Source organism: Bradyrhizobium sp. SZCCHNS1022 (assembly GCF_032484835.1).
Taxonomy (GTDB): Bacteria; Pseudomonadota; Alphaproteobacteria; order Rhizobiales; family Xanthobacteraceae; genus Bradyrhizobium.
In genome coordinates this window covers 1-57,034 of sequence record NZ_JAUETT010000002.1, presented here as the reverse complement: position 1 = coordinate 57,034, position 57,034 = coordinate 1, and the positions used below count along the sequence as shown (strand labels likewise).

The following is a 57,034-nucleotide window of genomic DNA, read 5'->3' as shown; positions in this document are numbered from 1 at the left end:
ACCGCATAAGCGAGCGCGAGCCAGTGGAAGTAAGACCGCGTCGGCGCGCCGTCGATCTCGGTCGGATAGAGCTCCGACCACGGCCGCGGCGACAGCGTGATCGCGGGGCTGACCAGCACGTCGAAACGTTCGAAGAAGCTCTGGTAGGCGCGATAGATCCGGGTCTGGACGGCCGCGGCCTTGGCGTAATCGTCGAGGCTGTAGCGCAACGCCTCTTCGACATTGGCGCGGACATTGGGGCCGAGCATCTCCGGCCGCTCGCGAAAATTCTTGCCGTGGTTGGTCAGGAACATCGAGGCGCGCAACACCGCGAAAGCCTCGTCGGCGCCGGTGCAGTCGGGCGAAGCCTCTTCGCAACCTGCAAACAGCGGCGCCATCCGCTTGACGCGCTTGGTGAGCACGCGGCGAACGGCTTTCTCCGTTGGCGCAAAGCCGAAATCCTCGGTAAAGGCGAGTCGCAGCTTGCCGAGATCGATCGGCGCCGGCGGCGTCCAGCGCCCGAGCACGCCGCGAATGGGCTCGTTCGGCAGCGTGTAGGCGAGCGGATCGCGGCTGTCGTCGCTTGCCATCGCCGCCAGCATCAGCGCGGCGTCGGCGACGTTGCGTGCCATCGGTCCATCGGTCGACAGGCACGACCAGCCATGGGCGCGCTTCTCGCTTGCGACCAGGCCATAGGATGGCCGCATGCCGACGATGCCGCAGAAGGCAGCCGGATTACGCAGACTGCCGCCGGTGTCCGAACCGGACGCCAGCGGCGCCATGCCGCAGGCGAGCGCGGCCGCCGAGCCCCCGGAGGAGCCGGCCGATGAGCGCATCGGATCGAACGGATTGCCGGTGGCACCGAACACAGGATTGCGGGTATTAGCGCCGGCGGCCCATTCCGGCGTGTTGGTCTTGCCGAAAATGATCGCGCCTGCCGCACGCAGCCGCCCGATCGAGGCCTGATCGGCCGCCGGAACATGGTCGGCAAACAGCGGGCTGCCGTAGGTGGTACGCAGGCCCGCGGTGTCCTGGGTGTCCTTGATCAGCACCGGAAGGCCGTGCAGCGGCCCGCGATCCTCGCCCTTGAGCAGCTCCGCTTCCGCCGCCTTTGCGGCGCGGGCCGCCCCCTCTTCATCCAGCGTCACCACCGCATTGATGGCGGGATTGATGGCGGCAATGCGCGCCAGGCAGGCTTCGAGCAGCTCGACCGGCGACACGGCCCGGCCCTTGAGCTGCTGCATCAGATCGACGGCAGTTTGATCGCAAATCGATTCCACGGCACTTCTCTTTCCAAAACTGAAAACTATTTAGCATAAGCGAAACGAAATGCATGGCACGAAAATGCCGCATCCTGCCGGCAATTCTGCATGAATAAGAGGCTAGTCCGGCAGCTGATTGAAATTCCGACAGATTCGCGCGAGAGTCGGACCGGGCAAGCGACGCAATCCAAGAGCCGACCAAGATACGATCCGCTAAACGATTTTTCCGAAAGATGGATATGGCAGATACCGCTGTGAACGAGCCAAATGCGGCCGAGGGTCCGCATTCCCAGCTTGGGCAGTGCCTCAAGGCGGCGCGCCAGGCCCGGGGGCTGACCTTGAAGCAGGTGGCGGAAAAGACCGGGATGGCGCTCTCGACCCTGTCCAAGGTCGAAAACGGCCTGATGTCGCTGACCTACGACAAGCTGTTGCAGCTCACCTCCGGCCTGAAGATGGACATCGCCGAACTGTTCAGCCCGGTGGCGCCGCGGCCCGAGCCCGGCCGTGCCGTGACTGCCCGGCGCAGCATCAGCCGCGTCGGCCAGGGCCAGGTCGTCAACACAAAGTTCTACACCTACACCTATCAATGCACCGACCTGATCGGAAAGCGCATGGTGCCGATGCTCGCCGAGGTGCGCGCCCGCACCTTGGATGAGTTCGGCCCACTGTTGCGCCATAGCGGCGAGGAATATTTCATGGTGACCCGCGGCATGATCGCGGTGCACACCGAGTTCTACGCGCCGGAGATCCTGCACGAGGGCGACGGCATCTACATCGACAGCACCATGGGCCACGCCTACCTCAACGCCGGCGAAGCCGACTCGGCGCAAGGCGTCTGCCTCTGCACCAGCGAAACGCCCGACCTGTTCGAACAGCTGCATCGGATTGCAAGCCGCGACGCCGAGGCGTGAGGCGGCTTTACCTCTTCGGGACCTCTTCTTGACGCGGTCTTGTCAAAGCGACCTCGCAGCGCGCGATGGCCGACGCGACATGATCGCGCTACAATGGCTCGCCGTCACGCCTTCCAGCTCAGATGGACGAGAGGTGCGCCGATGCCGCGACCGGGAATCACGGGCCACGACGATTGGGTCGTCACCGAAGCGCTCGCCACCGCACTCGTTGCGCTGGAGCAGCTCCCGGAGAAGCACCAACCGCGGGTGCATATGGACGAGCTGCGGAAGCTCTTGGCCAACGGCCGCACACCCGACGCCGTCAAGCTGCGTCTCGCCCAGGCCAAGTGCCGACTCTGTCCCGGCCGCGACCCGCTGACCATCTACGATGAATACGGCATCGACAGCGATGCCTATGGGTAGGCACTATCTAGCTAATTCCGATTTTATGCCCCTCCCCCTGAAACGCATACTATGCGCGCGCCCGCCGTAAGCGGCCAGCTTGCCGATCTCTGGGCGAATGTGAGGAATTCTCCATGGGCAAAGAAACACTTCGACCAGCAGCCTGCATGAGCAAGAAGCCCGGATGAGCGGAGCGACATGCGGGGGATGCAATCCCGGATGTCGCTCCGCTCATCCGGGCTACGCTTGCTCGTGAACCGGAGCGGAGTTAATTGCCCATTTGCGCCAATCTACGCGGCCCGGTCCTTCTCTGCGTTTTCCTGTACGGTGGCCGCGGCTTCTTCCACCCCTTTATCGTAACTGCCCGCAAATCTCTCGATACTGTCGGCCCACATTCTCAGCATCGCGATTTGAAAGTGCATCACTGGCTTTAAGACATTCATGCCGACTGCCGCGACTGCGGCGATGCGCCTTTGTGGATCGAGCGCGAAGCGGTTTGCCTGGGGCGCATTGTCTGCCATGCTGTTAGCTCCTCTCCTTCCGTGGTGTGACCTCACTCGACGTGTCGAGCTGTGCGCTGCGTGATTCCAGGCACTCGGCCAGGATTCGATCCGCCGCCACTCTCGCAAATCCGTCCTCATGAAATTCATCCAGCTTCTTCAAGTAAGCGACTGCCGCGATTTGCAGGACCTCAAAATCCTCTGCGCCGGCATCGCGAACGTCGGCGATGTAGCGATAGAGGGCAGAACGCACGCTGTCGTTCTCGTCAATATCGCTATGCAGCAGCAAGTAGTTCCGCCACGCGAACGCACACGCTCCTTCCACTGCGTGAGAATTCATGGGCACCTCCCAAAGTCAGAGAAAGACTAACTACCCGTTTCGTTCCGCAGGCCTCTCGGATGTAACGCCGTTCCGTCAGTGCGGCGCAAACGGGTTTGCGCATTGGCGACGTCGAGCGGGTGAACACAGCATCATCCGACGGCTGGCAGATCGAGTATTCATCGGAGATCGAATTTCATCAACACCGACGGGCGGTTCATGATTACCGCACGCAAGCATGATAGATGGAAGAGCTTTTGCATATGACGATCGACTGCGTACTGACGGTGGATCACGCAACGCCGATCTGATCTACACGCCGCCACGTATTCGCCCGTGACTTGACGATCTCGCAATCGGAAATGCGCCGAGTTCCTCTTCACGTCGCGCAAACATCGGCTAGACGCATGTAAACCCGTACTTACCCGGTGGCAGGGAACCCCGATCAGTCATGCTGTTGACGCATTCGCTGTCTTAGTCGGTGAGAACTAAGAACCCGTGCGCGAACCACCCAAGGTTCCCACAACGGTTCCATCGCCTGTACTGGCGAATGCGCAAAAAGAACAGTGCGAGTCCGACAACGCTCCCGCGTTCGCTCGCTCCTGTTTTGCGGCACTCGGAACCGGACGATCAAGAAAAACAGTCAAGGAGTTCTGATGGTGTTTCGCTCCAGCGCCGCCATTTGCGGCGCCGTAGTGGCGCTTGCCGTTTCCGTCACCACTGCCCGAAGCGATGAAATCGGTGCAGTTCATTCAAAGGCCGTTGTCAACGCCGCGTCCGGGGATGCGATCGTTGGCGCAGCATCCATGTACAATCCATTCCGGCCCGGATGGCGGGAGGGCAGCCGGAACACGGCCTCCGGCGAGCGCTACAATCCGTCTGCGTGGGCGGCTGCTATCAAGACGAGCCTGCGTCAGAAATTTGGTGGGGTCCATTATGGCACCAAGCCGAAATATGCGCTCGTTGAAGCTGTCGGCAAGAAGGTCATCGTCAAGATCAATGACGTCGGGCCACTCACGCCCGGCCGCATCATCGATCTCAACGAGCGAACAATGCGCCACTTCGATCCAAGCCTGCAGCGCGGAGTCATTCGTGACGTAACAGTGAGGCCGCTTGTCGGGGATGACTGGACCCCGGGACCGGTTGGCTGAGCATCGCAGCAAGTAGCCAGCATGAGCGTAGCGACATGCGGGGATGCAATCCCGGATGTCGCTACGCTCATCCGTGCTGCGCTTGCTGCGAAGCAGCGAGCACCGCCGTCCCGCCACGCCGGAAGCGCCTCGATGCCCTTCTCACGGCGGATGTTCAAGGCAATGCCGCCTTTGGCGCCGAGCCGACCGCCCGTCGGGCAAATCGGCTTCATGATGACGGCCGCGCAAGTGCGCGATCACGCTGTCCATCCGTGCGCTTGTCGACGCACGAACCGCCAGCCGCGCGTGCGCCGAAAAATTCATTTCGCACGCCGGCTCAAGCGGATCGCGCGTGCGTGCCCTCCCGGTGCCAATTTTTCACTTTCGTTTTATCAGAAATCATGCTTGTATAGCGCCGTCCCGCCTCGCTCGAGGGGCGTATCGCGATCGTCACGAACGTTGAGCGCGGGATGCGATGGGCGTGTCGGTGTTGCAGCATGGTCTTTCATGCCCACGAACAACATCGATGCGCACGGTCAAGTCGCGCGGTCCCGATACCCCGACGCTGGTATCACCGCGCAACGCGTTTAACGCGTTGTCGCGTAGGCGACGAGGCTTTGCCTCGCACGGAGGTGGCCAACAAGCCCGGCGCACCAGGGAGAACGCGAAGCAGCCGTTAAAACCATTGTGCAGGGAAGGCCGGTGTACGGCCGTACCTGTGGTGACTGCCGCCTGCTTTCTTTTCTGCAGGCGGGCCATGGGTGCAGGCCTTGCATCCGGCCTTCCCTGCGCCCTCGCCTTTCGAGGGCCAAGCCGATCGGCAAAGCTCGGACGCGATCGCGCCGCGAGGCCGCGGCGTCACGCCCGGCGAACGTGCCAAGAGGATTTCGGATGGACAAGCTCTGGCGCGCGTGCACGGACTCGAATTCCCAAGGCACTCCTTCTCAAGGTTCTACTTCCCAGGACCTTACTTCCCAGAGCTTTCAACACGACGACGTCAGCGCCGTGACTCAGCGCATCTCAGCTCCCCTGCCCTTGCGCGAGCCGCCACATCTCTTCCGCCGTCGGCGTCAGCCGCATCTGCGGCCGGAACAGCCGCACCGCCACTGGTATCTCCCAGGATGCATCGGCCAACGGGACGAGCCGGCCGGACTTCAGATCATCCTCCACCAGCGTCGCAGGCAACCAGGCGATACCGCGTCCATCCAGGCACAAGGCGCGCAGCGCGCCGGCGAGATCCGCGGTCAGTGCCGGTGCCGTCAACAGCCGCGGCAATCGCGCACCGAGCACGCCGCGCAGGATCCGTCCCAATCCGGAGCCCGCACCATACGCCAGCCGCGGCGCCTCCGAGAGTGGCGCTGCTCGGCCGGCCATCAGGCCCGGCGCCGCGCAGGGGATCAGCCGGTCGCTCGCGACCACCGCCGATTCAAATTCGCTCGCTGGCAGGCGCAGCGGCACCTCGTCATGCACATGACAGAGCATGAAATGCGCGCGTCCGTCGAGCAGCAGCGTCTCGACCGCATTCAGCGTGTCCGAGGTCAGCTGCACGCAGCAGATCAGGCCTGCGGCCTCCAGCCGCTTCAGCCAGGGCGGAAAGAAGATCAGCGACAGCGCATGCGTTGCCGCGATCCGGATCGTCGCCGCTTCCGCCGCCGCCGCCTCGCGCACATGCGCGCGGGCATCGGCGATACGCCGGATCAGCATCGCCGCGAGCGGCTGGAATTCACGCCCCGCCGCGGTCAGCTGCACCGGCTGCGTCGCGCGGTCGAACAGCGTCACCCCGGCCCACTCTTCCAGCGCGCGGATGCGGCGGCTGAAGGCCGGCTGGGTGAGATGCCGCGCTTCGGCGGCGCGCGAGAAATTGCCGGTGCGGGCAAGCTCGAGATAATCCTCGAGCCAGATCAGCTCCATGGTTGGTTCCTGAGCGCATGTCACGGCTGATGCCGTTTGCACCTCGCCTGATAGGAAATCGGCATTGGCATCGTCAGCGGATTGCCGCCACATCCAGGTTTGCAACCCGGAGGCTCACCTTGCGTATCGTCGACATCCGTGAACGGACCTATCCCATCGCATCGCCCATCGCCAACGCCTACATCGATTTCAGCAAGATGACCCTGAGCCTCGTGGCCATCATCACGGATGTGATCCGCGATGGCAAGCCGGTGGTCGGCTATGGGTTCAATTCCAACGGCCGCTACGGCCAGGGCGCGCTGATGCGCGAACGCTTCATCCCCCGCCTGATGGAAGCTGAGCCCGCGAGCCTGCTGAACCAGGCCGGCGACAATCTGGACCCGCACAGGATCTGGGCCACCATGTTCCGCAACGAGAAGCCGGGCGGCCATGGCGAGCGCTCGGTCGCGATCGGCACCATCGACATGGCGGTGTGGGACGCGACCGCGAAGATCGCGAACAAGCCGCTGTTCCAATACCTGGCGGATGCCCACGGCCGCGCGGCCAATCCGAAGGTCTTCGTCTATGCCGCCGGGGGCTACTACTATCCCGGCAAGGACAACAGCAAACTGAAGGACGAGATGCAGAGCTATCTCGACCGCGGCTATACGGTGGTGAAGATGAAGATCGGCGGCGTGCCGCTGAAGGACGATCTTGGTCGCATCGAAGCCGTGCTCGGCCTACTGCCTGCAGGCTGCCGGCTCGCGGTGGATGCCAACGGCCGGTTCGACCTGACAACCGCGATCGACTACGCCAAGGCGCTCTCGGCCTACGATCTGTTCTGGTACGAGGAGGCCGGCGATCCGCTCGACTACGAACTGCAGGCAGAGCTCGCGCAGCATTATGCGAAGCCGATGGCCACCGGCGAGAACCTGTTCAGCCACCAGGATGCACGCAACCTGATCCGCTACGGCGGCATGCGCAAGGAGATCGACTGGCTGCAGTTCGACTGCGCGCTGAGCTATGGCCTCGTCGAATATCTGCGCACGCTGGAGATGCTCAAGTCGTATGGCTGGTCGGCGTCGCGCTGCATCCCGCATGGCGGCCACCAGATGTCGCTCGCCATCGCGGCGGGCTTGGGTCTCGGCGGCAATGAATCCTATCCCGACCTGTTCCAGCCGTTCGGCGGCTTCCCCGACAATGTCCGGGTGGAGAACGGTCACGTCGCCCTGCCGCCGCTGCCCGGCATCGGCTTCGAAGGCAAGGCCGATCTTTACCAGGTGATGTCCGAGCTCAGCGCCTGACATCCCCCTGCCCCGGCGCCGGGCTCGAGCATGACCATAAGAACACCAAAGGAAGGAAACGCCATGTCGGCGATCTCAGTTGAAGCAGGGACGGCACGCCAACCGATCCTCGGTCCGCTCTGGCTGCAGGTCCTGGTCGGCGCCGTCATCGGGATCCTGTTCGGCATCGCGGCGCCGAAGGCCGCCGCAGACACCGCACTGCTTGCGGAGGGTTTCGTCAAGCTGATCCGGATGCTGCTTGCGCCGGTCATCTTTCTCACCGTCGTCGTCGGCATCGCGCGCATGGGCAACCTGCGCGAGGGCTTCGTCACCTTGGCGGCGACGCTTGCGACCATGAACACGATCCCGCTCGCGGGCATCGTGCTCCTGCTCGGCGTCGATCGGTTCGTGAACCCGCCCCGCGCTCTGATCAACGTGATCGGCAATAGTCTCGGCACCATCGTGGTCGCGCTCTGGGAGAACGATTTCGATCGCGCCAAGGCGGGAGACATCGAGCGGCAGCCGCAAGCGCGGCCTAGAGCATCGTGAGATGAACGATGCCGTCCTCGACCTCACCACGCGAGAGCCTTTCACGCGCAGCACGCTCGAACTCCGTCCGATGCTTGTGAAGATAGCTCAACGCCTGCTGCTGCGTCTGGAACGTGGTCTTGAGGCGGCACATTTGCCGGACGGAACCTACTGCCAGCACGAAGCTGATCGATTGCGCGCCACGTTCGACCTCCGGCACGATCCGCACCGTTTTCGTCATGCAGCCGTCTCCTCAGCTTGCGACAGAGTGTCGGCTTCCAGTTGCGGGCAGACTGTCGTCAAGTCCCGCGCTGTCTTATGTCACAATTCGGGTCTTGCGTCGCTTCTTTACGGCTTTGGGAAGCGCGTCAGGCTTTTGGGCCTCTTCAGCCTCTTTTGCCTCCCGCAACGCGCGAAGACGCTGCATGTTCTGACGAATCTCGACGGCGCGCTTCTCCACGTCAGCCATCGCTCGCGCCCCCTCCTCACGCGCCAAACGCTGCCGGTCGGCGCGTGCAATCGCTTGGGCAGAGGGTTCGCTCGGCTTCTTGCCACTCATCGCTCATCCGGATTCGCAACAAGTCAAACCCGCTCAATCCCGGGATCGAGCGGGCAACACGGCCATTTCAGTACATCCGTGAAATGGCGTAGCGGCTTAAGCCAGCGACAAATTCTCGGCGCTGACCTTGCCGCGCATCTTGTCGGTCTTGAGCTCGAACGAGACCTTCTGGCCCTCGGCGAGGCCGGAAAGACCAGCCCGCTCGACGGCAGAGATGTGCACGAAGACATCGCTTCCACCATCGTTAGGCTGGATAAAACCAAAGCCCTTCTGGCCATTGAACCACTTAACAGTACCTGTCGGCATTTTCTTCTCCAAAGAGCAATCGCGCGACGTCACGCGATTCAGATTCAACTGGTCGGATGTCTTCGGGAAGGGCCCGCAGGCGCATTCAAAAAGGCACAGCGGCTAATCGAATGCTGCCAATGTAGGCGCTTTCGCGATAAAGAACAAGTGCGCCGGGAACAAAACCTGAGGTGTGCAAGCGAGCTCAAGATCAAAAGAAGGCAGCCTCCCCTGTTCAAGCGCCGGTCCGGGTCTTATGTCTATAGGCTGACAGGCGGGACGACGATGACTGAACCGAAATTGGAGGTTCCCGCCGAGCTGCGCGCGCTCGCGGAGAAAACGATCGAACAGGCCGAACAAGCCTTCGCGCTGTTGTTCGATGCGGCGCGAAGATCCGCGGCAGCGAGCGCAACATCGACGGCTGAGCTCACACGCCAGGTGCTTGCGTTCTCCGAAGAAAGCCTGCGGATCGGCTTCGAGCACGCACGAAAGGTGGCCTCGACCGACAGCCTGCAGGATATCGCCAACGCTCAATCCGATCTTGTCAAGCGCCAGATTGCCGGTGCCGAGCATCATATTCGGGAGCTCGCACGGACGAGCGGATTCGACGACAAGACCTGATGCACTAAAGCCGGCCTTTCGGTGGCGATCACCGCAAAGCCGATCGAACTTCGGAGTCCGGACACCAGGTTCGACTGATTTGTGTTCGACTGATTTGTTCAGCGTCAATCCAACTTTAGGGAGCAATTTGCGTGCAGGTATTTGTTCGAGACAACAACGTCGATCAGGCGCTTCGTATTCTGAAACGGAAGATGCAGCGCGAAGGCGTATTCCGGGAAATGCGCCGCAAGCGCTTCTACGAGAAGCCGTCTGACAAGACCGCAAGACAGAAGTCCGAATCCATCCGGCGACGCCACAAGCTTGCGCGCAAGCAGGCCATTCGCGACGGACTGATCGCGGCTCCGGCAAAGAAACGCCCGACCGCCGGCAAGAGCGGCGCGGGAGTGCCTGCCGTTGCGGCTGCAGCGCCGCGCCAGACCTGACAGAGCTGCAGCGCCGCGCCAGACCTGACAGAGAAGCCGTCCTTTCAGAGCGAGAGACCGGCGGAGCCGACGTTCAGGAGCTGGGATATGGCCGTGACGAGCTGGGCCGGCGCAAAGGGCTTCTGCACCAGGATGCTGTTGGGGACTCCCTGCGAGCCCCATTGATCGGCAGCATCACCGCAGATGTAGACGACAGGAAACGCCGGAGCGATTTCACGCACCTGCCTTGTGAGATCCCATCCGCTCATTGGGCCTTTGAGGTTCACGTCCGTGACGAGCGCACGATAATTCACAACGCCGCTCGTGAGCAGCACCAGCGCTTCATCCGCGGCGACGGACACCGTCAGGTCGAACCCGGCATCGGTCAGGGCGTCCTTGAGGAAGTCGTGCAAGGCCTCTTCGTCTTCCACCAGCAAAATGACAGGCAACTCGTCCACGATTGCTCCCCCGACCCGACGAAGCGGCCTCGCCTGGTGACACCGATGTCCGTCACTGCCAGCCCCCTCCGGTCCGAACCTCGGGAGCTATCGCCCGTCCCCGCCCCGCAGCACGTCGGGCGCTGTCGCCGACATGTCTGCGTGCGGATTCTCATCGATCCGAGCCTTCATTTCGGCGGCCTTCTCAACAAGGACAGCCGACAGCCCCGGATCGCTGGTGGACTTCGCGAACTGCAAGAGCATTGCAACTTGATGGGCAAGATATCTTCGACCGAGCACGGTGACCTTCCAGCGAGCGGCAACCCCAAGCACCCGGAACGCGGAAGGACCGCGTTTCGTTCCGAAAAAATGTTCAAAATGAGGAGGCCGCAGGAAACGCGTGGCGCGGACCGCGTCAGAAGTTCCCACGGCGAGTGCGGCGAACTTGAAGTTCCCCGAGCAATGGTCTGCGCCTCCTCATCAGACACCAGAGCTAAAAATCACATACAATCAATGGATTGCCGGAATTATTCGCTTCCAAAGGCCGCAAGCGAGCCTGCCCTGAGACAATACGAGCTTCGGAGACGGAACACTCGTACCGCTCTCCGAAGTCCGCGCCGGATGTTGTGCCCCCGCATGACCGGCGCGCCGGGGCGCCGCGCTCTGCGCAGCCGGCAGCCGAACTACACAGTTCGCTTTTCGCTGCCGCCGCCGATCTTCGTGGCAACGAGGTAGGCGAGCGGCATGGCTATCACGAAGCCGGCTAACGCCGCGAGAGGTATGATCTTGATCGGATTTGCGCCGAGCCCCTGCATCGCCAGCACCGCGGTGACTGCGCTGCCCGCAAGCACCGTACCCAGCATGATCCAAATGAGACTAGCTACCTTGAGCATGTGTCATTCTCCGGATTTCGAAAGCGACTCTTGAGGCCTTCAATGCTCGCCCTGCAGCCCGTGCCGAGCATTGATTTGGAACAATCGCTGTGATGGATCGATCAGTTCGTGCTCGGCTGACAGCTCATCGCTCGCCGCCCCGAGACGAGCTGCCGCGCTGGACCACTTTGCGACCCTATGGCAAAGCCACAGCCGGCCCGACTGCCGGACCCAGAACTGGAGGAGACCATGTCCTATCCCATCGCCACCGATGTGAAGCCGACGGTGACGGGCTTCTTCGATCCGGACACCAGCACGATCAGCTATGTCGTAAAGGATCCGCAATCGGCGTCATGCGCGATCATCGATCCCGTCATGGACATCGACTACGCGGCCGGACGGATCAGCTTCAAATCTGCCGACATCCTCATTGATCACGTCAAACGCAACGGCCTGCGGCTCGAATGGCTGATCGAGACCCATGCGCATGCCGATCACTTGTCGGCCTCGCCCTACATCCAAAAAAGCCTTGGCGGAAAAATCGGAATTGGCGACCACATCCTGACGGTCCAGGACACGTTCGGGAGGGTCTTCAACGAAGGCACGGAGTTTCGCCGGGACGGCAGCCAGTTCGACGGGTTGTTCAAGGATGGCGAGACCTATGCGATCGGCAGCATGACCGGCTTCGTTATGCACACACCGGGACACACGCCGGCCTGCGCCACCCACGTGATCGGTGACGCTGCTTTCGTGGGCGACACTCTGTTCATGCCCGATGGCGGGACTGCGCGGGCTGACTTTCCCGGAGGCGACGCCCGCATCCTGTTTCGCTCGATCCGAAAGATCCTGCACACGTTGCCGCAGCAAACCCGGCTGTTCATGTGCCACGACTATGCGCCGAATGGGCGCGAGGTACGTTGGGAGACCACCGTGGCCGAAGAGCGGACGCGCAACATCCATGTCCGGGACGGCGTGACCGAGGATGATTTCGTTGCCATGCGCGAAGCGCGCGACAGGACCCTGGCCATGCCGCAGCTGATCATCCCCTCGCTTCAGGTCAACATCCGTGCGGGCCACTTGCCCCCACCCGACCCAAGCGGCAAGACCTTCTTGAAAGTACCGATCAACGTTCTCTGATGCCGTGCGCGCCCGCAGAAGCCAGAACACCACTCATCAGGCCCCTGCTCTCGCCGTCCTCGCCGCGATCTGCTGCAGCGCCCAGCGCGCGTTCTTGCGGACGTCAGGGTCGGCATCGTTGGCAACCAGCGCGAGATACGCCCCGCCCTCGGCATGAGCGATCTCGCCGAGTGCCGCGGCCGCCTCCTTGCGCAGGTTCGCCTGCTCATGCGTGATGCATTGACCTATTGGGCGCACCGCCTGCTCGATTTTCATCCGGCCGAGACTGCGGATGGCCTTCAACCGCACTTGCCAGAACGTGTCGGCAAGGCAGGCGATCAGTTGATCGGCAGCCAATGCGCCGTTGGCGTTGAGTCCCAGTGTCTCGGCAGCCATCTCCCGCACCATCCAGTCCTCGTCCTCGAGCGCCCGTGTGATGGTTTCCGCCGCGGGTTTCATCTGCGAGAACGCCAACGCACTGACCGCTCCGCGCCGCACATGGGCGTCAGGATCGTGGATCAGCGCGGTCAGCGCGGGAATGGACTCCTCGAGCTTCAAAAATCCGATTACGCCGATCGCTTGCACGCGCACTGCCGCATCCTGATCCTGGAGCGCTTCCAGCGCTGGCTTCAGCGTGTCTTTGCGGCGCAACTCCTTCAACGCCCGCAAGGCCCCCATGCGAACAAACGCGTGAGGATGTTTGACGAGGGGCAGGATGACGTCCGCAGAGGCCGGGTCCTTGAACTCGGCCAGGCTATCGGCCGCGGCCGAGGCAACGATCCTTTCGGGATCGACCAGCAGTTTCACCAACGCGCTTGCCGCCCCCGGGCCGTCGAACTCCCCAAGCGCCATCGCGACCTGCTGGCGCACGCCGGAGTCGGGATCGGATACCATATTGGCAAGGTAAGCGACCGCGGCGGGATCGCCGGAATGACCGAGCGCGATAATGGCGACCCGCCGTTCGGCCGGATCGGCCGCCTGCAACCGCTCGTCGGCATCCTCAAGATTGTCATAAGACTCGAAGGGGCTCGACATGTTCACCTCAACAGATAGGGAATGTTGACGGTGACAGCACCGGTCGGGCAGTCGGCCTCGCACGGCATGCAGTACCAGCATTCGTCATAGGCCATGTAGGCCTTGCCGGTCATATCGCTGATCCTGAGCACGTCGAGCGGACAGACGTCGACGCAAACGGTGCAGCCTTTATCGGCGATGCACTTGGCGTCGTCGACGACCACCGGCACCGAGGTTTGATATGTTGCAAGCGGCATTTTCAAACTCCTATCTGTGGCCGGTCGTCGTTCACGCGCTGACGCGGATGCGCTGCTTGTCGTACAGATCTTTTTCGTCGTCCGCGATCGGCACCACATAAGGTTCGACGGCGCGCTTCTCGCTGGTCATCTTGCCGTCCTGCTTGCTAAGCAGCGTGTGGCAGAACCAGTTTTCATTGTCCTTTTCGGGAAAGTCCGTGCGCCAGTGATAGAGGCCCCAGCGACTTTCCTCACGGAACAGCGAGGCATGCGCCGCCATGTCGGCACAATCCATGATCGACTGTACTTCGAGCGTACGCAGCAGCTCATGCGCGTTGCGCGCGATCATGCGCTCCTGCATATCTTCACGCACCTCGGCGAGCCGCCGCATGCCGAGCTCATATTTGCGCGTGACCTTTGGCGGTTGCAGATAATCGTTGACCAGTCGGCGGGTCTTGTATTCGATCTGGTTCGGCGGAATCCCGTCGTCGCGCTTGGTCGGTGCCAGGACACGATCGCGCTCCATTGCGACCTCCTCGGCATCGAAATCCGCGAAGTCGTGGCTGTCTGCGAATTCCATCGCATCGATGCCGGCGAACGAACCGTTGGTGAAGGCGCCGAGCATGTAGTTGTGCGGCACGCTCGCCATATCGCCGGCGGCATAAAGGCCCGACACCGTGGTACGGGCATTTTCGTCGACGAATACGCCCGAGGCGCTGTGGCCGGAGCAAAAGCCGATCTCGGAGATATGCATCTCGATCGACTCGTTGCGATAGTCGACGCCCCGCCCCTCTTGAAACAAACCGCGGGTCGGCCGCTCCACCTTGTGCAAGGTCTGCTCGATCTCCTCGATGGTTTTGTCATGCAGATGCTTCAGCTGCAGGAAGACCGGGCCCTTGCCGGACAGCAGTTCGTTATAAAACTCCAGCATCATCTGCCCAGACCAGTAGTCGCATTCGATGAAGCGCGAGCCCTCGTTATTGGCGGTGTACGCCCCAAACGGACCGGCAACATAGGCGCAGGCAGGTCCGTTATAATCCTTGATGAGCGGATTGATCTGGAAACATTCGAGATTCGCGAGCGCCGCGCCTGCGTGATAGGCCATGGCATAGCCGTCGCCGGAATTGGCGGCATTCTCATAGGTGCCGAACATGTAGCCCGAGGTCGGCAGGCCGAGCCGGCCGGCAGCTCCCATGCAGAGGATGACTGCCTTGGCCTTGATGACCAGGAACTCGGCCGTACGTGTGTTGACACTGATCGCACCGGCCACGCGGCCGTCGGCCGATTTGAGCAGCCGCGTCGCCATGTAGCGATTCGAGATCAGGATGCGGGCGCGGCGGAGCTGGCGATATAGCGCCTTCTTGACGGTCTCGCCATTCGGCATCGGCAGCACGTAAGTACCGATGTGGTGGACCTTCTTGACGGCATAATCGCCGTTCTCGTTCTTGAGAAAACGGATACCGAAACCATCGAGTTCCTCGATGATCTTGTAACAGTTCTGGGCGTATTTATATACCGCTCTCTGATCGACGATTCCGTCATTGGCGATCGTGATCTCTTTCGTGTACTGCTCCGGTGTCGCATAGCCCGGAATGACCGCGTTGTTGAGCCCGTCCATGCCCATCGAAATCGCGCCAGAGCGCTTGACGTTGGCCTTCTCGAGCAGCACGACGTTGGCCTTCGGATTTTTCAGCTTGGCCTTCAGCGCCGCCATCGGGCCGGCGGTTCCGCCGCCGATCACCAGCACGTCGCAGGAAACCTCTGAAATTCCATCGACGATCCGATCGAGTGCCATCACTTGCTCCTGGTTCGCCGGCATATCCGGCGCCTCTGCGTCAGCCTTGTTCAGACCGATGCTCAGCGATAGCAATTAGTTGTCGCCGCACGCGGATTTTGGTCGTCTTGGCTCACCGTTCGACAAACGCCTTCTCGATGACGAAATGCCCGGGCTCGCTGTGGCTGCCTTCGATAAATCCGCGCTCCGTGAACATCGCGTGCAGCTCTTCGAGCATCGCCGGACCGCCACAGAGCATGATGCGGTCGGTGTCGCGATCAAGGCCGCCCTGCTCGATGTCGGAGAACAGCTCACCCGACGCCATGAGATCGGTGATGCGGCCGCGATTGCGGAATGGCTCGCGGGTAACCGTGGGGTAATAGACCAGCTTGGTCCGAATCAGCGGACCGAAGAAGTCGTGGCTCTTCAAGCTTTCGACCAGCTGTTCGCCATAAGCGAGCTCTGAGACCTGCCGGCACCCATGGGCGAGCACGATCGTCTCGTAATTTTCATAGACTTCCGGATCTTTGATGAGGCTTGCAAAGGGCGCTAGCCCGGTGCCGGTCGAGAGCAGCAGAAGCCGCTTGCCGGGGAGCAGATTACCCGTAACCAAGGTGCCGGTCGCCTTTCGGCCGACCAGAATGATGTCGCCTTCTCTGATCTCCTGCAGCCTGGAGGTCAGCGGACCGTCAGGCACCTTGATGCTGAAGAACTCGAGCGCCTCTTCATGGTTGGCGCTTGCCATGCTGTAGGCGCGCATCAAGGGCTTGCCATCCACCTCCAGGCCGATCATGGCAAACTGCCCATTCTGAAAGCGAAAGCCGGGATTGCGCGTCGCAGTGAAGCTGAACAGGGACTCGGTCCAATGCTTGACGGACAGGACCGTTTCCTTCTGAAAAGCGTTCATTCTCTTCTCTCCTTGTCCGAAGCATGTCGCGGCGGAACGTTTCGCAGACCAGTCGATCTCGCAACGTCGGCTCGCCGTTCTCCGTCGATTAGTTTCCCAATCTGGTGCAGCGCCTGCACGACAGGCACTTGGAGGCGGACGATGCCAGGAATTTCCGCTCAGGATTGGCAATTAGTTGCTATCGAACGGCGCCTGTCCCGGTCTAGGCCATGAGCGGAGGTGCGTCATGGCTACGACCGCATTCGTTGCGCCAACTGTGACGGATTACGAGCCGAACTCGGATCGCACGGCGCTCATCGTCAGAACCGCTCAGAACGATGAGCTTAAGATTGCCGCCGAGCAGCTACGGCTCGCCTGCAAATGCGCCCGCTGCACCCGCGCCCGATTCGACGGCCACTTCCCGGAACGCTTTCCCGGCATTGCGATGACGGGCATCGGCGACCTCGGATATGGACTGAACATCTCGTTCTCGGACGGGCACGATCGCGGGATTTATCCGAAGCCATATTTGCTGAGTCTGGCCGCCCGCTGACGCCGCTAAGGGCGCGACTGCCTAGGCCTCACGAGCCCGCCACGATCGTCCCCAGGCTTCCCGCCCGATGAAGGGCGTGGCGGCGGCATGGCGGCTGCTAGCACTCGGTCCAGCCCTGCGGTCCGCGGCTGGCACGAACATTGCTGCCTTCTGGATCAATTCGAAAAGTCCGGAGGCGGATGATGATGCTGCAGGCGGCCAATGCGGCTCGGGGCAATGTTCCAACGGCACCCTCGCCGTCACGATCCGCCGCCAGTACCTCGCTCTTACTCACGGAGAACCAGCAGGCCATCGGCGGTCCACCGCCGCTGATGGATAAGCTGACGTTGCGCGAGCGGGAGCTGGTTCTGAAGCAAGGGCGGCGCAAGGTGCTCAATCGCGGCCAGACGCTGTTCAGCCAGGGCGCCAAGCATGACGGTATCTGGCTGATCGAGAGCGGACGCATCCGCGTGTTCTACACGTCGCCCTTGGGCCGCGAGATCACCCTCGCCTATTGGCATGCCGGCAATTTCGTCGGGGGCCCCGAAGTCTTCGAAGGCACGATCCATCAATGGTCGGGGGTCGCCTCCAGCAATAGCAGCGTGGTGCACTTGCCCGGCAAACAGCTGCGGACGCTTGCCGCCGAAATCCCGAACCTGGCGATCGGCCTGATCGAAGGCTTGACCTTCAAGGGCAAGTGCTATTCGGCGCTAGCGCAGATGCTGGGCACGCGCTCGATCACCCAACGCCTTGCGCATCTCCTGCTTCACCTCGTCGAACTCTACGGTATCAAGGATGCCGATGGCACCGTGATCGCCGCCGCTTTCACCCATGCCGATATCGCCCACATGGTCGGGGCCACGCGGCAGTGGGTCACGATCAGCCTGAAGCGGATGCAGGAGAAAGGGATCGTGTTGACCAAACGCTCCCAGATCGTGATCCGCCGCGCCGACGTCCTGGAGGAAATGCGCGGCCATGCCACCGAATGACGTCACTGCACATGCAAGCGGCTTTCACCTGCAAAAATGCCCAAGGAGTATGCAACAAGCGTTTGCGGGCAACTAATCGACTGCAACGGTCAATGCGGATTTGCCCTGTCCGGTCCCGCGCCCAATCATGGCAACCACAGCACATCCAACCGCAAGAGGATGAAAATGGTCCGCCATCTTCCACCCCACTCGATCGCGATGTCGGTGACATCGCTGGCGCTCCTCATTGCGCAGCCAGCGATGGCGGAAACGGTCACGATCGGTATCGGAACTCAGGATACCACGACCAACACCGTGACGGCCGGCGTCGTCATCAGGCAACTTCATCTTCTCGAACAATATCTGCCGAAGGATGGCAAATACGCCAACACCAAGTTCGAGCTTGATTGGCAGAACTTCACCTCGGGTCCGCCGGTCACGAATGCCATGATGGCGAACAAGCTGCAGATCGGCATGATGGGCGACTATCCCCTGATCGTGAACGGCTTCACCTTCGAGAACAATCCCGAAAGCAAGAGCCGGCTGATCGCGATCGCGGCCTACAGTCCCTCCGGCTCGGGCAATGGCATCGTCGTGCACAAGGACTCCTCCTACTACGACCTCGCCGATCTCAAGGGCAAGCTGGTCAGCGTGCCCTTCGGCTCCGCGGCGCACGGCATGGTGCTGAAGGCGCTGCAGGACCGCGGCTATCCTGCCGATTTCTTCCAGCTGGTGAGCCAAAGCCCGGAAGTTGGCTCGACCAATCTGCAGGAAAAGAAGATCGACGCCCATGCCGACTTCGTTCCATTCGCCGAACTGTTGCCGTTTCGCGGATTTTCCCGAAAGATCTTCGACGGCGTCGAGACCAACCTGCCGACCTTTCACGGCATTGTGGTGCGCACCGACTTCGCCGAGAAATACCCCGAGGTCGTCGTCGCCTATCTGAAGGCGCTGATCGCCGCCAACCAGTGGCTGCGCGACAATCCCAAGCTTGCAGCGGAAAAGATCCAGGAATGGACTGGGATCAACAAAGAGGTGGTCTACATCTTCCTAGGACCAAGCGGCAATATGATCACTGATCCCACCATCAAGCCGGCCCTGATCGATGCCGCGGCGGCCGACGTCAAGGTGCTGCAGAGCCTCGGTCGCATGAAGGAGTTCGATCCAAAGAAATGGGTCGACGATACTTATGTCCGCAAAGCCTACGCCGAGATGAAACTCGATTATGACACCGAGCTCCACAGCACGAAAAACTACGAGGTCTCAGGCGAGGATAGCTTCTGCAAGAAGCCGATCACGGATCCGCGCAAGGCAGGCGAGATCTGGGTCGATGAGGTCGGTATCGTCTCCTATGCGAGCGCAACTTGTACGCTCGGTGCCTATGCCGCCCTCAAGGCGCAGGGCAAGAAGATCAATGTGGCCTACGTGTTCGACACCACGCGTGGCATCAAATTGTTCGCTGACCAGGCGTTCTTTGCAGTCGGAAGCGACGAGATTGCGCCATTTCTCCTCAAAAGGGATGCCGAGGCTTACGCGGCGAAGATCAGCGGCAAGGTGCTCGGCTTTGACGATGCGGTGAAGGCGGCTGTGACCGGAGGCAAGACGTGAGCACACCCGCCGCGTTGCGTCATCGGGAGGACCACATGCCGGCTGCGCCTGCGATCGCCGAGCGAGGCGAGGCGTCGAGCGAAGCCCCGCCACCGAGGCCGCGCTCATTTGGCGAGCTGGCGGTGCGCTGGTTCCGGCTCAACCAGGATAGGCTGCGCGCAACCGCCATGGGCGTGGTCTCCCTGGTCGCCTTCCTAATCGTCTGGCACCTGCTCACGACCTACCGGGTCGTGTTCTTCGTCCGCTTCACCAACGTGCCCGCGCCGCTGGAGGTCTATGCAAGCTTCACCAGGGCGATCCATGATCCGAAATTTCTGCTGCATGTCGTGCTGAGCTGCCGGCGCATTTTCATCGGCTTCTCGCTGGCAGCCCTGATCGGTGTGCCGCTCGGATTGATCATGGGCCGGTTCAAGCTGATCCACGAGATCGTCTTCCCGGTGGCCGAGGTGCTGCGGCCGATTCCAGCGATCGCCTGGGTGCCGATGGCGATCATGCTGTGGCCGACCAACGAGCAGAGCATTGTCTTCATCACCTTCCTCGGCTCGTTCTTCCCGATCCTGGTCAACACGCTGCACGGCATGTCCCTGGTCGATCCGGTGCTGGTGCGGGCGGCGCAATGCCTTGGCGCGCGGGAGCGATCGATCTTCCGCGAGGTCTACTTTCCGGCCTCGCTGCCGCACATCTTCACCGGCCTCACCGTCGGCATGGGCGTCGCCTGGGTGTCGCTGATCGCAGCCGAGATGATCTCGGGTCAATACGGCATCGGCTATTTCACCTGGGAAGCCTATTCACTGGTTCAGTACGCCGACATTGCGCTCGGCATGATCGCAATCGGCGTGCTCGGGTTGGGGTCGAGCCTCTTGATCCGCGGCGCCGGACATCTGGTGATGCCGTGGAGGACGCAATGAACGAGAGCCTGGCCAACCCGCCCCGGGGGCATATCGAGGTCAGAGATTTCTCGCTGAGATACGAGACGATCGAAGGACCCGTCGAGGCCGTCACCAATACCCACATCCATGTCGAGCCGGGCGAGTTCGTCTCGATCGTGGGGCCCTCCGGCTGCGGCAAGTCGACGCTGCTCAACGCGGTCGCCGGATTCCTGAAACCGACGACCGGCGTCGTCACCGTTGACGGTGAGGCCGTGAGCCGACCGAGCGCCGAGCGCGGCATGGTGTTCCAGCAATATTCGCTGTTTCCCTGGAAGACTGTGCGAGAGAACGTCGAATTCGGCTTGAAGATGCGCGGCATGCCGCGCTCGCAGCGCGAACGCGCCGCCCGCACCCTGCTCGGCCTTGCCGGTCTCGAAGCGTTCGAGAAGCACTATCCCGAAAAACTCTCCGGCGGCATGAAGCAGCGCGTGGGCATCGTGCGGGCGCTCGCCACCGGACCGAAAGTGCTGCTGCTGGATGAACCCTTCGGCGCACTGGACGCGCAAACGCGCGTCATCATGCAGCAGATCCTCACCAATATGTGGCAACGGCTGAAGATCTCGGTTCTGTTCGTCACCCACGATATCGATGAGGCGATCTTCTTGTCCGACCGCGTCTACTGCATGACCGCGCGTCCCGGCTCGATCAAAGCCGAAATTGCAATTCCGCTGGAGCGCCCCCGACAGCAGGCGATGATGATGTCCTCGGAATTCCTAGCATTGCGGCGCGGGCTGATGTCGCTGATCCGCGAGGAAAGCCTCAAGGCGATGGGAGGGGAGATCAACGATCTCGGCATGCAGGGACTGGACATCGAACTGCACGGACAATCGCTGGCCGAGGTGCTTTAGCCGGATGACGCCGAGCAGCCGCACTCAGCCTCCCTCCTCATGAACGAATGCACATCGACGACGGGGCGAGTACGGCAGACACCATCCGGCATCAGATAGAGCGCGCAAATGCCTCCCGCTGCGCGGGTGTCAGATGCAGGCCGTGCTTGGTCCGCCGCTCCAGATAATCCGCGGCCCTGCTCGCCCATTCCGTCTCATGCAGAAACACCGCCTCGCATTCATAGAAATCACCGCCAAAATGGCGGCCGAGGTCGGGAAGCCTGCGCGCGGCCCCAAGAAGCTGCCGCGCCCGCGTCCCGTAGCGACGGGCGTAGTGATGGATCAGCGTGCGAGGTAGATCGGGATACTCGCGCGCCAGCTGTGCCGTGAAGCCATCGAAGCTGTCGCCGATATCGCCGCCCGGCAGCGGCTGCCCAGCGGTCCAGCCCGGCGACATCTTCAGAAACCACGGCTGCAGTCGCTGCAGCGCCTGTTCCGCCAACCGTCGATAGGTCGTGATCTTGCCGCCAAAAATGGAGAGCAGTGGCGGCGTATCCTGGGCGCCGTGAATCTCGAACACGTAATCCCGCGTCACCGCGGACGGATTCTCGGCGTTGTCATCGTAGAGCGGACGGACGCCGGAGAATGCGTGCACGATCTCGTGCGGCTGTGGCGGCGCCCGAAAATAGCGCTGCAGGACTTGCAGCAGGTACGAGATTTCGGCCTGATCGATCGCGACGTCCTCAGCGCGACCCCCATAGGCGATATCGGTGGTCCCAACCAGTGCGAGGTCATCCTCATAGGGATTGACGAAGATGACGCGATGATCCGTGTTCTGCAGCAGATAGGCCTGCGATCCACGCCAGAATTTCGGCACCACGATGTGGCTGCCCTTCACAAGCCGCACATTGTGGGCAGAGTTCGTTCCCGCTACGCCGCGCAGAACATCCTGAACCCACGGCCCTGCGGCATTCACCAGCGCGCGCGACCGCACGACCTGCGCCCCGCCGTCCTCGCCCTGCAGCTGGAGGACCCAGACCTCGCCCTCCCTCCGCGCGCTCACAACGCGCGTGCGGGGCAGGACCTTGGCGCCGTTGCGCGACGCATCGATCAGGTTGAGAATGACGAGCCGGGCATCGTCGACCCAACAGTCGGAATATTCGAAGCCGCGGCGAAACTCAGTGCGGAGGGGCGTGCCTTCAGGCGCATGCGCCAGATCGAGCCCGCGGCTTGCCGGCAGCTGCTTGCGGCCGCCTAGATGGTCGTAGAGAAACAGGCCCGTCCGAATCAGCCAGGCGGGCCGCTGCTCCGGCGAATGCGGCAGCACGAAGCGCATCGGCCAGATGATGTGGGGCGCCGAGGCCAGCAGGATCTCGCGCTCGATCAGAGCCTCACGGACTAGGCGGAATTCATAATATTCGAGATAGCGCAGTCCGCCGTGAACGAGCTTTCCCGAGCGCGACGAGGTGCCCTCAGCAAAGTCGTCCTTCTCGCAGAGCAACACCTTGAGGCCGCGGCCTGCGGCATCGCGGGCTATGCCGGCTCCGTTGATGCCGCCGCCGATGATGGCGATATCGACCAGACCGTGATCCCTGCCCGCGTCCGGCGCAGTCCCTGTCATCGCGTTCTGCTGCGCTTCTTCTCAGGCCGCTTCCGGGCCGCGGCGGCCGTCACGCGCGCTTTCGCCGGCTTCGGTTTCGGTGCCTGCAGGCCGTAGGTCGAGAACCCCTTGGCCGTTTCCGCAATTTCCTCGGCGCTGAGGATATGCGGCGTGCCGAGCGCGAGCGAGAGGTAGTATTGCCGTGCAATCGTCTCCAATTCGACCGCGAGCCACATGGCCTTGTCCAGATTGGCGCCGACCGCGATCATGCCGTGGTTGGCGAGCAGGCAGCCATTGCGGCCTTCCAGCGCCTTCAGCGCCAGCTCGGACAGTTCCGCCGTGCCATAACGTGCATAGCCCGCGCAGCGGATCTCGTCACCGCCGAACGCCGCCATCATGTAGTGGCAGGCCGGAATCGGCTTGCGGGCGATCGCGAGCACGGTGGCGTAGGTTGAATGGGTGTGGACGACACTGCCGACATCCGGTCGTCCGCGCATGATGTCGAGATGAAAGCGCCATTCCGTGGAGGGCTGCAGCGGCCCATCCCACGAGCCGTACTCGCCTTCGATCGGCATCGACGCGATCATCTCCGGTCTCATCGAATCGTACGGCGTTGCCGATGGCGTGATCAGCATCCGATCCTTGTAGCGCGCGGAGATGTTGCCGGACGTGCCCTGGTTCAGACCCGAGGCGTTCATCCATCGACATTTGGCGATGATGGCTTCGCGCAATTGTCGTTCTTCACGGGTCATCTGAGATACCTTTCGTCTTCAACACGGATTGAGTGGCGGCTCGCCGGCAAGAAAGCGGCGAACCTCTTCCGCCGCCTGATCAGCGGCGAAGGTGACTGTGCGCACGGAGGCACCGGCGATGTGCGGCGTCAGCGTGACGTTCGGCAGTTGCAACAGCGGCCAATCCTGCGGTACCGGCTCGACTGCAAACGTGTCGAGCATGGCCCCGCCAACTCGCCCCGAGGACAACGCCTCGTAGAGCGCATTGTAGTCGACCAGCGGTCCCCGGGCGGTGTTGATCAAGACCGCGCCTGGCTTGATCCGTGCGAGCGCTTCGCGATCGATAAAGCCCGTCGTCTCGGGCGTGACCCTGGCGTGCAGACTGATCACGTCGGCACGCGCCAGCAGCTCCGGCAAGGCGACATGTTCGACCCCGTCATTGCGATCCTGAGCGCTGAGCTGAACATAGGGATCGGTCACCAGGATCTTGCAGCCGAACGCCTTGAGCAGCTTCACGACCCGCGTGCCGATCGCGCCATAGCCGACGATGCCGACGACCATCTCGCTGAGCTCGCGTCCCGTGCGATCGGCGCGATAGAGATCGCCGCGCCATCCGCCGCCGCGCAAGGATTCATGTCCGCTGCGAATGAGGCGCGTTTCGGCGAGAATAGCACCGATCGTGAATTCGGCCACGGCGCTGGCATTGCGCCCCGGCGTATTGACGACGAGCACCTGGTGCTCGCGCGCGGCCTGCATGTCGATATTGACCGGACCGCCGCGCGAGACCGCAATGAACTTTAGCTGAGGAAGCCGCTGCAGCATCGACCGCGAGATCGGCGCCAAATGTGTCACGAGCAGCGATGCGTCGCCGATGAAATCGACGACCTCGTCGGGATCGCCCATGAACTCCTTCAGCCCGTCGAGCTTCGAGCCGGCGTAGCCGTGCTCCATCGGCTCATCCGGCCACGGTTGCTCCAGCATGCGGATCTCGACGTCGTTGCCGCAGGCCGCCGTGATCCGTTCGGCGAACACCGACGGCAGCATGAAGCGGTCACCCACGATGGCGATGGAGCTAGACTTGATCGAGCTAGACATGAGTGGCTCCCGCGCGCAGCGCTGCGAGCTCCTTCCAGACCGGACGCGCGGCGAGTCTGGCGTTGACATAGGCGGGGAACATCTGCCTGTAACGCGAAGCCAGCGCGCTGTCCGGCGCTTGCGGCGTGTTCAAATAGGGCCTCACCCAATCCTCCGCGCAGGCCGCCATGTCCGGATAGAGGCCGGTCGCGACGCCAGCCATCATCGCTGCTCCGGCAGCGCCGGCCTCGCCGCGGCTGCAAACGCTGATATCGCTTTCGAGCGTGGCGCCCAGAATGGCGCCAAGTGCGCGGCTCCGCGCAGCGCCGCCTGTCATCCGCACCTCGCCAGGCAGCGAGCCCATCGCGGCATAACAATCGCGCGCCGCAAATGCGAGTCCCTCCATCACCGCCCGCATCAGATCCCAATAGCCGTGGCGCGAGCGTAGCCCCAGAAATTGCGCGCAGGCCTCATGGGCAACGAAGGGACCGCGCTCACCGGCATCGGAAATGAACGGATGAAATAGCAGCTCGCATGGTTTGGCCTGCAACACGTTTTCGTCCAGCCCCCGGATCAGGTCGGCGCGCGAGCGCGTCACGCCTGCGGAGGCCAGCAAGTCTCGTGCGAGATCAAGCAGCCAGTCGATATTGAGCGTGGCGGCCATATTCGATTGCATCTGGGCATAATGGCCGGGCACCGGGAATGGCATCGTATAACCCGTTGCCTCGTCGGTGAGCGTCACGTCGCCAGCGCTTCGCGCGAGCCGCATATGCATCCCGGTCGAACCGATGATCGTACAGCCGACGTTAAGGGCTCGATCATACAGGCCGGCACCGAGCGCCGTGCAGATCACGTCGACGTAGCCGAGCACGACCGGGACGCCCTCCGGCAGGCCGATTTCGGCAGCCGCGGCCGCATTGAGCGGGTGCGTGGCGGTCACGCCGTCGACGACCTGGGGAAACAGCCGCACGAGGTCAGAGATGCCGATCAGCCGCGCAGTCTCCGCATCAAAGCCGCGCGTGCGGAAGTTGCCGCACGAAAAGCTCGCTTCCGAGGGATCGGTTGCGCGTTCGCCGGTCAGCAGGAAGTAAAGCCAGTCCTTGCAGTGGAATGCGGTCGCGGCGCGTGAGATGATCTCTGGTGCGTGCGCCTGCAGCCAGGCCAATTGCGGTCCTTGCTGGCAGGCATTCAATCCGGAGCCGGTCCGCCGATGGAGCGCAGCATTGCGATCGCTCGCGCGGATCTCCTCCACGATGGCACCGGCGCGAGAGTCGAGCCACAACAGCGCCGGCGCGACCGGCTGGCCGTTGTCGTCGATCAACCATGTGCCGTCGCCCTGGCCCGTCACCGCGATCGCCGCAACACGCGCTGCAAGATCGGGAACGGCCGCGCTCAGACCGCGAAGCGCCGCGACAGTATCAGTCCAGGTCCGCGTCATGTCTTGCTCGACGTGCCCTGCGCCAGCCGCGTCATAGGCATTCGGCAGCGAGACATCGGCAAGTTGCCGGCCGCTCGCGGTGAACGCCACAGCCTTGATCAGGGAGGTGCCGGCATCGATGCCGATAATGACGTCGCGGCTCTGCATGGTCAGGCGGCCTCCGCATGATGAATGCAGGCGCCGTCGGCGGCGAAGATATGAAGATGCCGCGACTCCATCGCGAACGGGACCACATCACCCGGCCGCGCCGCAATCCGGTTCGACGTGACCGCAATCAGGAGCTTGCCGGCACAGTCGCCTGCGACGTGGGATTGGTCTCCCAGCCATTGATTGGAGACAACACGCAGGCGCACGTCTCCCCTTCCCACCGCGATCTTATGCGGCCGGATTCCGACCGTCAGGCGCGCACTCCCCGCCAACACCTTCTGTGCGGTATCGTTTAGCGTGGCGCCCTGGATCTGGAAAACAAGATCCGGAGCAACCGACAGGCCGAAACCACCGTCGCTGCGCATGACCTCCGCCTGCAGCAGGTTCATGGGCGGCTCGCCGATGAAACTCGCGACAAACAGATTGGCCGGGCGATCCTTCAATTCCCGCTCACTGGCAAATTGCTGCAGGACTCCGTCTTCCATCACCGCGATGCGGTCGGCCAGTGCACTCGCCTCGGTCTGGTCGTGGGTGACGAAGATCGCGGTCATGCCGCGCTCGGCAAGCAGCCCCTTGATCCGGCCGCGCAGCACGGCACGGAGCTGCGGCTCCAACTGTCCCATCGGCTCGTCCAGAAGATAGAGATCGGCGTCGCGCACCAGCGCCCTCGCCAGCGAGACGCGCTGCTGCTGGCCGCCCGAGATGGTGCGGGGAAAGCTGTCCAAAATGTCTTCGATCTCGACCAATCGCGCGACGGTGTCGACCCGGCGGTTGACCTCGCTGCGCGGCAATTGCTGCGCTTTCAGCGCAAACGCGATGTTCTCGCGCACTGTCAGCGGCGGATAAAGCGAATAGCCCTCGAACGCCATCGCCACCTTGCGCTGGGCCGGCGGCAGCCGATGGATCTGCCGGCCTCCCAACACGATCGACCCCGAGCTCACGTCCTCGAACCCTGCGATCATGCGCAACGTCGAGGTCTTGCCACAACCTGACGATCCCAACAGCGCGACGATCTCGCCTTCCGCAACCTGCATGTCGAGCGCGCGCACCGCGTGAACGGGCGCTTTACCGGCACTGCGATAGAATTTGTCGACATTTCCGAGTTCGAGCATGCCCATCACCAAGCTCCCTCCCTCACGCGGCGTGCCGCCGGTGCGGCTGGCCGACGCGAAGCCCGGTCGCACGGTCGAACAGCAGGGCCGCTTCCGGCGCGAAGCGGACCAGCACATTCTCGTCGGCGCTGAGACTCCGCGACTCCGGCGGCTGCGCAGCCAGCCATTCGGTACCGTCGGAAAAGCGGAGCAGCACGACGGCTCTTTCATGGATCGGCGTGACCGCGATAATCCGCGCCGGGATTCCGCCTTCGCTACCTTCCCCTGAGATCACGAGATCGTCGGGCCGGATGCCGAGCCAGCATGCTCCGTGATGGTCCAGCTGCTGCTCAAACGGGGCAAGCCGCACGCGCGAGCCGGAAATCTCCGCGAACCCTGCCCCCTGCTCCGCGCGTGGCGTCACTTCGGCGAGATTGATGCTGGGGTCGCCAAACAGCCGGGCAACCGCGACCGACGCAGGGCGGCTGTAGATCTCATCCGGACGAGCGACCTGCTCGAGCCGCCCGTTGACGAGGACCGCAATGCGATCGGCGATCGCCATCGCCTCGCGATAATCCTGGGTCACATAGAGGACCGCCGCGGTGCCTCGCCGCAACAGGCTCGGCAGCTCGAGCCGCATCTCATAGCGCAGCTTGGCATCGACGTTGCGCAGGGGATCGTCGAGCAGCAGAACCTCGGGATTGCCGATCAGGGCGCGCGCCAACGCCGTGCGCTGCTTCTGCCCATTCGACAGTTCGCGCGGCATATGGCCGAGCACATGCTCGATCTTCAGAAGGCCGGCGATCGACTTGACCCGTGCGGCGCGGTCAGTATCGGCCTGCTTCGCACGCAGCCCGCTCGTGATGTTGTCCCGGGCGGTCATATGCGGAAACAGCGCAAAATTCTGAAACGCCATGCCGACGCCGCGCCGCTCGGGCGGCGCGCCGACGACCGACTGTCCGCCGATCAAAATGTCTCCGTCATCCGGCTCGAACATCCCCGCGATCATGCGCAGCAGCACCGTCTTGCCGCTGCCGGACGGGCCGAAGACAGCCACGATCTCGCCGGGCTCAACGGTGAGCGACACATCGTCGGCGCAGCGCACTGTGCCGAATGTCTTCATCAGCGAATTGAGCTCGAGCCGTGCCATACGTTCTCAGCCTTTCACCGCCCCGAGCGACAGCCCTTCGACGAGGTAACGTTGCGCATAAAGTGCAAGCACCAGCGTCGGCATCACCGAGAGCACGATCGCCGCAGCAATCTGGCCATATTGGATGCCTGACGCCGTGACGAAGGCGAGCGCACCCACCGTCACCGGCTGCTTGTCGGCGGAGGCCAGGATCAACGCGAACACGAAATTGTTCCAGCAGAAGATGAAGGACAGCAAGCCCGCAGCCGCGATTCCCGGCCCGGCAAGCGGCACCGCGATCCGCGTGAAGGCTTCGCGCCAGGAATGCCCGGCGAGCCGATAAGCATGCTCGATGTCCGGGCTGATATCCTCGAAATACCCGCGCACGATCCACAGAATGAGCGGCAGCGCGATCAGCTGATAGACCCACACGATCCCGATATAGGTGTCGCTGAGCCCGAGTTGCTGATAGTACAGCGACAGCGGCAGCAGCACCAGCAAGGGCGGCGCGAAACGGAACGACAACAGCGTGAACGCAATGGTCTCGCCCAGCCGAAACTTGAACCGCGCAAACGAATAGGCTGCCGGAATGCCGAGCAGCAGAGCCAGGACCACCGCCGCACTCGACAGCACGAAGCTGTTGAAGAGGTTACGCATGAAGGAGATCTCGAGATTCCCAGCTGCCGTATGCAGCTGGCCCGAGATCAGCGCCTCATAATTGGCGAGAGTCGGCTCAAACAAGAGACGTGGCGGAATCCGCAAAATCTGCTCGTTGGTCTGGAACGACATCAACAGAATCCAGACGATCGGGAACATGAAGAAGACGAGCACGACCGTGAGCGCCACGCCCCGGAAGATGCGTCCCGCCAGACTGGAGTGATCCATCGCCGCCTCCCCTCGCCTAGGCGTGACCGTGGGCGCGCGCCCGCAGCCGCAGCCAGTTCTTGATGAAGATGTTCGACAGAATGTTGGTGATCAGCCAAAGGATCATCAGCAGCGCCGCCGATCGTCCGACGTTGGTGTACTGGAAGAACTCGAGATAGGCCTGAACTTGGAACACCATCAGCCGGTCGCCGGGTCCGCCCTGCGTCATGGCGTAGATGATGTCAAACTGCTGGATGGAATCGAGCAGCCGGAACAGCGAGGCTGTGATGATATAGGGCGCGAGCATCGGCAGCGTGATCCGAAAGAACACGAAGCTCGCGGGCACGCCATCGAGTGCGGCGGCCTCGAACGGCTGGCGCGGCAGCGAGCGCAATCCGGCCAGCAGCAGGATCATGATGAACGGCGTATAGACCCAGACGTCGACCAGCACCACGGTGAACAGCGCAGTCGAGGGATCGGAGGCCCACTTGAAATCATGGACCCCGAACAGGCTGACGAGATAGGACAGGATGCCGAAACTCGGATTGGTCATGAGCTTCCACATCAGCGCGGCAATCGCCGGCGCCGTCATCAGCGGCAGCAGCAGCATGATCGAGACCGCATTGTGGAAGCGTGTCGGCCGTCGCAGCAAGAGCGCAATGCAGAGGCCGAGCAGCAGCTCAACGACCACCGTCGAGGCCGTGTAGACGAGCGAGATTCGAAGCGTGTTCCAGAATGCGGGGTCCGACAGGAAGTCGATATAGTTGTCGATCCCGATGAAGCCGCGAAGGTAAGGCAAATTCAGGCGGTAGCGCTGCAACGAATACACTGCCGCCGTGATGAACGGCACCAAGATGGCGATGCAGACGAGCAGCGCCGGCAGGCTCAGCAGGTAAGGCAGGATGCGGCCACGCAGCTTTGTCGCACCGCGTGGTAGCGCATTGGCCTGAAGAAGTTGAACCATGCTCATGACGATAAGAGATCGCTCATTCGTTTGCGCCAGCATCAACATGACTGCCATGCGGTGCTTTGGCGCCGACATTCGCAAGCATCGTAGATGGGATGCGAACGTCAGCGCCCGGAACACCAGGCTTCAACCGAGGCGAATTCAACCAAGACCTGCCTGCTTCAGCTGGCGGTTGATACTGTCGGCGAGCTTGTCGAGCCCTTCATCGACGCTGACCTCCTTGGCTACCATCTTCTGCAGCGAAGCCGCCCATTCGGTCGTGAGGTCGAAGAACAATGGCTGCGCGGTAAAGTAGATCTTCGCCCCGGGAGACGAGACGTCGAACTGCTCGAGATAACCGGGATAGGATTTTGCAATCCGGTCGCGGAACTCCTGGTCCTTCCACACCGACGCGCGCACTGGATTGACGAAGTCCATCTTGCGGGCGCCGAACAGATCGTGCTCGACCGAGGCCGCCCATTGCATGAACAGCCACGCCGCATCCTTCTGCTTGGAGAAGCTCGACAGAGCCAGCGACCAGATCCAGACGTTCGGTGTCGGGGCCTTGGCTTCCGGATTGGCGGCGAAGGGAACGTAACCGAGGTGACCTTTCTCCTTGTTGTCGCCGCCGTTCATGAAATAGCCGAGGATGTCGGCGTCGAAGATCATGCCGGAAGCACCGGCGCCGAGATCGGTACCGACCTGGTACCAGGTGTATGTCGACCAGTTCTTCGGACCCGAGGTCTGGATCATCTTGACCCATTTCTCGTGGAATTCCCTCGAGGCCTTGGTGTTCATCGCGGCCTTTAGCTTGCCGCCTTCCATCACGAAATCCTTCTGGCCGAAGTTCGAGTAGGCCGACAGGAAACCCGGATGGATGGTCGCCCAGGAGCGCGAACCGCGGACACCGATGCCGTAAGATCCGCCCGCGTCCTTGGTGATCTTCGCGGCGACGTCGAGCATCTCGTCGAGGTTCTTCGGCGGCTTCACCCCGACCTTGTCGAAAATGTTGCGATTGTAGGTGATGTTGTTGAGCTCATAACCCCAGGGGATGCACCATTGCTTGGCTTTGCCGGAGCCGAGCTCGGAGCCGGCAACGCCGTCCCACGCCGTCGATGCCCTGAGGTTCGGCAGCACGTCGTCCCAGGCGAAGGCCGGATTGGTCTTCGCGGGATCCTTGATGTAGGGGTTGAGGTCCTCGATCCAGCCCGCCGGACCATAGGTCCAGGTCATGTAGGCGCCGGTCATGAACGCGTCGTACTGATCCGACTTCGACGACAACGCCGCCGTCACCTTGTCGAAATAGACGTCTTCCGGGAAGATATCGTAGGCGACGTTCATCCCGGTAAGGTTCTTGAACGCGTCAAGATCCGCGATCATCGCGTCGACGTAAGGGTGCTTGTTCAAGAGCAGCTTGATGGACTTGCCGCTATAGGCCTTCCAGTTGAAGTCCGCCGCCATCGCACGCGACATCGCTGATGCGAATGCGGCATTGGCCGCGACACCGGCGATGCCGAGCTTGGCGGCGCCGTCGAGGAGATCACGCCGACTGATGCGTTTGGCGGCGTAGGATTCGAATAGACTCTTCTCGCGATCGTACATTGAAGCCTCCCATGTTGGCGTTACCTGCCCTTCCGACTTTTGGTCTTGGTCTTGCCGGATGTTGCCTCCGGCTTTTCGCTTGCGAGCGCTTGCGCGGTCGCTTCGTCGATGATGAGGCCATGCAGGAGGCCGCTGCGCAGCACGGCAAGCAGTGCCGTCACTTTCGCGAGCCCGCCGGCAATGGCGACAATGCGGTGTTTCCTGAGATCCGCGGCCTCCATCGAGGTGGCGCGCGCCGAGAGATCGATGTCGAGCATCTCACCCTTGGCATTGAAGAAATGGCCGAGCAGATCGGCGCAGGCCCCGGCCCGCTTCAACTCCACGACCTCGTCGGGCTTGATCATGCCGCTCGAGACCAGAAAGCCGTCGCTGTGGATCTGGCCGATGCCGACGACCAGGAGCGACGCCCTGCGCGCGAGCGCGAACACATCGGCGATGCCGTACTGCTTCATCAGCACGGCACGGTCGGCGACCGAATTCGCAAACACCGGCACCGGCAGCAGATAGGCTTCCGCGCCGGTTCGCTCGGCCAGACGATGAATCACGTCGAACGGATTGGCAGCGAATTTCCGCGTCAGGCCACCGAGCAACGACACGAACTGCACATCGCGCGCGGGGGTCTGCGGCAATTGCTCGACGACGGCCGCGAGCGTGCGCCCATGCCCGACGCCGATGATCTTGTGTTCGCCGCGCTCAAGGATCTGCCGCAGGAAGCTCGCGCCTTCGAGCGCGAGTGCTTTCAGCGGCAACTCGCCTTCGCCGAGGTCGGGTGCGACGCGGCAAAAGGACAGGCCATAGCGTTCGGCAAGCGCGTTCTCCAGCGCCACGCATTCGGCCACCGGCCCCTCGACGAAGACGCGGATCATGCCTTCGCGACTCGCGCGCGCGATCAGCCGATGCGCCTTGGTGCTTTGGATGTTCAGCCGCTCGGCGACCTCGGACTGCGTCAGCCCGGCGGCGAAGTACAGCCACGCCGCGCGCGTCGCAAGCGAAGCTTCGCCATCAACCGTCGGCAGCCTGTCTGGTGTCCCCACGCCGAAAAGCCCGCTTGCAAAATTCTTCACACCTTGCAAAAAATTGCAGAGGCGCGGACGATCGTCAATCCCCCAAACGTGCTGCGGTGCAGTCGAGCCCGGATCGCGTTGTGACGTTATCCGCGCCTCGCTTCGGAGGCGGCTGCCAGATGGTGAGTCCAATGACGGGTCTGTTTCTCGGCATCGACGTCGGCACGGGTGGCGTCCGCGCCTGCGCGATCGACGCGCGCGGCGAAATCCAGGGGATCGAATCGGCGAACCTCCCTCCGCCGCACCAGGACGGCAACGCGATCGATCAGGACCCGGAACTCTGGTGGCAGGCGACGACCTCGGCGATTTCAGGACTCGGCCGCACAGTTGACCTCAAGCGTGTCGAACGGATCGCGGTCGATGGCACCTCCGGCACTCTCCTGCTGATCGACACGACCGGCCGGCCTTGTACGCCGGGGCTCATGTACAATGACGCGCGCGCGATCAACCAAGCCGCCCGCATCGCAGCGATCGCGCCAGCGGAAAGCGGAGCACATGGCGCAAGCAGCGCGCTCGCGAAGTTGCTTTTCCTGCTGGATCGCGCGCCGGCCAAGGAGGCACGCATTGCCGTGCATCAAGCAGACTGGATTGCTGGACGCATTGCCGGCCGTCACGGCATCAGCGACGAAAACAACGCGCTGAAGCTGGGTTACGACCCGGTCGCGCGCGCCTGGCCGGCGTGGCTCGACCAGCTCGGCGTCAGCCGCGGCTTTTTGCCTCAAGTGCTGGTGCCCGGCACGTCCTTTGCTGCGATCGATCCGGAGGTTGCATCCGCGCTTGGTATAGCGCGTTCAGCCCACGTCGCGGCCGGCACCACCGACGGCGTTGCAGCCTTCATTGCGACGCGCGCTGATGCTCCGGGGGACGCCGTGACGTCGCTCGGAACGACACTGGTCGTCAAACTGCTTGCAACGCAACCGATCTTTGCCGCGGACCAGGGCGTCTATTCGCACCGGCTCGGCGATCGCTGGCTCGCCGGTGGGGCTTCCAATTCAGGCGGCGGGGCTTTGTTGGCGCATTTCACCGCGCAACAGATGGATCGGTTGACTCCGCTGCTCACCCCCGATGTGCCGACAGGCCTCGACTACTATCCCCTTCCCAAACCGGGCGAACGTTTCCCGATCGCCGATCCTGCTCTCGCGCCGCGGATCGCGCCGCGCCCGTCCGAGGATCATCGCTTCTTCCAGGCTCTTCTCGAAGGCATCGCATCGGTCGAAGCGCTCGCTTACCGACGGCTGGCGCAACTCGGAGCGCCACCGCTCCGCCGCGTGATCAGCATCGGCGGTGGCGCCAAGAACGCCGTCTGGACGGAGATCCGGCGCCGGATCCTTGGTGTGCCCGTGAGCGTCGCCGAGCAGACCGAGGCATGTTATGGCGCCGCGCTTCTCGCGTTGCGAGGTGGTCCGCCATGACGCGCGAAACCCTCGCAATCGCGGGGCTCTCAGCGATCGCAGACCGGTTCGACCATGTCCTGCTCGATCAATGGGGCACGCTGCACGAAGGCGGCAGGATCTTTCCGGCTGCGCGGGATTGCATGGCCAAGCTCAGGGAAGCCGGCAAGCACGTCCTGGTGCTCTCGAATTCGGGCAAGCGCGCACGCAGCAATGCCGAACGGCTTGCCCGGCTCGGTCTGCCGCCGTCGGCCTATGACGGCATTCTTACCTCGGGAGAAGTGACCTGGCAGGGCCTGCGAAATCGGACGCACAAGCCGTTCACCGAGTTTGGCCATTCCTGTTTCCTCATCACCCGAGGGAGCGACCGGTCCATTGTCGACGGGCTTAATCTAGCGATCGTCGCGGATGTGAGAGAAGCCGATTTCGTCCTGCTTGCTGGCGTCGACGATAAGCGCGCGGAGCCCGACCGCTGGCGCGAATGCTTCAGCTTGGCCATCGCGCGCGGGCTTCCGATGCTCTGCGCCAATCCCGACCTCAAGATGTTCGGCGAGGCCGGGCTGGTCCCCGCGCCCGGCGCGCTGGCGCGCGTCTATGAGCAGCTCGGCGGCGCCGTGAGGTTCGTCGGCAAGCCGCATGCCCCGATCTTTGAGGCGGCGCTGGAGCGCCTCGGCCACCCCGATCCAAGGTGCGTGCTGATGGTTGGCGATTCCCTTGACCATGATGTCGCCGGAGGGCGCGCCGCCGGAATGCTGACATTGCTCCTGAGTTCGGGCGTGCACCGGGATTTCCTCGCCACACGCGATATCGATGAGCCGATACGAAAGCTGGCCGGCTCGCGCGACCGCATGCCGAATTGGATCATGGGCGCTCTGACCTGGTGAGGGACGTTGATGCAAGACGCTGCAGACCTCCACGAGCTTCGCCTGATGTCGGCCCGGGTCGGCCGCGATATTCGCCTGGTGCAGGGTGCAGGCGGCAACTCCTCGATCAAGCATGGCGATATGCTATGGGTCAAAGCCTCGGGCACCTGGCTTGCCGATGCCGAGCACAAGGACATCTTCGTGCCGGTCTTGCTCAAACAGGCGCAGGCGGCGCTGGCACGCGGCGATGAGCGCATCCCCCTCGCCGATCATGGCCAAACCGCGCTGCGCGCTTCGATCGAGACGTCTCTCCACGCGCTTCTGCCACATCCGGTGGTGCTGCACGTGCATTCCGTCAACACCATCGCATGGGCGGTCCGAACCGATGCGCCCGAGGAATTTGCCAGGCGACTGGATGGGCTGGCTTGGCGTCACCTCGACTACTATCACCCCGGACTGCCGCTGGCCCGCGCCGTCGGCGCGGTCATCGCACAGGACACAATCGACGTCCTGATCCTCGGCAATCACGGCCTTGTCGTCGGTGCACCGAGCTGCGGTGCTGCAGAAGCGCTTGTTCACGAGGTCGAAGAGCGCCTTGCACTCGTGCCCCGTGCTGCGCCGGCAGCGGACGAGAAAGCGCTTCACGAACTATGTCGAGGGACGGACTATCGCTTGCCGACAGATCCGCTTTGCCATGCCATCGCCACCGATCGCTTCAGTCGTGCCGTTGCAACGAGCGGCTCGCTTTATCCCGATCACGTCGTCTTTCTGGGGCCTGGCCTGCCGATGCTGGGCCAAGGCGAGGACCTTCTCGCGATGGGGGCGCGCGCCAGCGCAAACGGACTGCCGCCGCCCGTGGCTGTTCTCGTACCAGATAAGGGTGCCGTCATTCGCACCGATGCCAGTCCCGGCGCCGAAGCCATGCTGAGCTGCCTTGCGCTGGTCACCGCGCGCCTGCCGCTAAGCGCCGAAGTCGCTTATCTCACCGCCGAGAATGAACAAGCTCTTCTGAATTGGGACGCCGAGCGCTACCGCCAGCAGCTGACCGCTCGTCGCTGACAAGAACCGGCGCACCTGTGGGACGAGGCATTAATAGGGCCTTCCGGCGGGCCGCAGACCGCATGTTCCATCTTTCTTGTGCTTGACCAAGGCAACTCCCGCCGCGTCAGCACGTGAGAGCCATTATGCCTGATCACCTGTTCTCGTCGGCAACGCAGCCGCGCCGCCAGGTGATGCGCTCTGCATCCCCTGCACAAGCGTCGATCTCGGTGTCGTGCGGGCCGGCCCGGCCAGCGCCATCTGGCGGCGCCGGCGCGCCTGCAATTGCTGGTCCGCCAGCACGCCGAGCAAGATCACCGTCCCCATCACGGCGAAGTTGAGGGAATTGGGGATGCCCAGGATATTCACGAGGTTCTGCAGCACCTGCAGCAGCGCCGTTCCCAGCACGATGCCCAGAATGGAGCCTTCACCGCCGCGCAGGCTGCACCCACCCAGAACGGCAGCTGCGATGGCGTAGAGTTCGTAGAAATTGCCGAACGAGCTCGGAGACACCGAGTTCGTATAGAACACGAACAGCACGGTTGAGACGCCCGCGAGCCCGCCGCTGATGATATAGGCCGTCGCGATCACGAGGTCCGTGTTGATACCGGAGAAGCGCGCCGCTTCCTCGTTCTTGCCCACCGCATAGAGCCAGCGCCCGTAGACCGAGCGGTGCAGCAGCACGCCCAGGATCAGCGCAAGGATGATCAGGAAGATGAAGGTGTTCGGAATGCCGGCGATACTACCGGACGCGATGTCGCTCAATGTCTTGGCTTCATCACCGTAGCCGAACCCCCGCGTCGAATCGCTGGTATAGTAGCGGGCGGCGCCGCGATAGATCAGCAACCCGCACAGCGTGACGATGAAGGGCTGCATTTTCAGCCGCGTGATCAGGAAACCCTGGATCGCGCCGAGAGCCAGCCCGCCCGCCAGGACAAGCAGCAGCGCGAGCGGCCAATAGATCTCATAAGTCGTGAGAAGGTCGATGAAGACCACGCCAAGCAGCGCGAACATCGAGCCAAGCGAGAGATCGATGCCTCCCGTGATGATCACGAGCCCCTCGCCCAGCGCGAACACACCGAACAGGCCGATCAGATTGGCCATGTTCAGCAAGTTCACCAGCGACAGAAAGGCCGGATTGATGGCGCCCGTGATCGCGGAAATCACGACCAGGAGCAGGAGCAGGCCGAGTTCCTTCTTCATCATGGCGCAGCGGCTTCCACGGTTTCCAGCGCTTGGCCGATCGCCAGCCGCAGCACGTTGTATTCGCTGAGCTGCTCGCGCGGCAGCACGCCGCTGACACAGCCCTCATGCATGACCGCCACCCGATCGGAGACGCCGATCACCTCCTCCATATCCGAGGAGATCATCACGATCGCGACGCCCTGATCGGCGAGATGGCGCATCAGCAGGTAGATCTCGCTCTTGGCACCGACATCGATGCCACGGGTCGGTTCGTCGAAGAACATTACCCGTGGCTGCATCGAAAGCCACTTGCCCAGCACCACTTTCTGCTGGTTACCGCCGGAGAGCGTCACGGCCTCCATATCGGCGCTCGGCGCCTTGATGGACAGACGTCTCATCTGTTCCTTGGCGACCTTGCGTTCGGCTGTGCCGCTCACCAGCCACATCCGCGCATAGTTCAAAAGGTTCGCGAGCGTCACGTTCTCCCGGATCGGCAGATCCAGCACGAGCCCGGATTTCTTGCGGTCCTCCGGGACCAGATAGATCCCTTGCCTGATCGCATCGCGCGGGGAAGCGACACCGACCGGCTCGTTGTCGATCCTGATCTCCCCGCCAAGCAGCGGGTCGATGCCGAAGGCCGCGCGGGCCAGCGAGGTGCGGCCCGCACCTACCAGCCCTGCCAGGCCGAGGATCTCGCCACGGCGCACGGAAAGATTGATCTGCCGGTCGGGAAACGCTGATGTGACGAGGCCGACGATATCGCAGCCGCCCGGCTGCGGCGGCCGTCCCGGCGGCGTATATAGCGCCTTCAGGTCGCGACCGATCATCAGCCGGATCATCGCGGCATGGCTGAGTTCGTGCCGCGCCAGTTCGCCGACCGTGCGCCCGTCGCGCAGCACCACGACGCGGTCCGCGCAAGTCGTGATCTCGCCAAGCCGGTGGGAGATATAGATCACCGAAATGCCATGCCCCTTCAGGTCGGCAATCACCTCCAGCAACCGTTCGGTCTCGGAGATCGTCAGGCTGGAGGTCGGCTCGTCCATGATGATGACGCGGGCGTCGATCGAGAGCGCCTTGGCGATCTCCACCATCTGGCGCTGCGCGATCGACAGGTTGTCGACCGGCGTATCCGGCATGAAATCGGCACCCAACCGCTCCAGCAGCGGCGTCACCCGGGCACGCATCTTCGTGTTGTCCACCAGCTTCAGCGGACCGCCGATCAGCGTCTCGCGCCCGATGAATACGTTGGCCGCGACATCGAGATTCTCGAACAGGTTCAGTTCCTGGTGGACGAAGGCGATGCCGGCCCGCGTCGCCTCGCTCACCGTCATGCGCGCATGATCGTTGCCGCCGATGCGGATCACGCCCGCGCTCGGCGCGATCACGCCCGCCAGCACGCGCATCAAGGTCGATTTGCCGGCGCCGTTCTCGCCGATCAGTCCCAGCACCTCGCCGCGCTCGACGCGCAGGTTGACATCGTCGAGGGCCCTGACACCGGGATAGGTCTTGCTGATCCCGGCAAGTTCCAGCAACGTCTCCGCCATTCGGCGTTTCCTCCCGCACAACGCCCGGCGGCGGTGGCCGCCAGGCGGTAAAGCACCGCTGATGTTACTTCTTCAGCAGCTCTTTCATCGATGCGGTGAACTGCGCGACGTTGGTCTTGTCGATCACCTTGGTCGGCACGATCAGCTTGCTGTCCTTCGGGATCCAGGACTTGTCGCCATTCAGCGTCTTGATGATGTTGGTGGCGGAGAGATAGCCGAACTCGTAGGGTTGCTGCACGACGGTGGATTCGATGGTGCCGTCCGAGATGCCCCGCAGCGTGCGCTGGTCCTCGTCGAAGCCGACGATCTTCACCTTGCCGGCTTTGCCGGCCGCCTTCACCGCGTCATAGATCAGCGGCGTCTCGTAGCTCCACAGACCCGACAACAGCGCAATGTCGGGATATTTGACGAGCACGTTCTCCATATTCGCCTTGGCCTTGGCGAAATCCACCTGGTCGGTGAACACGTCGACCAGTTCGACCTTAGTGCCGGCGATCGCGTCCTTGATCCCCTGCACCCGCTCGCGAGCATTGTCAGCGTCCATCGTTCCGACAAACAGCGCGATCTTGCCGCCGTTCGGCAGCGCCTTCTTGATCTCCTCGCCGGCCTGCCGCCCGGCCGCGACATTGTCGGTGCCGATATAGGCAAGACGATTGCTCTGCGGCGCGTCGCTGTCGGTCGTGATCAACACGGTCTTGGCGGCGACCTTGTTGAGTTCTTCCGTTGCATGTGGGGCATCGTCGACGGAGATGGAGATGCCGGCGACGCCGCGCACCAGCAAGTCATCCAGTTCCCGCCGCTGGCCCGCCGCGGTCCCTTCGTTGGTGACGATCAACTCGATATTGTAATCCGGGTGTTCTTTCTGCGCCTTCTCAAGCCCGCGACCGGCGATGGTCCAGAAATCGGCCGCGACGTTGGTCACCAGCGCGATGGTCTTTTTCTGCTGAGCCTGCGCCGTCCCGATGGCCGTCACGAGCACAGCTGCGCTCGCCAGCAGTGGCACGATCAGCTTCATTGAGCCCTTCATGTGCACCTCTCCCTTATGTCACCCCCGTTATGAGGGGATTCATGCGCGGCGCTTCTTGCGCCTTATTTTATTTACGCTTCGAATAAATTATGGAGAAGAATACCTCAGGTCAAGGATGTTCTTGCTCCTTCGCTCCCGCAAAAATAGTGCACGAGGTACAATCAGGCAGACTTTCGCTGCGTCACTTCTTCACGGCCGCACCGCACACGTTGATTAACTTCACCTATCGAATTAAAACACTGGCATGGATGACGAACCCGAACCGACGAGACGTGCTGCGAGTGTGACCCGCGGATCAAATCGCGGCCGCCTCGTCGAGGTCTTGCGGCGCCAAGGGCCGTTGCCGCGCGTGGAGCTCGCGCGGAGTACGGGGCTGAGCTTCCCGGCCATTTCGGCGATCACGTCGAAACTGATGTCGGAAGAACTGCTGTGCGAGGCCGAGACCGAAGCCGGGGCAGCGACATCGTGGCCCGACGATACCGATGAAGAGGATGCTGACGGGCTGAATGGCCGTCGCCGTGGCCGGCCGGCGGTGCTGCTGACCATGAATCCGGAGTTCGGCCGCATCATTGCGGTTTCGCTGCGCATGAACCTGATCGAGACGCTGATCGCAGACTTCAGTGGCTCCGGTCTGGCGCAATCGCGACTGACGCTGGCGACGCGCGCTCTCGATGCAGCTGCGTTGTGCGATCTCGTAATCACGCAGATCGACGCGATGCTTGACGCGACCGCGACGCCGCGCCACCGGCTGCTCGGAATCGGAATTGCGCTGCAAGGCATCGTCAATGCCGACGCCGGGCGGCATCTGTGGAGTCCCGCGTTGTCGGTCACCGATGTCGATCTGGCGAAGCCGCTGCGTCAGGCGTTCGGGGTCGAGGTCGTGATGGCGAACGACGCGGTCGCAGTCGCGCTGGCGCTGGCAGCCGCCGAACCGGCACTGGCAGAGGGCCTGTCGGCCACGATCATGGTCGGCCACGGCGTCGGGATGGGCGTCGTCGTCGACGGCGAAGCGCGCTGGGGCGCCGGCAGCGAGATCGGCCACATCAAATTGGCGCCGAACGGTCCGCAGTGCCGCTGCGGCCAGCGCGGCTGCGTCGAGGCCTACCTCGCCGACTATGCGCTCTATCGCGATGCCCGCACCTTTCTCGACCTGCCGCCTGCGGCATCGCAGCAGCCGTCGGAGGCGCAGATGGACTTGCTTCGCCAGCGAGCACTGGGCGGCGATCCCCGCTTCGAGCAGTTGTTCCAGCAGGCAGGCCACGCGCTTGCGGAGGCCGTTGCCGCAACGATTTCAGTGCTGCGCCCCAACCATGTCATCCTGGCCGGCCCCGGCCTGCAGGGATTTGACATGATGCGCCACGCTTATGAGGAGCGGCTCGCGCAGGCGGTGTTGCCGTGGCTGCTCAAGTCCACGGCGATCTATGTGCGTCCCTGCGAGTCGGCGGCGATCGTCGATGGCATGGTGCGGCGGACCTTGCGTGTGGTGGACCGGACCCACATGGAAAGCAGCGAGTGAACACCGGAAGCTGCGGCCCTTGTTCGAGCTGCAGCCGTGCAACCGACGCCCTTCAGGCGCCACATCGAGAGGACGCCAATGCTGGGCGCTATCTATCCAAGTCTCAAGGACCGGACCGTACTGGTGACCGGCGGCGGTTCCGGCATCGGCGAGGCCATCGTTCGGCAATTCGTCGGCCAAGGCTCGCGGGTCGGCTTCATCGACATCGATGTGAAAGCCTCAAATCAGCTGCTGGCCGACCTGCCAGCCGATGCCAAGGTGCATTTCGAGCCCGCCGACCTGCGCGATATCGCCGCCCTGCGGCGCGCGGTCGCCGGCGTCCGCGAGGCGCTGGGGCCGATCACCATCCTGGTCAACAACGCGGCTCGCGACGACCGTCACACCATCGAGGAGGTCACGCCCGAATATTGGGACGAGCGGATCGCAGTGAATCTCAAACACCAGTTCTTTGCCGCCCAGGCGATCGCGCCGGACATGACCCAGGCAGGCGGCGGCTCGATCGTCAACATCGGCTCGGTGAGCTGGGTGATCGGCCAAGGCAACATGCCCTGCTACACCACCGCCAAATCAGCGATTCAAGGCCTGACCCGTGCGCTCGCCCGCGACCTTGGGCCGAACAACGTGCGCGTCAATTCCATCCTGCCCGGATGGATCATGACCCAGCGGCAGCAGGATCTCTGGTTAACGCCTGAGGGTGAGGCCGAAATCATGCAGCGCCAATGCCTCAAGCGCAAGCTCGTGCCGGATGACATCGCCCGCGTCGTCCTCTTCTTTGCTGCGGACGACAGCGGCGCCTGCACCAACCAGAACTACATCGTCGACGGCGGCTGGGTTTGACCCACCTGGCCGACCGGGGTGGCAGGTGCGCTCGCCCGCAGGCCGCCGCTCCCTCTCATTCAGAGGTGGCACCGCCGAGATAAGCGTCGCGCACGCGCGGGTCTTGCCTGAGCTCGCGCGCCGGACCGGACAGGACGATCCTGCCGGTTTGCAGAACATAGGCCTCATGGGCGATTTCGAGAGCAAGGCTTGCGTTCTGCTCGACCATGAAGATCGAGACGCCCTCCTGGTTGATCGTCCGGATCAGCTCCAGCACACGATCGACATAGAGCGGTGACAGCCCCATGGTGGGCTCGTCCATGACGATCAATCGGGGGCGGCTCATCAGCGCACGGGCCATGGCGACCATCTGCTGCTCGCCACCGGACAGCGAGCCGGCCCGTTGCGACAGCCGCTCTCCGAGCTTTGGAAATAGCGTCAGCATGCGATCCAGGTCACGCCCGACCTCCGCACCGTCCGTGCGCACGAATGCGCCCATCAGGATGTTCTCGCGAACACTCATGTCCGCGAACAGCCGGCGCGCCTCCGGCACGGACGCGATACCGCGGCGCACGATCTGCGGCGTCGTCAAACCGAGCATCGAGGTTCCGTCGAACTCAAACTCGCCCGAGCGCGGCCGCACCAGGCCGAGAATGATCTTCATCGTGGTCGACTTCCCGCTGGCATTGCCGCCAAGCAGGCACACGATATGACTGCGCGGCACCTCGATCGAGAGGTCGAAATGCACCTGCGCCTGGCCATAGAAGGTATTGATCGCAGACAGTCGCAGCAGCGGATCGGAGCAGGATGGTGGGTTCATGCCACCGTCTCTTCGTCGTCCGCGGGTTGCGACAGGCCATGACCGAGATATGCCTCGATCACCTTGGGATCGTTACGCACCTCCTCGCCGGTCCCCTCGGCGATCTTCTTGCCCTCGTCCATGACGACGACACGGTCGGACAGGCGCATCACCATGTCGAGCTTGTGCTCGATCAGAAGGATCGTCAGACCCTCCGCCTTCAGTTCGGCGATCAGCTCCTGCATCTCGCTGGTCTCGGTCGGGTTCATCCCCGCGGTCGGCTCGTCGAGCAGCAGCAGCCGCGGCCGGAGCGCGAGCGCACGTGCGATCTCGACCCGCCGGCGATTGGCGTAGGACAGGCTGTAAGCTGGCTGGTCGATCCGTGGCAGGAGACGCTCGCCGAACCGGGCAAGAATCCCCCTCACCTCCTCGCGCAGCCGCTCCTCCTCAAGCTTCACGCTGCCCGGCCGCAGCAGCGCCAAGCCGAGCTCGAGCAACGGCGCGGCCAGGATCGCCGGCGGCCTGACGGCGCGGAGCCGCGTATGGGCACCGATCAGGACATTGTCCATCACGCTGAGATTGCCGAAGACGCGCCCCAGTTGGAATGTGCGCGCCATGCCGCCGGCGGCCAGCCTCTCGGGCGACAGACCTGTGATGTCCCGGCCATCGAAAAACACCTGACCTGTGCCGGGCGCATCCAGCCCGGTGACGAGATTGAACAAGGTCGTCTTGCCGGCACCGTTCGGGCCGATGATGCTCACGAGTTCGCCCTCGGCGAGATCGAGGTCGATGCCGTCCACCGCCGTGAGTCCGCCAAAGCGCCGGGTCAGCCCGCGCAAGGAAAGCAGGGTTGACGGGCCACCGCCGGTCGCGTTCGTCTGCGCTGCGCTGGGTGCGGCCATCAGATCGTCCCCAGCAGGCCCTGCGGCCTGAATCGCACCAGCAGCAACAGGACGATGCCGTAGATCAGGATGCGGTACTCGGCTGCGACGCGGAACACTTCGGGCAGACCAACCAGCGCTACCGATCCGACGATAGCGCCCACCACGTTGCCCAATCCTCCCAGGATCACGATGGTGAGCGCCAGGATGGATTGCTGCGTGTTGAAGGTCTCGTGATTGATATAGGAGTACAGGTGGGCAGCGATGCCTCCGCTCACGCCGGCAGCGAATCCGCCATAAATGAATGCCAGCGATTTGTAACGGTTCAATCCCAGGCCGTAGCTGCGCGCGGCCACGTCGTCGTCGCGGATAGCACGGAAGCTGCGACCGAGATGCGACGCAAGCAGCCTCGTCTGCAGCAACGCCAGCAGAACCATGACGGCGAAGCTGAACCAGTAGACTGCAGCAGGGCTGACCAGTTCGTAGCCAAACAGCGACAGCGGCGGAATGCCTGAAATGCCGATCGGTCCGCGGGTGACCGATTCCCAGTTCAGGATGACCAAGGATACGATCTCGCCGATCGCCAATGTTGCAATCGAGACGTAGTGACCGCGCAATCGGAAAGATGGCGAGATAAGAGCCGTGCCGAGCCCAGCGCTCATCAGTCCGCCGCAGATGATCGCAATTCCGACCGGCACGGAAAGCTCGAGCGAAAGCAGCGCCGACGTGTAGGCACCGATTGCAAGCAGCGCGGCATGGCCCAGGGAAACCTGCCCCACCGTGCCGGCGACAAGCGTCAGGCTGAGCGCCAGCATGGCGAACAGCCAGGCATTGGTGAGAACCTGAAGCACGTAGGACGAGAGTGGCAGCAGCGGCAGCGATGCGAACACCACGACCGCGATCGCCAAGCTCCAGCGCGGAATCCGGAGCGGACGGCTGGGTGCAACGAAAGTGCCGGTCAGCGGCTCCGGAGGGGTTTGCTTGGAGCTCGCGAACAGGCCGTTCGGCCGCAGCACGAGGACCAGGACCAGCAGTAGAAACGCGAAGAGATTGCGATAACTGGTGCCGAACAGCGCGACACCGTAGCTTTCGACCAGCCCGAGCAGGAGACCGCCGACGACCGCGCCGGGCACATTGCCCGCCCCGCCGGCCACCTCCGCGACGACGCCCTTGAGCGTTGCCTGAAGGCTCATCGCTGTATCGATCTGGTTGTAATACATGCCGACCAGCATGCCGGAGAGCCCGCCAAGCGCGGCAGCTATCCCGAACACGGTCTGATTGACCCGGTTGACGTCAACCCCCATCTGCATGGCAGCCTCGCGGTCCTGCGCTGTGGCTCGCACGGCCCAGCCGAGTTTGCTGTAGCGTAGGAAAACGAAGAGCAGAGCAGCGCTGGTGATGCCAATGCCGGCGATCAAGATGTCGAGCGGACCGATCGTTCCGTTGCCGATCTGGTAACGGATATCCGGCAGCTGGCTCGGCAGCGCTCGCGGATTGGGCGAGAAGGTGAGCATGACGAGCTGATCGAGCACGAAGCTGATGCCGATCGTAGCCAGGAGCGGCGCGATACGGGCCGAATTTTGCAGCGGGCGCAGTCCGAAGCGCTCGATGATCAATCCGACCAGCGCGGAGGCTGCCACGACCAGAAAGATGGTGAGGAGCAGCGGCGTGCGCAGCCCGACCACCGCGACCCAGCCGATATAGGCGCCGACAAGGTAGATCGAGCCTTGCGCGAAATTGATCAGGCGGCTGACGCCGAAGATCAGGGCAAGCCCGACCGCGATGAGTGCGTAGACGTTGCCGACGATCAGCCCATTGATCGTGTAGTCGAGCCAGGAAGACACGCGTGATTCCTAATCAAAAGCGCCGGCGCCTATTGAAGCCGGCCAGTGAACATCAGCTCGGCTTGCCATCCCACAGCGTGAATTGACCTTTCTTGACGACGAGTTCTGCATTCATGGCGCCTTTGACGCGGCGGGTCTGGATATCGAAGGTCGCCGGTCCGAAGATGACCGTGGAGACGTCGTGGACCTTGGCGAAGGCATCGCGAATGGCGCGGCGATCGGTCCCGCCAATTCTCAGCACGGCCGCCGCCACATTCATCGCATCGTAGGAATAGGCGTTGAACGCATCGGGTTCCTGGCCGTTGTATTTTGCCTTGAAGCCCGAGATGAACTTGCGCACCTCCGGCCGCGGATCTTCGGGAAAATACCTGGTGCCAAGATGAACATTCTCGACCGCCTCTCCACCGAGTTCCAAAAATTTCGGCGAGTAAACCGAACTCGCAGCGCAGATCGTCTGCTTCAGGCCGAGCTGTCGCGCTTGACGTGCGATCAGCGCGCCATCCGAATAATACGAGATCAGGATGAGGCCATCCGGATTGGCGTCGCGAACGCGCACCAGCGTCGACCGGAAATCGCGCTCGTCGGGAATATAGCCTTCCGTGATGGCCACCTCAGCGCCAAGCTCCTTGGCGGCGCTGGCGAAATAGTCGCGGCTGGTACGCCCCCAATCGGTGTTCAGGTGCAGAATGGCGAGCTTCTTGAGCCCAAGCTTGCTCACCGCGTAACGCGCCAGCAGCGGCTGCTCGTCAGCCTGACTCACCGAGGTGCTCCACATGAAGTCGCCACCCTTGGTGAAATCCGGATGAGAGTTCGTGAAGCCGAACTGGACCAGGCCTCCGCGCTGGTAGATCGGCGAGGCCGCCATCGATGCCGGACTGGAGAAATCGCCGAGCTCCATCACGATACTCGGGTCCGACACAAACTTCTGCGCGATGGCGACGGACTGGCGCGGATCGCTCTGGCTGTCCTCGAACCGGTAAGCGAGCTTGCGCCCGTTGATGCCGCCGGCCGCGTGGATCTCATCCAGTGCGAGGTCGAAACCCTGCTTCCATTGCGCACCATATTGCGCATTCGGCCCGGTTAGCGGTCCGCTCACCCCGAGCATGATCGGTTCGGATGACTGCCCCAGGGCATTGCGGGCTCCGGTCGCGGCCACCACGGCCACCGCCAGCGATCCCTTGACCACGGTACGACGGTTCATCTTGCTCATGTGCGACTCCATTCATTCTTCATTCGGCTCTGGATCGATGGTCCCGTTCGCGGGTCTCGTGCCCATCAGTTCGCCACTGGCGCTTCGGCTTCAGCCTCTCTCGTCCAACCCAAGGCCGGCGCCACCACGCTCGCCATCAGATCGATGGATCGCAGAATGAACGGATGAGGCGGGTCGATGGAATGCGCCTGAAACACCAGATCGGTCACCCGCTGCAGGGTACTGTCGGCACGAAGTGAATCGATCACGTCGTCGGCCGTGCCGACATGGACATCGAACGCGGTGATCATCTCGCTCAGCGTGTCTCCGGGCGGGGCGTGGCCACCGGCGATGAAGTGCTCCCGGGCGCGCCGCAGGCCGATATCGGCCAAGCGCAACGCCTCCTTGCGATCGTCCGCCACAAAGACGCTGCGCGAGGCCATGATCCTTGGCTGGCACCCCCGCGGCAGGGCCTCGAGATAGGCGTCGATGATCGGGTCCTGAATCTCGGCCAGCGAGGCACGTGGCGCGTCCTTGGATCGGGGCTGCGTCCTCGACAACAACAAGCCGTCACCCGCCCTGCCTGCTCTCGCGCCACCACTCACCGAAAACGTCGCCTGCCAGATCCGATCGCAAAGCTGCGGTCCTGGCGGATAGATCATGTCGCCGCCCGGGAGCGTCGTCCCGCCGAGTGCCTTGCGGACAATGTCGAGATTGCGGGCAAAGATCTCCGCGCGCTGCGCACTGTCGAGCCCGAACGAGGCAAAGGCGGACGGATTTCCGCCGGTCCCGACGCCAAGCTCGAGCCGCCCGCCGGAGAGCAAGTCAAGAACGGCCGCATCCTCCGCCACGCGCACCGGATGCTCCAGGGGGAGCGTGACGATGCCCGTCCCCAAGCGGATGCGTGAGGTTCGCGCGGCGACGAATCCTAGAAAGGCGAACGGAGACGGAAGCCCACCCTCGCCTTCATGGAAATGGTGTTGCGCAATCCACGCTGAATCGAGACCTGCCTTTTCCGCGTGCAGTATCTGCTCGGTTGCCAGTCGGTAGCGCTCAGCCGGTGCCGCATCATCGAGCAGACGCGTGAAGAATCCCAATCTCTTAAGTTTTGCAAAACGGTTCATGAAGACCTTTAGCTTGAAACCCACCGGTCGGGCTTGTCCGGCTTCGCCACCGTCCGGCAAGTTTGCGCGCAGATCATCGTCCCGTCAAATCGACGCACGCAAGCACGAGGCACGCAGCCTCTGCCGACTTCAAACTGTGCTTGCAGGGATAGCGTCAGGCAACCGGCTCGATCGGATCACCAACTCGGCAGTACCGCGCCCTTGAACTTCGTCAGAACGAATTCCTTGACCTCTGGCGCGTGGTAGCTGTCCACGAGAATCCTGACCCAGGGCTTGTCCTTGTCGGCGGCGCGGACGGCGATCAGATTGACGTAGGGGCCCTTGGGGTCCTCCCGCAGGATCGGGTCCTTCACCGGATCAAGTCCTGCCTGGGTCGCGTAGTTGGTGTTGATCGCAGCAGCGTCCACGTCGTCCAACGCGCGCGGCGATTGCGCTGCGTCCACTTCGATGAACTTCAGCTTCTTTGGATTGTCGGAAATGTCTAGGACTGTCGGCTTGAAGCCGACGCCATCCTTCAGCTTGATCGCGCCCTTGTCGCGCAGCAGCAGCAACACCCGCCCGCCATTCGTCGGATCGTTGGGGATCGAAATCTTGCCGCCCTCCGGCACGTCCGCCCAGGTCTTGTACTTCTTGGAATAGACCCCGATCGGGAAATTGACGGTCAACCCGACCGACTCGATCTTGTAGCCGCGATCGGCCTTCTGGTTGTCGAGATAGGGCTGGTTCTGAAACGAGTTGGCCTGGATGTCGCCCGCATCAAGCGCTGCATTCGGCACGACATAATCCGAGAACTCGACCAGCTGGATATCGAGCCCACTCTTCGCGGCGATCGGCTTTACGGCTTCCAGGATCTGCGCATGGGGCCCCGGGGTCACGCCGACCTTGATGGTCTCGGCTGAAGCGCCCACCGACCAGGCCACGAGCAAGGTTGGGAGCATGAAAACGGAACGAAACGACACCTCAGCCTCTCCTGGAATTCAGAACTATGGCATGGTCATCTCCCGCGCCGCCCATGAAATCAATGAAATGGAAATCCAAATTTGTGCTTGTGGCGGGGCGCCGGTTCTATGCCGGCGCCCCAAAAGGAAATGGATCTACGCCCCCCGGATGGCGCCGCGCTGCCAGCAGCGCAAGGAGCGATTTCGTCAGATTCCTCGGCGCAACGCCGATCGACGTCGCGCGGGAATCGGGTCGACGACTAAAGGCCTCGATCCTCGTACCTTCGTAGCTGAAGACGCGCCCAGACATCGACCAGCGCCTCGGCGAGCGCATCGATCAGGCCGTCATCATGATAGGGCGACGGGGTGATGCGCAGCCGCTCCTGCCCGCGCGGCACGGTCGGATAGTTGATCGGCTGGATGTAGATGCCGTGCTCCGACAGCAAGAGGTCGGAGGCCAGCTTGCACTTTTCGGGATTGCCGACATGAACCGGGACGATGTGGGTGTCGCTCGGCATCACCGGCAGGCCCGCCGCATGCAGCACGGCCTTGAGCCGCGCTGCGCGATCCTGATGCCGCTGCCGTTCCCATTGCGAGGTCTTCAGGTGACGGATCGCGGCGGTCGCGGCCGCGCAGACCGGCGGCGGCAGCGCGGTGGTGAAGATGAAGCCCGGCGCATAGGAGCGCACCGCGTCGATCAGGTTCGCGTTGGCTGCGATATAGCCGCCGAGACAGCCATAGGCCTTGGCCAGCGTGCCCTCCAGGATGTCGATCCGGTCCATGGCACCGTCGCGCTCGGCGATGCCGCCGCCGCGCGGGCCGTACATGCCGACTGCATGCACCTCGTCGACATAGGTCAGCGCGCCATAACGCTCGGCGAGGTCGCAGATCCGGTGCAATGGCGCGACGTCGCCGTCCATCGAATACAGGCTTTCGCAGATGATCAGCTTGGGCCGATCCGGATCGGCGGCGCGCAAGAGCTGCTCCAGATGCGCCGTGTCGTTGTGCCGCCAGATCTGCTTCTCGGTGCCGGCCTTGCGGACGCCTTCGATCATGGAATTGTGGTTCAGCGAATCCGACAGCAGCAGGCAGTTCGGCAGCAGCTTGGCGATGGTGGAGATGCCGGTCTCGTTGGAGACATAGCCTGAGGTGAAGACCAGCGCGGCCTGCTTGCCGTGGAGATCGGCGAGCTCCCGCTCGAGCTCGATCAGCGGATGGTTGGTGCCGGCGATGTTGCGGGTGCCGCCGGCGCCGGTCCCCATCCGCGTCGCCGCATCGACCATGGCGCCGATGACCTTGGGATGCTGGCCCATGCCGAGATAATCGTTCGAGCACCAGATCACGACGTCGCGCTCGCCCTCCGGCGCATGCCAGATCGCATGGGGGAAACGACCGGCCAGGCGCTCGAGATCGGCAAACACCCGGTAGCGGCGCTCCTGATGCAGCTGACCAAGGGCGCGATCAAAATAGGCGTCGTAATCAATACCGAGGCCGATCGCCCTTGCTTGATAGTTCATGACATAGACCTCCAGATCTGGACCAATATTAGTTGAATTTATAGGACCCCTGCACAAACACGCCGTAGCGCTCGGTCGTGTATCTCAGGAGCTGATTGAACGAGTCCACGGAATCCGTGCTGAGATGCCACCAGCGCCCGCCGATGCCGAGGCGAAAGCTGTCAGTCAGTTGATAGTTCAGCACCGTCTCGACTTGAAAGCCGCTGCCGCTGCCGGAGGCGGGATCGCGTCCAAAGGTGAAGTAGTGCGTATCGACCGCGTTCTGGCGGGTCCACGCATAGGCGACCTCGGCCTGCCAGCTCAACCGGTCCCACAGCCGCGTATCCACCGTAATGCCGGCGCGTCCCGTGTGCCAATGATCCTGCTCGGTCACGACTTTGACCGATGGCCCAAGCGCAGGCGCGCAGATCACCGGATTGGCGCCGACCTGGGTGCAGCCTCGCGCATCGACAGTCTCCGTCCAATAGTGATAGCCGACGAAGGCGCCGAGCCGAAATCGCTCCATCTCCAGGAGATTGAAGCCGACGTCGAGATTTGCGTACTGCAGCTGGCCGCTGGCGCTGCTCAAAGTCTTGGATGACGGATTGACGAAGGGCGCGAAGTCCTCGTCGACCAGGCTGCCTGAGCTGATCTTGCCTGCACCAACGTAGCCCTTCAGAAACATGTTCGTGAACGGACCATCGAGTGCGTCCACCCTGAAGAACATCTCGCCGGTGTGCCCGGTCAGCCCGCTGTAGGCCAGGCGCGATACCTGCGCGGTCCCGGTCTGATCGGCAAAATAGCGGTATCGGTTCTGCCCCGAACTGTACCAGTAGCGCAATCCGGCCTCGAGCGCATAGGACGCGAACGGCGATGACGACGACTTGACCGGCAAACCCGCCCCAGGGCTCTGGCCGGCGGCCATCGCCGCCGGGCGAGCCCATGCGCAGCTGACCATCGAAGCCTGACATTTGGTGACGCCATCCGCGCCGAAGTCACGCCTCAACGTCACGGTCGCGAACAGGTCCTTGGTCGTCGATTTGATATTGGCAAGCGTGCTGTCGACGTATCTGTAGCCGATCTCCGCCTCCGTACTGATCTCATTGGACCAGAGATAGGTCGCAAGGAACGATGGAAGGAACGTGTATTCCTTCAGGTCGGTCCGGGTCCCCGTCCTGTAGCCCAGCCGCACCCTTGGACTGACTGAGAGATTGGGTGTGATCGGATAGCGCGAATTGAGATCGAGCACATAGATCTTGGAATCCGCCAGGCTCGCATAGCGCACCGCCCCCATGAACAGGTCTCCGGGCGTGAAGATGTTGTTTCCGGTCAACTGTGCGGAGAGGTAATATTCCAGCCCGCTTGCCGGCGTGCCATCGACGCCGCCCGAGGGCAGCGTTCCCGTCAGATTCGTGACCGTCGCATCGGTGCTGACCTGCCACGTATCGTTCAACGGCTTGGAGTAGCTGATCATCGCCGACTCGAAGGTGGGCGTGCGGTCGATCGCAAACTGCTTGATCTCCGCCGCGGTGTTGAACTTCATCATGTCGTAAAGCGTCAGGAACGGCTGGCCCTGAAGTGCATTCCACGTCGACAGATACGGCACCTTGCGGTAGTCCACCGAGGCATTGAACACCGACTTGTCCTCCAGGGTATAGGTCCCTGAGAAGATCGCCGCATTCAGCTGTCGAAAATAGGTATCGTAATCGATCGTGCCGAGGATCGATTTGTTGCTGTCGAAGTAGCGAAATTCAGCTCCGACTGCCTGGCGGTCGATGACGTTCCGATCATATTGGGTGATCAGGTAGACGCTCGTCTCCAGGCCGCCCAGGATCTTGCCAAAATCGATGCTGGCGCCGTAGAGAGACTTGTTGTCCTTGAACGGCGCGTCGAACCGGCTCCAATTTGGCGAACCTGCCAGCACGTTGAAGCGGAACGCGGGGCTCTGCTGCCAGCTCACCACCGCGCCGTCGAACCGGCCAATCACGCCGCCCGTGTTGCGGGACTGGCGGCCGACACGGAGCGTCACGTCGGCTTCCTTGAGGGTGTAGTCGACCTGTGCGGTCGAGACGCCGTATTTGTCGGTGCTGGTGTCGAACTGCCGTTCATGGGTGAAGGCCAGCTTGAATTTGGTTCTGACGCGGTCATTGTCGGCCGTCCCGAACACGTCGATGTTGGTGAGCAGCGTGTTCTGGTGCACGCGGTGCGCGTCCGCATCGGCATTCGGATTGGGAGCGGTCGACAGATCCTTCACCGCATTCGTACTGTCATTGGTGATGAAGGTCGTAGAGGCGCTGCCTGACACCGACCAACGGGTTTCGCCCGTGGGCGTCGCGGCCTTGACCGGAAGCGTATCGGGCGAGCCCGCCGGCATGTCGCGGGGCCGCTCGGGCGCGCTGCTCGTCGCAGTCAGAATGGCCGCAAGACGTTGCCGGACGCGCTCGCTGCCCTCCCCGCTCTGGTAGCGCCGAAGGTAGTCTTCGTATTCGGCCTGTGCCGCAGCGGTCTGCCCGGACTTCTGGAATGCGACGCCGAGCAACTCCTGGGCTTCGGCGCTCGCGCTGTTCTCCGGATATTTCAAGACCCGCCGCAGGATGGCGATCGCGCTGCTGAAATTGCCTTTCCGGACCGCAGCCCGCGCTTCGTCCATCGACCCCTCGATCAGTCTGATGTCGGCTTCCGTAAGGCTTTGCTGAGGTCCCTCTTTACGCACCGAGGTCGGAGCGGTGGCAGAGCCCTTCTGCTTGGGGTTGCGGACGTCCGGAGCACCTGGGGCAGGAGCAGTTGGGAACAGCGCCCCCACCTTGCAGGCCGAGACGGGCCCCTTCCGTGCGATCACCACCGCGATCGTTTCGAAGCTTCCGGATTGCACGACCTGATAGGCAACCGGGCCCGCAAACTGGGCGACCAGGACCGGGCCCTTGGCTTCATCCAGGGCGAGGTAGACATCCTGGATTCCCGACGACTGCGCCCTCTCGATCCTGATACCCTCGCGCCTGACCAGACGCCGCGCCAGAACCGCTTCGCGATCGACCAGCTGAAGGTTGATGCTCAGCTGGTCACCGCGATCCTGCGGAAAGTGTCCGGTATAGCGGACGCGGACATGGAAATTGATCCGCAGCAGGCTGCAATTGCCGATCGTCGTGACGTCGGCGGAGGACACGAACTGGTCGATGACCGGCTGGGCGTTTACGCGCCGGACGCTCGAGCCGAACAGGCAGGCGCCGGCAACAAACAGCACAAACGATAGCCGCACGGCGGCGCTCGCCGAACGGCCGGCGAGCGAGAGGAAGCTGCACATGCTCACCATCCGCCTCCGTTCACGCGATGCGCCTTCGGTCGCCGCGTCACGATCGTCGTCTGGGATTGATCGGCATAGAGGTGGCAGGCGCCGGTGCAATCCCGGAGCTCGGCAGCGGTGTAGTTCATCGGTACGGGCTTGAGATACTTTGCGTGCTGTTGCGGATGGAAGTCACCGGCGTGACAGGCGGCGCAGTCGGGCTTGTAGGCCGCGAACTTCCAGGGAACGACTTGTGAATTGCTGGCATGGCAGCCGACGCAGCTGATCGCAGCGCCATGGTTCGGGAAGCTGGCCGACATGTGCTGGTAGGTGACAGAGGTCCAGCTAACGCTTCGGTGACAGCTTTCGCAGGGTGCGTTGGTCACGAAATGCCGCGGGCTTTTTCCGCTTGCGGTCGTCCCGTTGTGACAGCTCGCGCACGGCGCGGACAAGGTCGCGTGATCCATTCGTGCGCCGCTGAACGAGACCGTCCCCTTGTGGCAAGTGTCGCAGGCTGCGTTGGTCACAATGTGCTTCTGCGGCTTGCCGGTCGCGGTCACCCCGTTGTGGCAGCTTGCGCATGGTGCGGTGGCTCCGGTGTGATTGAAACGAGCTCCGGCGAACGTTGCCGTGCTCTTGTGACAGGTATCGCAGGGCGCATTGGTCACGACGTGCTTCTGCGGCTTGCCGGTTGCGACCGCCCCGTTGTGACAGCTGGCGCATGGTGCGGTGACTCCGGTGTGATTGAAGCGCGCGCCGGCAAACGTGGCCGTGCTCTTGTGGCAGGTCTCGCAAGGCGCATTGGTCGCGACGTGCTTCTGCGGCTTGCCGGTTGCAGTCATACCGTTATGGCAGGAGCTACAAGCTCCCGTCGCACCGGCGTGATCGAAGCGCGCGCCGGCAAACGTGGCCGTGCTCTTGTGGCAGGTCTCGCACGGCGCGTTGGTCACGACGTGCTTCTGCGGCTTGCCCATCGCGATCGTGCCGTTGTGGCACGAGCTGCACGCCGCCGTCGTGCCGGTGTGGCTGAACCGCGCGCCGGCGAACGTTGTCGTGCTCTTATGGCAGGTCTCGCAGGGCGCATTGGTCACGACGTGCTTCTGCGGCTTGCCCATCGCGATCGTGCCGTTGTGGCAGGAACTGCACGCCCCCGTTGTACCGGCGTGATCGAAGCGCGCGCCTGCGAACGTTGCGGTGCTCTTGTGGCAGGTCTCGCAGGGCGCATTGGTCACGACGTGCTTCTGCGGCTTGCCCATCGCAATCGTGCCGTTGTGGCACGAGCTGCACGCCGCCGTCGTGCCGGTGTGGCTGAACCGCGCGCCGGCGAACGTGGCCGTGCTCTTGTGGCAAGTGTCGCAGGGCGCATTGGTCGCGATATGGTTCTGGGGCTTTCCGGTGGCGTCTCTTCCGTTGTGGCAGGAGGCGCATGGTCCCCTCGCCGTAAGATGATCGAACTTTCTCGCGCCAAGGCTCGGCGTCCCCAAACCAGTGAGGCCAGGCTTGAGTTGCTTGGTTGGATCCAGCGACGAGAGTCCGCCTGCGGAAGTCTCCGACTGGTCCGCTGCTGGCCGGCCGAACGCAGGCGACAGCCTTGTCCGCGGATCTGTCGAGGGGAGTTGTCCCAATCCCGGAGCAGCAGCCTGAGGATTGGCCGACTGCGGCGCCGTCGAGAAGGTCGGCAAGGCTCCGGCTTTCGGCGCCGCATCCGGCTTGGCCGCGCCACCCGCTCCGACGTTGTCGTTTGCCGGTGCCGATGCCATCGGATTCGCCGCATTCGCGACCGGCTTGTTGCTGAGCAGAATGCCCGCGTTCCCGCCTGGCGCCGCAGCCGTTGCGGCAGGCTTTGCCGCTGGCGTCGTCGCGGACGGCGCAGTCGCTGCTTGCGGCGCGTTCGCCGGAGCCGTGGTCATGGTCCGATTGGCAGTGGCCGCTGTCGCCGACTTGGCCGTCGGGTTCGCCGGGGTGAGCGACTTCGCCGTGGTCGAGCAGCCACCAGCCGATTCCCGCGGATCGTCATCCCAGGTCGAGAAGTTGGCCGCGGCGCCTTGATGACAGCAGCCGCAATCCTGCGCTTTGGCACTGTGGCCAGGTCCTTGCGCGCCCCTTCGCCCCTGGCTCCGATACGCCCCGTTGTGACAGCTGTCGCACCTGGTCGCATGAACAGCCGAATGGTTCATGGTGTAGGTGGCGAAGCTCGCCGCGGTGTTGCTGTGGCAGTTCGAGCACTGCACGCCCGTCACCGGGATGTGCGGCGGTGTCGTCATGCCCTTTGCCGTCGAGCCGTTGTGGCAGGACGAACAGTTGGTGTCGGCCGCGGTATGGGCGAACGCGGCGCCTGCCCAGCTGGTGTAGCCGCCGCTCGCTGCCTTGGTATGGCAGCTGACGCAGTCCCGGCCGCCGGTGGCGACGTGACCCGGATAGGACGCCGTCCCCATCGCGCCCTTGGTGCCCTGGCCGGTGTAGGAGCCGTTGTGGCAGCTGTCGCAGCGCGCCGTCGACACCGCCGCATGGTTCATCGTGTAGGTGGCGAAGCTCGCCGCGGTGTTCGTGTGGCAGTTCGAGCACTGCACGCCGGTCACCGGGATGTGCGGTGGCGTCGTCATGCCCATCGCGGTCTTGCCGTTGTGGCAGGTCGCGCAGTTGGTGTCGGTCGCCGCATGCTTGAAGCCGGCGCCGCCCCAGCTGCTGAACCCACCGCTCGCTGCCTTGGCGTGGCAGGTGATGCAGTCCTGGCCGCCGGTCGCAACGTGACCCGGATAGGATGCCGTGCCCATCGCGCCCTTGGTGCCCTGGCCGGTGTAGGAGCCGTTGTGGCAGCTGTCGCAGCGCGCCGTCGACACCGACGCATGGTTCATCGTGTAGGTGGCAAAGCTCGCCGCGGTGTTCGTATGGCAGTTCGAGCACTGCACGCCCGTCACCGGGATATGCGGCGGCGTCGTCATGCCCAGCGCGGTCTTGCCGTTGTGGCAGGTCGCGCAATTGGTGTCGGTGGCGGCGTGCTTGTAGCCGGCGCCGCCCCAGCTGGCGAAGCCGCCCGAGGCTGCCTTGGCGTGGCAGGTGATGCAGTCCTGGCCGCCGGTGGCAACGTGACCCGGATAGGACGCCGTGCCCATCGCGCCCTTGGTGCCCTGGCCGGTGTAGGAGCCGTTGTGGCAGCTGTCGCAGCGCG

Annotated in this window: 52 protein-coding genes and 1 pseudogene (1 of these 53 cut by a window edge); 18 read left to right on the top strand and 35 right to left on the bottom strand. The window is 63.1% G+C overall.

From position 1 onward, the window contains the following. A protein-coding gene (locus tag QX071_RS13720; RefSeq protein ID WP_315703249.1) for an amidase crosses the window boundary here: on the bottom strand, nt 1-1,259 show its 5' portion. The gene continues 238 nt to the left of window position 1, outside the view; 1,259 of the gene's 1,497 nt are visible here — the first part of the coding sequence; its start codon is at nt 1,257-1,259; the stop codon falls past the left edge of the window. A gap of 221 nt (nt 1,260-1,480) precedes the next feature. Here QX071_RS13720 and QX071_RS13715 point away from each other — a divergent pair, with 221 nt between their 5' ends. Further along, nucleotides 1,481-2,152, top strand: a complete 672-nt coding sequence (locus tag QX071_RS13715) for an XRE family transcriptional regulator (RefSeq protein ID WP_315703248.1) — start codon at nt 1,481-1,483, stop codon at nt 2,150-2,152. Between the two features lie 141 nt (nt 2,153-2,293). Further along, a complete protein-coding gene (locus tag QX071_RS13710) occupies nt 2,294-2,554 on the top strand; it encodes a hypothetical protein (RefSeq protein WP_315703247.1) in 261 nt (86 codons plus the stop codon). A gap of 269 nt (nt 2,555-2,823) precedes the next feature. Here the strand turns inward: QX071_RS13710 and QX071_RS13705 are convergent, their stop codons facing one another. Continuing rightward, nucleotides 2,824-3,054 carry a hypothetical protein gene (locus tag QX071_RS13705; RefSeq protein ID WP_315703246.1) on the bottom strand — a complete coding sequence of 77 codons (231 nt, stop codon included), beginning with the start codon at nt 3,052-3,054 and terminating at the stop codon, nt 2,824-2,826. 4 nt (nt 3,055-3,058) lie between these two features. Continuing rightward, entirely contained in the window at nt 3,059-3,373 is a 315-nt protein-coding gene (locus QX071_RS13700; protein ID WP_315703245.1) for a hypothetical protein, read from the bottom strand. A gap of 635 nt (nt 3,374-4,008) precedes the next feature. Between QX071_RS13700 and QX071_RS13695 the strand changes: the two genes are divergently transcribed. Further along, complete coding sequence (locus tag QX071_RS13695; RefSeq protein WP_315703244.1) at nt 4,009-4,503, top strand: septal ring lytic transglycosylase RlpA family protein; 495 nt, start codon at nt 4,009-4,011, stop codon at nt 4,501-4,503. Nucleotides 4,504-5,502: 999 nt separating this feature from the next. Here the strand turns inward: QX071_RS13695 and QX071_RS13690 are convergent. Further along, complete coding sequence (locus tag QX071_RS13690) at nt 5,503-6,393, bottom strand: LysR substrate-binding domain-containing protein (RefSeq protein ID WP_315703243.1); 891 nt, start codon at nt 6,391-6,393, stop codon at nt 5,503-5,505. Nucleotides 6,394-6,512: 119 nt separating this feature from the next. Between QX071_RS13690 and QX071_RS13685 the strand changes: the two genes are divergently transcribed. Both QX071_RS13685 and QX071_RS13680 read left to right on the top strand, forming a co-directional pair. Beyond that, on the top strand, nt 6,513-7,676 hold the full coding sequence (locus QX071_RS13685) for a mandelate racemase/muconate lactonizing enzyme family protein (protein ID WP_315703242.1): 1,164 nt from the start codon (nt 6,513-6,515) through the stop codon (nt 7,674-7,676). 63 nt (nt 7,677-7,739) lie between these two features. Then, a complete protein-coding gene (locus QX071_RS13680; RefSeq protein WP_315703241.1) occupies nt 7,740-8,204 on the top strand; it encodes a cation:dicarboxylate symporter family transporter in 465 nt (154 codons plus the stop codon). Here QX071_RS13680 and QX071_RS13675 read toward each other — a convergent pair. The 3 genes from QX071_RS13675 to QX071_RS13665 all read right to left on the bottom strand — a co-directional run bounded on the left by QX071_RS13675 (nt 8,191) and on the right by QX071_RS13665 (nt 9,048). Beyond that, nucleotides 8,191-8,424, bottom strand: a complete 234-nt coding sequence (locus tag QX071_RS13675; RefSeq protein WP_315703240.1) for a hypothetical protein — start codon at nt 8,422-8,424, stop codon at nt 8,191-8,193. The genes QX071_RS13680 and QX071_RS13675 overlap by 14 nt on opposite strands. A 75-nt stretch (nt 8,425-8,499) precedes the next feature. Next, on the bottom strand, nt 8,500-8,742 hold the full coding sequence (locus tag QX071_RS13670) for a transcriptional regulator (protein WP_315703239.1): 243 nt from the start codon (nt 8,740-8,742) through the stop codon (nt 8,500-8,502). Nucleotides 8,743-8,838: 96 nt separating this feature from the next. Further along, nucleotides 8,839-9,048 (bottom strand): cold-shock protein, encoded by a 210-nt coding sequence (locus QX071_RS13665; protein ID WP_315703238.1) that lies wholly within the window; start codon nt 9,046-9,048, stop codon nt 8,839-8,841. Nucleotides 9,049-9,312: 264 nt separating this feature from the next. On the opposite strand from QX071_RS13665, the gene QX071_RS13660 reads away from it, so the two are divergent. Continuing rightward, nucleotides 9,313-9,648 (top strand): phasin family protein, encoded by a 336-nt coding sequence (locus QX071_RS13660; RefSeq protein ID WP_315703237.1) that lies wholly within the window; start codon nt 9,313-9,315, stop codon nt 9,646-9,648. Between the two features lie 131 nt (nt 9,649-9,779). After that, nucleotides 9,780-10,070: a 30S ribosomal protein S21 gene (gene rpsU, locus QX071_RS13655; RefSeq protein WP_315703236.1), complete on the top strand. Its 291-nt coding sequence runs from the start codon at nt 9,780-9,782 to the stop codon at nt 10,068-10,070. A gap of 44 nt (nt 10,071-10,114) precedes the next feature. Here the strand turns inward: rpsU and QX071_RS13650 are convergent, their stop codons facing one another. Both QX071_RS13650 and QX071_RS13645 read right to left on the bottom strand, forming a co-directional pair. Beyond that, nucleotides 10,115-10,507: a response regulator gene (locus tag QX071_RS13650; RefSeq protein WP_316172065.1), complete on the bottom strand. Its 393-nt coding sequence runs from the start codon at nt 10,505-10,507 to the stop codon at nt 10,115-10,117. Nucleotides 10,508-11,169: 662 nt separating this feature from the next. Next, nucleotides 11,170-11,379, bottom strand: a complete 210-nt coding sequence (locus QX071_RS13645; protein WP_315703234.1) for a hypothetical protein — start codon at nt 11,377-11,379, stop codon at nt 11,170-11,172. 228 nt (nt 11,380-11,607) lie between these two features. Here QX071_RS13645 and QX071_RS13640 point away from each other — a divergent pair, with 228 nt between their 5' ends. Then, nucleotides 11,608-12,495: an MBL fold metallo-hydrolase gene (locus QX071_RS13640; protein WP_315703233.1), complete on the top strand. Its 888-nt coding sequence runs from the start codon at nt 11,608-11,610 to the stop codon at nt 12,493-12,495. Between the two features lie 36 nt (nt 12,496-12,531). Here the strand turns inward: QX071_RS13640 and QX071_RS13635 are convergent, their stop codons facing one another. The 4 genes from QX071_RS13635 to QX071_RS13620 all read right to left on the bottom strand — a co-directional run bounded on the left by QX071_RS13635 (nt 12,532) and on the right by QX071_RS13620 (nt 16,405). Then, complete coding sequence (locus tag QX071_RS13635; protein ID WP_315703232.1) at nt 12,532-13,509, bottom strand: HEAT repeat domain-containing protein; 978 nt, start codon at nt 13,507-13,509, stop codon at nt 12,532-12,534. A gap of 2 nt (nt 13,510-13,511) precedes the next feature. Further along, the gene (locus QX071_RS13630; RefSeq protein ID WP_022724287.1) at nt 13,512-13,745 is read right to left on the bottom strand and encodes a ferredoxin family protein; all 234 of its coding nucleotides are present in this window, start codon (nt 13,743-13,745) and stop codon (nt 13,512-13,514) included. 31 nt (nt 13,746-13,776) lie between these two features. Then, nucleotides 13,777-15,519, bottom strand: coding sequence for a fumarate reductase/succinate dehydrogenase flavoprotein subunit (locus tag QX071_RS13625; RefSeq protein WP_315703231.1), 1,743 nt, complete (start codon nt 15,517-15,519; stop codon nt 13,777-13,779). Between the two features lie 112 nt (nt 15,520-15,631). Then, nucleotides 15,632-16,405 (bottom strand): ferredoxin--NADP reductase, encoded by a 774-nt coding sequence (locus QX071_RS13620; RefSeq protein WP_315703230.1) that lies wholly within the window; start codon nt 16,403-16,405, stop codon nt 15,632-15,634. Between the two features lie 226 nt (nt 16,406-16,631). On the opposite strand from QX071_RS13620, the gene QX071_RS13615 reads away from it, so the two are divergent. From QX071_RS13615 to QX071_RS13595, 5 genes are all read left to right on the top strand, one after another. Continuing rightward, entirely contained in the window at nt 16,632-16,937 is a 306-nt protein-coding gene (locus QX071_RS13615; protein WP_315703229.1) for a gamma-butyrobetaine hydroxylase-like domain-containing protein, read from the top strand. Nucleotides 16,938-17,119: 182 nt separating this feature from the next. After that, nucleotides 17,120-17,905, top strand: coding sequence for a Crp/Fnr family transcriptional regulator (locus tag QX071_RS13610; RefSeq protein WP_315703228.1), 786 nt, complete (start codon nt 17,120-17,122; stop codon nt 17,903-17,905). Between the two features lie 165 nt (nt 17,906-18,070). Continuing rightward, the gene (locus QX071_RS13605; protein ID WP_315703227.1) at nt 18,071-19,492 is read left to right on the top strand and encodes an ABC transporter substrate-binding protein; all 1,422 of its coding nucleotides are present in this window, start codon (nt 18,071-18,073) and stop codon (nt 19,490-19,492) included. Nucleotides 19,493-19,527: 35 nt separating this feature from the next. After that, nucleotides 19,528-20,400, top strand: coding sequence for an ABC transporter permease (locus QX071_RS13600; RefSeq protein WP_409977516.1), 873 nt, complete (start codon nt 19,528-19,530; stop codon nt 20,398-20,400). After that, nucleotides 20,397-21,269, top strand: coding sequence for an ABC transporter ATP-binding protein (locus QX071_RS13595; RefSeq protein ID WP_315703225.1), 873 nt, complete (start codon nt 20,397-20,399; stop codon nt 21,267-21,269). Before QX071_RS13600 ends, QX071_RS13595 begins: the two co-directional genes overlap by 4 nt. A gap of 91 nt (nt 21,270-21,360) precedes the next feature. Here the strand turns inward: QX071_RS13595 and QX071_RS13590 are convergent, their stop codons facing one another. The 10 genes from QX071_RS13590 to QX071_RS13545 all read right to left on the bottom strand — a co-directional run bounded on the left by QX071_RS13590 (nt 21,361) and on the right by QX071_RS13545 (nt 32,904). Continuing rightward, entirely contained in the window at nt 21,361-22,869 is a 1,509-nt protein-coding gene (locus QX071_RS13590) for a glycerol-3-phosphate dehydrogenase (protein WP_315703224.1), read from the bottom strand. Further along, nucleotides 22,866-23,600, bottom strand: coding sequence for a class II aldolase/adducin family protein (locus tag QX071_RS13585; protein WP_315703223.1), 735 nt, complete (start codon nt 23,598-23,600; stop codon nt 22,866-22,868). Before QX071_RS13585 ends, QX071_RS13590 begins: the two co-directional genes overlap by 4 nt. 18 nt (nt 23,601-23,618) lie before the next feature. Beyond that, a complete protein-coding gene (locus QX071_RS13580; RefSeq protein WP_315703222.1) occupies nt 23,619-24,674 on the bottom strand; it encodes a 2-hydroxyacid dehydrogenase in 1,056 nt (351 codons plus the stop codon). After that, nucleotides 24,667-26,238: an FGGY-family carbohydrate kinase gene (locus tag QX071_RS13575; protein WP_315703221.1), complete on the bottom strand. Its 1,572-nt coding sequence runs from the start codon at nt 26,236-26,238 to the stop codon at nt 24,667-24,669. Before QX071_RS13575 ends, QX071_RS13580 begins: the two co-directional genes overlap by 8 nt. A 2-nt stretch (nt 26,239-26,240) precedes the next feature. Next, on the bottom strand, nt 26,241-27,350 hold the full coding sequence (locus tag QX071_RS13570) for an ABC transporter ATP-binding protein (RefSeq protein ID WP_315704251.1): 1,110 nt from the start codon (nt 27,348-27,350) through the stop codon (nt 26,241-26,243). Nucleotides 27,351-27,372: 22 nt separating this feature from the next. Beyond that, entirely contained in the window at nt 27,373-28,479 is a 1,107-nt protein-coding gene (locus tag QX071_RS13565; protein WP_315703220.1) for an ABC transporter ATP-binding protein, read from the bottom strand. A gap of 6 nt (nt 28,480-28,485) precedes the next feature. Next, complete coding sequence (locus QX071_RS13560) at nt 28,486-29,343, bottom strand: carbohydrate ABC transporter permease (RefSeq protein WP_315703219.1); 858 nt, start codon at nt 29,341-29,343, stop codon at nt 28,486-28,488. Nucleotides 29,344-29,359: 16 nt separating this feature from the next. Next, entirely contained in the window at nt 29,360-30,286 is a 927-nt protein-coding gene (locus QX071_RS13555) for a carbohydrate ABC transporter permease (RefSeq protein ID WP_409977517.1), read from the bottom strand. A 144-nt stretch (nt 30,287-30,430) separates the two neighbouring features. Next, nucleotides 30,431-31,870: an extracellular solute-binding protein gene (locus QX071_RS13550; RefSeq protein ID WP_315703217.1), complete on the bottom strand. Its 1,440-nt coding sequence runs from the start codon at nt 31,868-31,870 to the stop codon at nt 30,431-30,433. Nucleotides 31,871-31,890: 20 nt separating this feature from the next. Then, the gene (locus QX071_RS13545; RefSeq protein WP_315703216.1) at nt 31,891-32,904 is read right to left on the bottom strand and encodes a sugar-binding transcriptional regulator; all 1,014 of its coding nucleotides are present in this window, start codon (nt 32,902-32,904) and stop codon (nt 31,891-31,893) included. Nucleotides 32,905-33,065: 161 nt separating this feature from the next. On the opposite strand from QX071_RS13545, the gene QX071_RS13540 reads away from it, so the two are divergent. From QX071_RS13540 to QX071_RS13530, 3 genes are read left to right on the top strand one after another with little or no spacing between them, the layout of a single operon-like run. Next, nucleotides 33,066-34,346: an FGGY-family carbohydrate kinase gene (locus tag QX071_RS13540; protein WP_315703215.1), complete on the top strand. Its 1,281-nt coding sequence runs from the start codon at nt 33,066-33,068 to the stop codon at nt 34,344-34,346. Continuing rightward, complete coding sequence (locus tag QX071_RS13535) at nt 34,343-35,209, top strand: TIGR01459 family HAD-type hydrolase (protein WP_315703214.1); 867 nt, start codon at nt 34,343-34,345, stop codon at nt 35,207-35,209. Before QX071_RS13540 ends, QX071_RS13535 begins: the two co-directional genes overlap by 4 nt. A 9-nt stretch (nt 35,210-35,218) precedes the next feature. After that, a complete protein-coding gene (locus QX071_RS13530) occupies nt 35,219-36,247 on the top strand; it encodes a class II aldolase/adducin family protein (protein WP_315703213.1) in 1,029 nt (342 codons plus the stop codon). A gap of 123 nt (nt 36,248-36,370) precedes the next feature. Here QX071_RS13530 and QX071_RS13525 read toward each other — a convergent pair whose 3' ends face one another. From QX071_RS13525 to QX071_RS13515, 3 genes are all read right to left on the bottom strand, one after another. Next, complete coding sequence (locus QX071_RS13525) at nt 36,371-37,432, bottom strand: ABC transporter permease (RefSeq protein ID WP_315703212.1); 1,062 nt, start codon at nt 37,430-37,432, stop codon at nt 36,371-36,373. Beyond that, entirely contained in the window at nt 37,429-38,955 is a 1,527-nt protein-coding gene (locus QX071_RS13520; protein ID WP_315703211.1) for a sugar ABC transporter ATP-binding protein, read from the bottom strand. Before QX071_RS13520 ends, QX071_RS13525 begins: the two co-directional genes overlap by 4 nt. Nucleotides 38,956-39,019: 64 nt before the next feature. Next, nucleotides 39,020-39,982 carry a sugar-binding protein gene (locus QX071_RS13515; protein ID WP_315703210.1) on the bottom strand — a complete coding sequence of 321 codons (963 nt, stop codon included), beginning with the start codon at nt 39,980-39,982 and terminating at the stop codon, nt 39,020-39,022. A gap of 244 nt (nt 39,983-40,226) precedes the next feature. On the opposite strand from QX071_RS13515, the gene QX071_RS13510 reads away from it, so the two are divergent. After that, complete coding sequence (locus QX071_RS13510; protein WP_315703209.1) at nt 40,227-41,498, top strand: ROK family protein; 1,272 nt, start codon at nt 40,227-40,229, stop codon at nt 41,496-41,498. 78 nt (nt 41,499-41,576) lie between these two features. Next, the gene (locus tag QX071_RS13505) at nt 41,577-42,335 is read left to right on the top strand and encodes an SDR family oxidoreductase (protein WP_315703208.1); all 759 of its coding nucleotides are present in this window, start codon (nt 41,577-41,579) and stop codon (nt 42,333-42,335) included. Nucleotides 42,336-42,390: 55 nt separating this feature from the next. Here QX071_RS13505 and QX071_RS13500 read toward each other — a convergent pair whose 3' ends face one another. From QX071_RS13500 to QX071_RS13460, 9 genes and pseudogenes are all read right to left on the bottom strand, one after another. Further along, nucleotides 42,391-43,134, bottom strand: a complete 744-nt coding sequence (locus tag QX071_RS13500; protein WP_315703207.1) for an ABC transporter ATP-binding protein — start codon at nt 43,132-43,134, stop codon at nt 42,391-42,393. Next, complete coding sequence (locus QX071_RS13495) at nt 43,131-44,015, bottom strand: ABC transporter ATP-binding protein (RefSeq protein ID WP_315703206.1); 885 nt, start codon at nt 44,013-44,015, stop codon at nt 43,131-43,133. The genes QX071_RS13500 and QX071_RS13495 overlap by 4 nt, the downstream gene beginning before the upstream one ends. Continuing rightward, entirely contained in the window at nt 44,015-45,838 is a 1,824-nt protein-coding gene (locus tag QX071_RS13490) for an ABC transporter permease (protein ID WP_315703205.1), read from the bottom strand. The genes QX071_RS13495 and QX071_RS13490 overlap by 1 nt, the downstream gene beginning before the upstream one ends. A gap of 52 nt (nt 45,839-45,890) precedes the next feature. Then, nucleotides 45,891-47,048 carry an ABC transporter substrate-binding protein gene (locus tag QX071_RS13485; protein ID WP_315703204.1) on the bottom strand — a complete coding sequence of 386 codons (1,158 nt, stop codon included), beginning with the start codon at nt 47,046-47,048 and terminating at the stop codon, nt 45,891-45,893. Nucleotides 47,049-47,113: 65 nt separating this feature from the next. Beyond that, nucleotides 47,114-48,151 carry a putative FMN-dependent luciferase-like monooxygenase gene (locus tag QX071_RS13480; protein ID WP_315704250.1) on the bottom strand — a complete coding sequence of 346 codons (1,038 nt, stop codon included), beginning with the start codon at nt 48,149-48,151 and terminating at the stop codon, nt 47,114-47,116. A 176-nt stretch (nt 48,152-48,327) separates the two neighbouring features. After that, complete coding sequence (locus QX071_RS13475) at nt 48,328-49,089, bottom strand: MetQ/NlpA family ABC transporter substrate-binding protein (protein WP_315704249.1); 762 nt, start codon at nt 49,087-49,089, stop codon at nt 48,328-48,330. A 260-nt stretch (nt 49,090-49,349) separates the two neighbouring features. After that, complete coding sequence (hemA, locus tag QX071_RS13470) at nt 49,350-50,606, bottom strand: 5-aminolevulinate synthase (protein WP_409977706.1); 1,257 nt, start codon at nt 50,604-50,606, stop codon at nt 49,350-49,352. A gap of 28 nt (nt 50,607-50,634) precedes the next feature. Beyond that, nucleotides 50,635-53,886: a tetratricopeptide repeat protein gene (locus QX071_RS13465; protein ID WP_315703203.1), complete on the bottom strand. Its 3,252-nt coding sequence runs from the start codon at nt 53,884-53,886 to the stop codon at nt 50,635-50,637. A 2-nt stretch (nt 53,887-53,888) separates the two neighbouring features. Beyond that, nucleotides 53,889-57,034: pseudogene (locus QX071_RS13460) on the bottom strand (hypothetical protein); the annotation flags it as partial.

Bases quoted from the DNA above. Each gene is read 5' to 3' on its own strand.
- QX071_RS13715 (WP_315703248.1), top strand. From the start codon at position 1,481: ATGGCAGATACCGCTGTGAACGAGCCAAATGCGGCCGAGGGTCCGCAT.
- QX071_RS13710 (WP_315703247.1), top strand. From the start codon at position 2,294: ATGCCGCGACCGGGAATCACGGGCCACGACGATTGGGTCGTCACCGAA.
- QX071_RS13705 (WP_315703246.1), bottom strand. From the start codon at position 3,054: ATGGCAGACAATGCGCCCCAGGCAAACCGCTTCGCGCTCGATCCACAA.
- QX071_RS13700 (WP_315703245.1), bottom strand. From the start codon at position 3,373: ATGAATTCTCACGCAGTGGAAGGAGCGTGTGCGTTCGCGTGGCGGAAC.
- QX071_RS13695 (WP_315703244.1), top strand. From the start codon at position 4,009: ATGGTGTTTCGCTCCAGCGCCGCCATTTGCGGCGCCGTAGTGGCGCTT.
- QX071_RS13690 (WP_315703243.1), bottom strand. From the start codon at position 6,393: ATGGAGCTGATCTGGCTCGAGGATTATCTCGAGCTTGCCCGCACCGGC.
- QX071_RS13680 (WP_315703241.1), top strand. From the start codon at position 7,740: ATGTCGGCGATCTCAGTTGAAGCAGGGACGGCACGCCAACCGATCCTC.
- QX071_RS13675 (WP_315703240.1), bottom strand. From the start codon at position 8,424: ATGACGAAAACGGTGCGGATCGTGCCGGAGGTCGAACGTGGCGCGCAA.
- QX071_RS13670 (WP_315703239.1), bottom strand. From the start codon at position 8,742: ATGAGTGGCAAGAAGCCGAGCGAACCCTCTGCCCAAGCGATTGCACGC.
- QX071_RS13665 (WP_315703238.1), bottom strand. From the start codon at position 9,048: ATGCCGACAGGTACTGTTAAGTGGTTCAATGGCCAGAAGGGCTTTGGT.
- QX071_RS13660 (WP_315703237.1), top strand. From the start codon at position 9,313: ATGACTGAACCGAAATTGGAGGTTCCCGCCGAGCTGCGCGCGCTCGCG.
- QX071_RS13645 (WP_315703234.1), bottom strand. From the start codon at position 11,379: ATGCTCAAGGTAGCTAGTCTCATTTGGATCATGCTGGGTACGGTGCTT.
- QX071_RS13640 (WP_315703233.1), top strand. From the start codon at position 11,608: ATGTCCTATCCCATCGCCACCGATGTGAAGCCGACGGTGACGGGCTTC.
- QX071_RS13635 (WP_315703232.1), bottom strand. From the start codon at position 13,509: ATGTCGAGCCCCTTCGAGTCTTATGACAATCTTGAGGATGCCGACGAG.
- QX071_RS13630 (WP_022724287.1), bottom strand. From the start codon at position 13,745: ATGCCGCTTGCAACATATCAAACCTCGGTGCCGGTGGTCGTCGACGAC.
- QX071_RS13625 (WP_315703231.1), bottom strand. From the start codon at position 15,519: ATGGCACTCGATCGGATCGTCGATGGAATTTCAGAGGTTTCCTGCGAC.
- QX071_RS13620 (WP_315703230.1), bottom strand. From the start codon at position 16,405: ATGAACGCTTTTCAGAAGGAAACGGTCCTGTCCGTCAAGCATTGGACC.
- QX071_RS13615 (WP_315703229.1), top strand. From the start codon at position 16,632: ATGGCTACGACCGCATTCGTTGCGCCAACTGTGACGGATTACGAGCCG.
- QX071_RS13610 (WP_315703228.1), top strand. From the start codon at position 17,120: ATGATGCTGCAGGCGGCCAATGCGGCTCGGGGCAATGTTCCAACGGCA.
- QX071_RS13605 (WP_315703227.1), top strand. From the start codon at position 18,071: ATGGTCCGCCATCTTCCACCCCACTCGATCGCGATGTCGGTGACATCG.
- QX071_RS13600 (WP_409977516.1), top strand. From the start codon at position 19,528: ATGCCGGCTGCGCCTGCGATCGCCGAGCGAGGCGAGGCGTCGAGCGAA.
- QX071_RS13595 (WP_315703225.1), top strand. From the start codon at position 20,397: ATGAACGAGAGCCTGGCCAACCCGCCCCGGGGGCATATCGAGGTCAGA.
- QX071_RS13590 (WP_315703224.1), bottom strand. From the start codon at position 22,869: ATGACAGGGACTGCGCCGGACGCGGGCAGGGATCACGGTCTGGTCGAT.
- QX071_RS13585 (WP_315703223.1), bottom strand. From the start codon at position 23,600: ATGACCCGTGAAGAACGACAATTGCGCGAAGCCATCATCGCCAAATGT.
- QX071_RS13580 (WP_315703222.1), bottom strand. From the start codon at position 24,674: ATGTCTAGCTCGATCAAGTCTAGCTCCATCGCCATCGTGGGTGACCGC.
- QX071_RS13575 (WP_315703221.1), bottom strand. From the start codon at position 26,238: ATGCAGAGCCGCGACGTCATTATCGGCATCGATGCCGGCACCTCCCTG.
- QX071_RS13570 (WP_315704251.1), bottom strand. From the start codon at position 27,350: ATGCTCGAACTCGGAAATGTCGACAAATTCTATCGCAGTGCCGGTAAA.
- QX071_RS13565 (WP_315703220.1), bottom strand. From the start codon at position 28,479: ATGGCACGGCTCGAGCTCAATTCGCTGATGAAGACATTCGGCACAGTG.
- QX071_RS13560 (WP_315703219.1), bottom strand. From the start codon at position 29,343: ATGGATCACTCCAGTCTGGCGGGACGCATCTTCCGGGGCGTGGCGCTC.
- QX071_RS13555 (WP_409977517.1), bottom strand. From the start codon at position 30,286: ATGGTTCAACTTCTTCAGGCCAATGCGCTACCACGCGGTGCGACAAAG.
- QX071_RS13550 (WP_315703217.1), bottom strand. From the start codon at position 31,870: ATGTACGATCGCGAGAAGAGTCTATTCGAATCCTACGCCGCCAAACGC.
- QX071_RS13540 (WP_315703215.1), top strand. From the start codon at position 33,066: ATGACGGGTCTGTTTCTCGGCATCGACGTCGGCACGGGTGGCGTCCGC.
- QX071_RS13535 (WP_315703214.1), top strand. From the start codon at position 34,343: ATGACGCGCGAAACCCTCGCAATCGCGGGGCTCTCAGCGATCGCAGAC.
- QX071_RS13530 (WP_315703213.1), top strand. From the start codon at position 35,219: ATGCAAGACGCTGCAGACCTCCACGAGCTTCGCCTGATGTCGGCCCGG.
- QX071_RS13525 (WP_315703212.1), bottom strand. From the start codon at position 37,432: ATGATGAAGAAGGAACTCGGCCTGCTCCTGCTCCTGGTCGTGATTTCC.
- QX071_RS13520 (WP_315703211.1), bottom strand. From the start codon at position 38,955: ATGGCGGAGACGTTGCTGGAACTTGCCGGGATCAGCAAGACCTATCCC.
- QX071_RS13515 (WP_315703210.1), bottom strand. From the start codon at position 39,982: ATGAAGGGCTCAATGAAGCTGATCGTGCCACTGCTGGCGAGCGCAGCT.
- QX071_RS13510 (WP_315703209.1), top strand. From the start codon at position 40,227: ATGGATGACGAACCCGAACCGACGAGACGTGCTGCGAGTGTGACCCGC.
- QX071_RS13505 (WP_315703208.1), top strand. From the start codon at position 41,577: ATGCTGGGCGCTATCTATCCAAGTCTCAAGGACCGGACCGTACTGGTG.
- QX071_RS13500 (WP_315703207.1), bottom strand. From the start codon at position 43,134: ATGAACCCACCATCCTGCTCCGATCCGCTGCTGCGACTGTCTGCGATC.
- QX071_RS13495 (WP_315703206.1), bottom strand. From the start codon at position 44,015: ATGGCCGCACCCAGCGCAGCGCAGACGAACGCGACCGGCGGTGGCCCG.
- QX071_RS13485 (WP_315703204.1), bottom strand. From the start codon at position 47,048: ATGAGCAAGATGAACCGTCGTACCGTGGTCAAGGGATCGCTGGCGGTG.
- QX071_RS13480 (WP_315704250.1), bottom strand. From the start codon at position 48,151: ATGAACCGTTTTGCAAAACTTAAGAGATTGGGATTCTTCACGCGTCTG.
- QX071_RS13475 (WP_315704249.1), bottom strand. From the start codon at position 49,089: ATGCTCCCAACCTTGCTCGTGGCCTGGTCGGTGGGCGCTTCAGCCGAG.
- hemA (WP_409977706.1), bottom strand. From the start codon at position 50,606: ATGAACTATCAAGCAAGGGCGATCGGCCTCGGTATTGATTACGACGCC.
- QX071_RS13465 (WP_315703203.1), bottom strand. From the start codon at position 53,886: ATGTGCAGCTTCCTCTCGCTCGCCGGCCGTTCGGCGAGCGCCGCCGTG.